Origin of the sequence: Ruegeria sp. HKCCD4884 (assembly GCF_013110855.1) — a bacterium.
Lineage (GTDB): Bacteria > Pseudomonadota > Alphaproteobacteria > Rhodobacterales > Rhodobacteraceae > Ruegeria.
Window position 1 is genome coordinate 54,687 of the sequence record NZ_WVRJ01000005.1, and the last position, 56,405, is coordinate 111,091.

Annotated in this window: 56 protein-coding genes (2 of these 56 cut by a window edge); 21 read left to right on the top strand and 35 right to left on the bottom strand. The window is 58.0% G+C overall.

Annotated elements, in window-relative coordinates; translation table 11 throughout:
• A protein-coding gene (locus tag GS636_RS09185) for an aspartate aminotransferase family protein (RefSeq protein ID WP_171669238.1) crosses the window boundary here: on the bottom strand, positions 1–1,008 show its 5' portion. It extends 180 nt beyond the left edge of the window; 1,008 of the gene's 1,188 nt are visible here — the first part of the coding sequence; its start codon is at positions 1,006–1,008; its stop codon lies beyond the left edge, outside the window.
• Between the two features lie 301 nt (positions 1,009–1,309).
• Between GS636_RS09185 and GS636_RS09190 the strand changes: the two genes are divergently transcribed.
• Positions 1,310–2,212: a DMT family transporter gene (locus GS636_RS09190; protein ID WP_171669239.1), complete on the top strand. Its 903-nt coding sequence runs from the start codon at positions 1,310–1,312 to the stop codon at positions 2,210–2,212.
• Here the strand turns inward: GS636_RS09190 and GS636_RS09195 are convergent.
• The 3 genes from GS636_RS09195 to GS636_RS09205 form a co-directional block, all read right to left on the bottom strand.
• A complete protein-coding gene (locus tag GS636_RS09195; RefSeq protein WP_171669240.1) occupies positions 2,192–2,611 on the bottom strand; it encodes a NusA N-terminal domain-containing protein in 420 nt (139 codons plus the stop codon). The two genes, GS636_RS09190 and GS636_RS09195, sit on opposite strands and share 21 nt — an antisense overlap.
• The gene (locus GS636_RS09200; RefSeq protein WP_171669241.1) at positions 2,608–3,717 is read right to left on the bottom strand and encodes a Hint domain-containing protein; all 1,110 of its coding nucleotides are present in this window, start codon (positions 3,715–3,717) and stop codon (positions 2,608–2,610) included. Before GS636_RS09200 ends, GS636_RS09195 begins: the two co-directional genes overlap by 4 nt.
• 108 nt (positions 3,718–3,825) lie before the next feature.
• Positions 3,826–4,629: an ABC transporter permease gene (locus GS636_RS09205; RefSeq protein ID WP_171669242.1), complete on the bottom strand. Its 804-nt coding sequence runs from the start codon at positions 4,627–4,629 to the stop codon at positions 3,826–3,828.
• A 126-nt stretch (positions 4,630–4,755) separates the two neighbouring features.
• On the opposite strand from GS636_RS09205, the gene GS636_RS09210 reads away from it, so the two are divergent.
• Together GS636_RS09210 and GS636_RS09215 are read left to right on the top strand one after the other, a co-directional pair.
• Positions 4,756–5,325: a GcrA family cell cycle regulator gene (locus tag GS636_RS09210; RefSeq protein WP_171669243.1), complete on the top strand. Its 570-nt coding sequence runs from the start codon at positions 4,756–4,758 to the stop codon at positions 5,323–5,325.
• 5 nt (positions 5,326–5,330) lie between these two features.
• On the top strand, positions 5,331–5,975 hold the full coding sequence (locus tag GS636_RS09215; RefSeq protein WP_216602865.1) for an NUDIX hydrolase: 645 nt from the start codon (positions 5,331–5,333) through the stop codon (positions 5,973–5,975).
• A gap of 3 nt (positions 5,976–5,978) precedes the next feature.
• Here GS636_RS09215 and GS636_RS09220 read toward each other — a convergent pair whose 3' ends face one another.
• Positions 5,979–7,055, bottom strand: coding sequence for a DUF2235 domain-containing protein (locus GS636_RS09220; protein WP_171669244.1), 1,077 nt, complete (start codon positions 7,053–7,055; stop codon positions 5,979–5,981).
• The gene (locus tag GS636_RS09225) at positions 7,033–9,324 is read right to left on the bottom strand and encodes a xanthine dehydrogenase family protein molybdopterin-binding subunit (RefSeq protein WP_171669245.1); all 2,292 of its coding nucleotides are present in this window, start codon (positions 9,322–9,324) and stop codon (positions 7,033–7,035) included. Before GS636_RS09225 ends, GS636_RS09220 begins: the two co-directional genes overlap by 23 nt.
• A gap of 112 nt (positions 9,325–9,436) precedes the next feature.
• Here GS636_RS09225 and GS636_RS09230 point away from each other — a divergent pair, with 112 nt between their 5' ends.
• From GS636_RS09230 to GS636_RS09245, 4 genes are all read left to right on the top strand, one after another.
• Positions 9,437–10,165, top strand: coding sequence for a dienelactone hydrolase family protein (locus GS636_RS09230; RefSeq protein WP_171669246.1), 729 nt, complete (start codon positions 9,437–9,439; stop codon positions 10,163–10,165).
• A 79-nt stretch (positions 10,166–10,244) separates the two neighbouring features.
• Positions 10,245–13,406 carry a valine--tRNA ligase gene (locus GS636_RS09235; protein WP_171669247.1) on the top strand — a complete coding sequence of 1,054 codons (3,162 nt, stop codon included), beginning with the start codon at positions 10,245–10,247 and terminating at the stop codon, positions 13,404–13,406.
• Positions 13,407–13,548: 142 nt separating this feature from the next.
• Complete coding sequence (locus tag GS636_RS09240) at positions 13,549–14,712, top strand: benzoate/H(+) symporter BenE family transporter (protein ID WP_253746538.1); 1,164 nt, start codon at positions 13,549–13,551, stop codon at positions 14,710–14,712.
• 39 nt (positions 14,713–14,751) lie between these two features.
• Entirely contained in the window at positions 14,752–15,084 is a 333-nt protein-coding gene (locus tag GS636_RS09245; RefSeq protein WP_171186809.1) for a DUF1992 domain-containing protein, read from the top strand.
• On the opposite strand, the gene GS636_RS09250 is transcribed toward GS636_RS09245, so the two are convergent.
• The 3 genes from GS636_RS09250 to GS636_RS09260 form a co-directional block, all read right to left on the bottom strand.
• Positions 15,081–15,455: a VOC family protein gene (locus tag GS636_RS09250; protein WP_171669248.1), complete on the bottom strand. Its 375-nt coding sequence runs from the start codon at positions 15,453–15,455 to the stop codon at positions 15,081–15,083. The two genes, GS636_RS09245 and GS636_RS09250, sit on opposite strands and share 4 nt — an antisense overlap.
• Positions 15,452–16,234, bottom strand: coding sequence for a crotonase/enoyl-CoA hydratase family protein (locus GS636_RS09255; RefSeq protein WP_171669249.1), 783 nt, complete (start codon positions 16,232–16,234; stop codon positions 15,452–15,454). The genes GS636_RS09250 and GS636_RS09255 overlap by 4 nt, the downstream gene beginning before the upstream one ends.
• A 66-nt stretch (positions 16,235–16,300) precedes the next feature.
• A complete protein-coding gene (locus GS636_RS09260) occupies positions 16,301–17,371 on the bottom strand; it encodes an SMP-30/gluconolactonase/LRE family protein (protein ID WP_171669250.1) in 1,071 nt (356 codons plus the stop codon).
• A gap of 86 nt (positions 17,372–17,457) precedes the next feature.
• Between GS636_RS09260 and GS636_RS09265 the strand changes: the two genes are divergently transcribed.
• On the top strand, positions 17,458–18,573 hold the full coding sequence (locus tag GS636_RS09265; protein WP_171669251.1) for a pyridoxal phosphate-dependent aminotransferase: 1,116 nt from the start codon (positions 17,458–17,460) through the stop codon (positions 18,571–18,573).
• 3 nt (positions 18,574–18,576) lie between these two features.
• Here the strand turns inward: GS636_RS09265 and GS636_RS09270 are convergent, their stop codons facing one another.
• The 6 genes from GS636_RS09270 to GS636_RS09295 form a co-directional block, all read right to left on the bottom strand.
• Positions 18,577–19,785: an alanine--glyoxylate aminotransferase family protein gene (locus tag GS636_RS09270; RefSeq protein ID WP_171669252.1), complete on the bottom strand. Its 1,209-nt coding sequence runs from the start codon at positions 19,783–19,785 to the stop codon at positions 18,577–18,579.
• Positions 19,786–19,836: 51 nt separating this feature from the next.
• Entirely contained in the window at positions 19,837–20,469 is a 633-nt protein-coding gene (locus tag GS636_RS09275) for a bifunctional 4-hydroxy-2-oxoglutarate aldolase/2-dehydro-3-deoxy-phosphogluconate aldolase (RefSeq protein ID WP_171669253.1), read from the bottom strand.
• A 3-nt stretch (positions 20,470–20,472) separates the two neighbouring features.
• Positions 20,473–22,278 (bottom strand): phosphogluconate dehydratase, encoded by a 1,806-nt coding sequence (gene edd / locus GS636_RS09280; protein WP_171669254.1) that lies wholly within the window; start codon positions 22,276–22,278, stop codon positions 20,473–20,475.
• Between the two features lie 3 nt (positions 22,279–22,281).
• Positions 22,282–23,727 carry a glucose-6-phosphate dehydrogenase gene (zwf, locus tag GS636_RS09285; RefSeq protein ID WP_171669255.1) on the bottom strand — a complete coding sequence of 482 codons (1,446 nt, stop codon included), beginning with the start codon at positions 23,725–23,727 and terminating at the stop codon, positions 22,282–22,284.
• Positions 23,728–23,875: 148 nt separating this feature from the next.
• Positions 23,876–26,119 carry a phosphoenolpyruvate--protein phosphotransferase gene (gene ptsP, locus GS636_RS09290; RefSeq protein WP_171186823.1) on the bottom strand — a complete coding sequence of 748 codons (2,244 nt, stop codon included), beginning with the start codon at positions 26,117–26,119 and terminating at the stop codon, positions 23,876–23,878.
• A gap of 46 nt (positions 26,120–26,165) precedes the next feature.
• Positions 26,166–27,404, bottom strand: a complete 1,239-nt coding sequence (locus GS636_RS09295) for an aspartate kinase (RefSeq protein WP_171094108.1) — start codon at positions 27,402–27,404, stop codon at positions 26,166–26,168.
• A 165-nt stretch (positions 27,405–27,569) separates the two neighbouring features.
• Here GS636_RS09295 and GS636_RS09300 point away from each other — a divergent pair, with 165 nt between their 5' ends.
• Complete coding sequence (locus GS636_RS09300) at positions 27,570–27,926, top strand: hypothetical protein (protein WP_171186828.1); 357 nt, start codon at positions 27,570–27,572, stop codon at positions 27,924–27,926.
• Here the strand turns inward: GS636_RS09300 and GS636_RS09305 are convergent.
• From GS636_RS09305 to GS636_RS09325, 5 genes are all read right to left on the bottom strand, one after another.
• Positions 27,920–28,558: an SDR family oxidoreductase gene (locus GS636_RS09305; RefSeq protein WP_171669256.1), complete on the bottom strand. Its 639-nt coding sequence runs from the start codon at positions 28,556–28,558 to the stop codon at positions 27,920–27,922. The genes GS636_RS09300 and GS636_RS09305 overlap by 7 nt on opposite strands.
• A 3-nt stretch (positions 28,559–28,561) precedes the next feature.
• Complete coding sequence (locus GS636_RS09310) at positions 28,562–29,017, bottom strand: DUF1178 family protein (RefSeq protein WP_171186832.1); 456 nt, start codon at positions 29,015–29,017, stop codon at positions 28,562–28,564.
• Positions 29,018–29,089: 72 nt separating this feature from the next.
• A complete protein-coding gene (locus GS636_RS09315; protein ID WP_171669257.1) occupies positions 29,090–29,551 on the bottom strand; it encodes an NUDIX hydrolase in 462 nt (153 codons plus the stop codon).
• Between the two features lie 135 nt (positions 29,552–29,686).
• Positions 29,687–30,430 carry an EcsC family protein gene (locus tag GS636_RS09320; protein ID WP_171669258.1) on the bottom strand — a complete coding sequence of 248 codons (744 nt, stop codon included), beginning with the start codon at positions 30,428–30,430 and terminating at the stop codon, positions 29,687–29,689.
• 52 nt (positions 30,431–30,482) lie between these two features.
• The gene (locus GS636_RS09325) at positions 30,483–30,977 is read right to left on the bottom strand and encodes a GNAT family N-acetyltransferase (RefSeq protein ID WP_171669259.1); all 495 of its coding nucleotides are present in this window, start codon (positions 30,975–30,977) and stop codon (positions 30,483–30,485) included.
• 71 nt (positions 30,978–31,048) lie between these two features.
• Here GS636_RS09325 and GS636_RS09330 point away from each other — a divergent pair, with 71 nt between their 5' ends.
• Positions 31,049–31,654 carry a flavin reductase family protein gene (locus GS636_RS09330; protein ID WP_171669260.1) on the top strand — a complete coding sequence of 202 codons (606 nt, stop codon included), beginning with the start codon at positions 31,049–31,051 and terminating at the stop codon, positions 31,652–31,654.
• Positions 31,654–32,292 carry a CatB-related O-acetyltransferase gene (locus tag GS636_RS09335; protein WP_171669261.1) on the top strand — a complete coding sequence of 213 codons (639 nt, stop codon included), beginning with the start codon at positions 31,654–31,656 and terminating at the stop codon, positions 32,290–32,292. The genes GS636_RS09330 and GS636_RS09335 overlap by 1 nt, the downstream gene beginning before the upstream one ends.
• Before the next feature lie 32 nt (positions 32,293–32,324).
• On the opposite strand, the gene GS636_RS09340 is transcribed toward GS636_RS09335, so the two are convergent.
• Entirely contained in the window at positions 32,325–33,959 is a 1,635-nt protein-coding gene (locus tag GS636_RS09340) for a SulP family inorganic anion transporter (RefSeq protein WP_171669262.1), read from the bottom strand.
• Positions 33,960–34,020: 61 nt separating this feature from the next.
• On the opposite strand from GS636_RS09340, the gene GS636_RS09345 reads away from it, so the two are divergent.
• Together GS636_RS09345 and GS636_RS09350 are read left to right on the top strand one after the other, a co-directional pair.
• Positions 34,021–34,686: a hypothetical protein gene (locus GS636_RS09345; protein ID WP_253762723.1), complete on the top strand. Its 666-nt coding sequence runs from the start codon at positions 34,021–34,023 to the stop codon at positions 34,684–34,686.
• Positions 34,687–34,752: 66 nt separating this feature from the next.
• Positions 34,753–35,625 (top strand): S-methyl-5'-thioadenosine phosphorylase, encoded by an 873-nt coding sequence (locus tag GS636_RS09350; protein WP_171669263.1) that lies wholly within the window; start codon positions 34,753–34,755, stop codon positions 35,623–35,625.
• Positions 35,626–35,627: 2 nt separating this feature from the next.
• Here the strand turns inward: GS636_RS09350 and GS636_RS09355 are convergent, their stop codons facing one another.
• On the bottom strand, positions 35,628–36,476 hold the full coding sequence (locus GS636_RS09355) for an alpha/beta hydrolase (protein ID WP_371808713.1): 849 nt from the start codon (positions 36,474–36,476) through the stop codon (positions 35,628–35,630).
• A gap of 251 nt (positions 36,477–36,727) precedes the next feature.
• On the opposite strand from GS636_RS09355, the gene GS636_RS09360 reads away from it, so the two are divergent.
• Entirely contained in the window at positions 36,728–37,357 is a 630-nt protein-coding gene (locus GS636_RS09360; protein ID WP_171186849.1) for a LysE family translocator, read from the top strand.
• A 7-nt stretch (positions 37,358–37,364) separates the two neighbouring features.
• Here GS636_RS09360 and GS636_RS09365 read toward each other — a convergent pair whose 3' ends face one another.
• On the bottom strand, positions 37,365–37,538 hold the full coding sequence (locus GS636_RS09365; RefSeq protein WP_170384937.1) for a hypothetical protein: 174 nt from the start codon (positions 37,536–37,538) through the stop codon (positions 37,365–37,367).
• A 325-nt stretch (positions 37,539–37,863) separates the two neighbouring features.
• Between GS636_RS09365 and GS636_RS09370 the strand changes: the two genes are divergently transcribed.
• Positions 37,864–38,403 (top strand): adenine phosphoribosyltransferase, encoded by a 540-nt coding sequence (locus tag GS636_RS09370; RefSeq protein ID WP_171669264.1) that lies wholly within the window; start codon positions 37,864–37,866, stop codon positions 38,401–38,403.
• 170 nt (positions 38,404–38,573) lie between these two features.
• Positions 38,574–39,056, top strand: a complete 483-nt coding sequence (locus tag GS636_RS09375) for a fasciclin domain-containing protein (protein ID WP_171186853.1) — start codon at positions 38,574–38,576, stop codon at positions 39,054–39,056.
• A gap of 37 nt (positions 39,057–39,093) precedes the next feature.
• On the opposite strand, the gene GS636_RS09380 is transcribed toward GS636_RS09375, so the two are convergent.
• From GS636_RS09380 to coxB, 11 genes are all read right to left on the bottom strand, one after another.
• On the bottom strand, positions 39,094–40,509 hold the full coding sequence (locus GS636_RS09380) for an FAD-binding oxidoreductase (RefSeq protein WP_171669265.1): 1,416 nt from the start codon (positions 40,507–40,509) through the stop codon (positions 39,094–39,096).
• A 38-nt stretch (positions 40,510–40,547) separates the two neighbouring features.
• Complete coding sequence (locus tag GS636_RS09385; RefSeq protein ID WP_171669266.1) at positions 40,548–41,366, bottom strand: MBL fold metallo-hydrolase; 819 nt, start codon at positions 41,364–41,366, stop codon at positions 40,548–40,550.
• A gap of 102 nt (positions 41,367–41,468) precedes the next feature.
• On the bottom strand, positions 41,469–42,053 hold the full coding sequence (locus GS636_RS09390) for a GNAT family N-acetyltransferase (RefSeq protein WP_171669267.1): 585 nt from the start codon (positions 42,051–42,053) through the stop codon (positions 41,469–41,471).
• Positions 42,053–43,315 (bottom strand): pitrilysin family protein, encoded by a 1,263-nt coding sequence (locus GS636_RS09395; RefSeq protein ID WP_171186858.1) that lies wholly within the window; start codon positions 43,313–43,315, stop codon positions 42,053–42,055. Before GS636_RS09395 ends, GS636_RS09390 begins: the two co-directional genes overlap by 1 nt.
• Positions 43,312–44,700: a threonine synthase gene (gene thrC, locus GS636_RS09400; RefSeq protein WP_171186860.1), complete on the bottom strand. Its 1,389-nt coding sequence runs from the start codon at positions 44,698–44,700 to the stop codon at positions 43,312–43,314. Before thrC ends, GS636_RS09395 begins: the two co-directional genes overlap by 4 nt.
• A complete protein-coding gene (locus GS636_RS09405; RefSeq protein WP_171669268.1) occupies positions 44,697–45,374 on the bottom strand; it encodes an SURF1 family protein in 678 nt (225 codons plus the stop codon). The genes thrC and GS636_RS09405 overlap by 4 nt, the downstream gene beginning before the upstream one ends.
• 156 nt (positions 45,375–45,530) lie before the next feature.
• Positions 45,531–46,346, bottom strand: a complete 816-nt coding sequence (locus tag GS636_RS09410) for a cytochrome c oxidase subunit 3 (RefSeq protein ID WP_171094145.1) — start codon at positions 46,344–46,346, stop codon at positions 45,531–45,533.
• Between the two features lie 22 nt (positions 46,347–46,368).
• Positions 46,369–46,944, bottom strand: a complete 576-nt coding sequence (locus GS636_RS09415) for a cytochrome c oxidase assembly protein (RefSeq protein WP_171094147.1) — start codon at positions 46,942–46,944, stop codon at positions 46,369–46,371.
• Positions 46,944–47,105 (bottom strand): hypothetical protein, encoded by a 162-nt coding sequence (locus GS636_RS09420; RefSeq protein WP_171177886.1) that lies wholly within the window; start codon positions 47,103–47,105, stop codon positions 46,944–46,946. Before GS636_RS09420 ends, GS636_RS09415 begins: the two co-directional genes overlap by 1 nt.
• The gene (gene cyoE, locus GS636_RS09425) at positions 47,102–48,052 is read right to left on the bottom strand and encodes a heme o synthase (protein ID WP_171186863.1); all 951 of its coding nucleotides are present in this window, start codon (positions 48,050–48,052) and stop codon (positions 47,102–47,104) included. The genes GS636_RS09420 and cyoE overlap by 4 nt, the downstream gene beginning before the upstream one ends.
• A gap of 89 nt (positions 48,053–48,141) precedes the next feature.
• Positions 48,142–49,053 carry a cytochrome c oxidase subunit II gene (coxB, locus tag GS636_RS09430; RefSeq protein ID WP_171669269.1) on the bottom strand — a complete coding sequence of 304 codons (912 nt, stop codon included), beginning with the start codon at positions 49,051–49,053 and terminating at the stop codon, positions 48,142–48,144.
• Positions 49,054–49,229: 176 nt separating this feature from the next.
• Between coxB and tldD the strand changes: the two genes are divergently transcribed.
• The 5 genes from tldD (at position 49,230) to GS636_RS09455 (ending at position 56,233) form a co-directional block, all read left to right on the top strand.
• Positions 49,230–50,651 (top strand): metalloprotease TldD, encoded by a 1,422-nt coding sequence (gene tldD, locus GS636_RS09435; protein ID WP_171669270.1) that lies wholly within the window; start codon positions 49,230–49,232, stop codon positions 50,649–50,651.
• Between the two features lie 236 nt (positions 50,652–50,887).
• Positions 50,888–52,012 (top strand): DNA-processing protein DprA, encoded by a 1,125-nt coding sequence (gene dprA / locus GS636_RS09440; protein ID WP_171669271.1) that lies wholly within the window; start codon positions 50,888–50,890, stop codon positions 52,010–52,012.
• 180 nt (positions 52,013–52,192) lie between these two features.
• Positions 52,193–54,811 carry a type I DNA topoisomerase gene (gene topA / locus GS636_RS09445; RefSeq protein ID WP_171669272.1) on the top strand — a complete coding sequence of 873 codons (2,619 nt, stop codon included), beginning with the start codon at positions 52,193–52,195 and terminating at the stop codon, positions 54,809–54,811.
• Positions 54,812–54,902: 91 nt separating this feature from the next.
• Positions 54,903–55,607 (top strand): CoA transferase subunit A, encoded by a 705-nt coding sequence (locus GS636_RS09450; RefSeq protein ID WP_171094159.1) that lies wholly within the window; start codon positions 54,903–54,905, stop codon positions 55,605–55,607.
• The gene (locus tag GS636_RS09455) at positions 55,607–56,233 is read left to right on the top strand and encodes a CoA transferase subunit B (protein WP_171186871.1); all 627 of its coding nucleotides are present in this window, start codon (positions 55,607–55,609) and stop codon (positions 56,231–56,233) included. Before GS636_RS09450 ends, GS636_RS09455 begins: the two co-directional genes overlap by 1 nt.
• A gap of 36 nt (positions 56,234–56,269) precedes the next feature.
• Here the strand turns inward: GS636_RS09455 and GS636_RS09460 are convergent, their stop codons facing one another.
• Positions 56,270–56,405, bottom strand: the 3' portion of a protein-coding gene (locus GS636_RS09460) for a lytic transglycosylase domain-containing protein (protein WP_171669273.1). Its footprint extends 731 nt past the window's final position; only the last 136 of its 867 coding nucleotides appear in the window; its start codon lies beyond the right edge, outside the window; it ends in the stop codon at positions 56,270–56,272.

The window sequence follows — 56,405 nt, forward strand, 5'->3', positions numbered from 1 at the left end:
CGTGCACTTGAGACCAAGCATCAAGCCAGAGCCGCGAACCTCTTCGAATACATCAGGGTGGTCGGCAATCAGACCTTCGAGTTTTTGACGTAGAAGGCCGGCCTTGCGGTTTACACCTTCGAGGAAAGCTGGCGTTGCGACCTGATCGATCACAGCGCAGCCCACAGCGCAGCCCAACGGGTTGCCGCCATAGGTCGAGCCATGGGTGCCAGCCGTCATGCCCGAGGCGGCATCTTCGGTTGCCAGCACCGCGCCAAGAGGGAAACCGCCGCCAATGCCTTTGGCGACCATCATGATATCGGGAGTGATCCCGGCCCATTCATGCGCAAAGAGCTTGCCGGTACGGCCAACACCACATTGGACCTCATCAAGGATCAACAGTAGACCGTTGTCGTCGCAAATTTGACGCAGAGCTTTGAGTTCAGCATCAGGCACCGGGCGGATGCCGCCTTCGCCCTGAACCGGCTCGATCAGGATCGCTGCGGTTTTATCGGTTATAGCGTTGGTGACGCCGTCAAGATCGCCGAAGGCAAGATGAACGAAGCCGGGCAGCAACGGGCCGAAGCCTTTGGTCATCTTTTCAGAACCAGCGGCGGCGATACCAGCCGAGGACCGGCCATGAAATGAGCCGTCAAAGGTTATGATCTCGACCCGCTCGGGCTGACCTTTGTCGTAGAAATACTTACGAGCCATTTTCACGGCCAACTCGCAGGATTCAGTGCCCGAGTTCGTAAAGAACACCGTATCGGCAAAGGTTTGTTCCACCAGTTTGTCGGCCAGCGCCTGCTGCTGTGGGATGTTGTACAAGTTCGAGACATGCCAAACGGCATGCGCCTGTTCGGTCAGTGCGGCCACCAGTGCTGGATGCGCGTGGCCCAGCGCATTCACTGCGATCCCCGCCCCGAGGTCCAAGAAACGTCGGCCATCCGCCTCGGTCAGCCAGGCGCCTTCGCCCTTCACAAATGTCAGGGGCGCACGGTTATAGGTCGGCAGAACGGACGGGATCATCGGATCATCCTTTTCGAATAGCTTGAGCCCTGTGAGTGATACACGAGAGCCTTGGTCGTCAACAGATTTGGTGGGGTTTGCGCAGATTTTGAACGCGCAATAGATCAAACGGGCCGGTTACGCGGTCAGGCGTCGGCGTCGGAGTCGCATGATATGTGCGGCTTTGATCATGGCGGCTCGTATAACGAGGCTGGTTCGATCTGGAAACCCTTTATCTGCGATGCTTCGAAAATTCGCTCGGAAGTAATAACGGCGAGATTTCCTACTTGTCATTCGCGTCCGCGTGTCGCACCGCTGGGGCATGACACCCGCACGCCAGAATCCAGCCCTCGCGGCCTTGTTGATCTTTGCCGCCAGCGCTCTTCTGGCTGGCACGACCTTGCTGGCCAAGGCGCTTGGCACGGATACGCTGGGCCCGCCACTGCATCCGATGCAGATCAGCCATGGTCGATTTTTGTTTGCGTTTCTTGTGATTGTCTCAGCCGTTGCTGTAATGCGCCCGACCCTTAGACGCCCGCATTGGAGGCTGCATATCGGGCGTACCAGTTTTGGGTGGCTGGGTATCACACTGATGTTTGCTTCGGTCGCTTACATTCCGATGGCAGATGCTACTGCGATTTCATTCCTAAACCCGGTTTTTGCCATGGTTCTGGCGATCCCGCTATTGAAAGAAGGGGTTGGGCCCTGGCGCTGGCTGGCGGCGGCCGTTGCCCTTATCGGCGCATTGATTCTGTTGCGCCCGACCCCGGCCAGTTTTCAACCTGCGGCTTTGCTGGCTTTGACCGCAGCCGCGGTCATTGGAATGGAGTTAATTTTCATCAAAAAGCTGTCTGGCCGCGAAATTCCGATTCAGATCTTATTGGTGAACAACTCCATGGGATTGGCAATCGCCACTGTTGCAGTGATTGCAGTGTGGCAGACGCCAACTTCGGCGCAATGGGCAGCGTTGGCTGGAATCGGCGTTTTGATGGCCTGCGCGCAAGCCTGTTTCGTCAATGGCATGGCGCGGGCGGATGCTTCTTTTGTAGCACCGATCAGCTATGCGACACTGATCTTTGCTGCGTTTTACGATTTCGTCGTGTTCGATGTGATCCCGGATCGGACAAGCCTGATCGGGTCCGCCATTATTCTGGCGGGAGGATTGATTTTGGTCTGGCGTGAAGCGCGGGTGGTTAAACACCCTTCAGCGCACATTGATCGATAAGTTCCGAATCTGTGTCTCGCCTGACCGTAACCACTCTGAAATCCTGTGCGGATGAATGGGGGGCACGGGATTTACGACATAGTGCCCAAGTTCGGCATCCGACTGCGTGTTTCTAATATCGGTGAGCGCGACTTCACGGTACTCATTCAACATAACGTCGACGACTTTAAGAACCTGAGCCAATTCAATTGACCCGTCTTTCTTGAGCTTGGCCCAGAATTCGTACTCGGCCCCATACTCCGCCTCGGCAGCCCGGACATAGGCCGCTTCGATTTCCCGCGATGCGGTTTCCTGTGGGATCTGCTGCTGACGGATCAGGACGTTTGCCAGGACGAGCAGGTTTCGCTCGCCTTTCAGATTTATCTCTTCAGGAAGGTCCAGAAATATATCATCTGTCATGCAGACACTTCCACCACGGGTTTTTTGTTCTGAATCAGGCGTTGGCACAATCGGTTGATGTGCTTTCCGTGGGCATGAAAAGGTCGCACGGGTGTGGGACTGGTTGTTTCATCGAGAAGGTCGGGAAACAGACATTCCAGTTCTTCGATTGCTTCGGCGCTCAGCATTTTCATGGCTTCGGGGCCGATGTAGAGAGATTCGGCATAGGCACCATCCGCGACCACAATTGAGTGGTCTTCGAGTGCAAAATGGAAATACTCGACCTCTTCACAGGCTTCGACTCTCTCAATCCCCTGCAACCCGGTAAGTTTCTTGGCGGGAACTAGTATTTCAGCCTCTCCCAGAACCCGTTGCGCTACTTTTGAGCGCACCAACAGACGGTGCTGAGGGGAAACAGTCAGATCGGTTGCTGGCATGCCCAGACCAAGCGCGCCTTTCCGAATGCGTATCGGCCGTATTTTGGGATTGGCGATCAAGTCCAGACGGCTGAGTTTCTTGGACCCGATCCAACGGATAGCCTGCGGCTCACCGTCCAGAGTTGAAACCAAGTCGCCCGCTGAAAGGTCATCGATGTCCACTTCACCATCCGGTGTCTTGATCCGGGTGCCAGATGTGAAACAAACCATCAACGAGACATTATCTAGTATCGTCCCAAGACTGTTGTTTGGACCCTGCTCGGTAAAGCGAAGCGTGTACGTCCCTTCGGCACCGAAATTGAAGTTCAGGGAAACGTTCGTGAAACTTCCCACAGTGGTCGGTGTCACGACTTGCTGAAAAATCACGGTGTTGCTGGAATCCACAACCTCAACAAGAACCGGGTCTGCAAACACCCCGCCCGTGTTTCGGGCACCGATGTCGAAACTCAGCGTGGCACCTCGGTTGTCACCGGTCACCACAAAACTCTGCTGAACAACCGAAGTCGGGCCGGCGTTGCCGTCAAGCTCAAGGACAAGATCTGACGGATCTCCACCGCTAAAAAAGAGTGATTCCTGACCAATCTCAATTTCGTTGCCGAACCACGCCCCATAGGTGCTGAAGATCTGAAACGGACCCGTGATGCCGGGTGATTGAAAATCCCCACCGACAATAAGTTCTGTAAGAGCCATAAGAAAATCGCCTGTCGTTCTTCGGTAACCAAGTACCCTACTCGGCCCTTGCCGCCAACATAACAGTCGGAAAACGCATCAACTTTACGTGACGTCGCCTGCGCAGCACTACGCCTTGAGGCGATACCCTGTGCGCAACATCTGCCAGGTGATGAGACCGATCACCACCGTTGCAAAGGCACAGACGGCCATTCCCACCCAAGGCGAACTGTCCGAGACACCGATCATGCCGTAACGCAACCCGTCGATCAGATAGAACACCGGGTTCAGATGAGTCAGACGGTTCAAAACCGGGGGGAGCGCCTGAACCGAGTAGAACGTGCCCGACAGGAAGGCCAGCGGTGTGACGATGAAATTGGTAATGGCTGCCATTTGGTCAAACTTATTGGCAAAAATTCCGGCAAACAGACCCAGTGCTCCCATAAAAGCGCCGCCCAAAACGACGAAGGTCGTCGCGATAATGAAGTTTTGTGGCACGATGCCAAGAACCAAGGCCAGCGCAACAGCGACGACGCACGCAATCAGGATGCCTCGGGCGATTCCCCCCGCCAGATAGCCAAGCAGGATTTCAAGCGGCGACAGCGGTGGCATCAGGGTATCCACGATATTGCCCTGTACTTTGGAAATGACCATGGAAGACGATGTGTTGGCAAAGGCATTCTGGATCACCGTCATCATCATGATCCCCGGTGCCAGAAAGACCAGGAACGGCACCCCCATGACATCCGGGCGGCTGGGCCCTATGGCAATGTTAAAGATCAGCAGAAACAGGCCCGCTGTGACCAACGGCGCTAAAAGGGTTTGCGTCCAAACCGCCAGAAAGCGCAGAGTTTCGCGCTGCGCCAGCGTGTAAAGGCCCATCCAGTTGACTGCTCCGAAGCGGTGCGCGGTCTGTTCTGCGGAATTCTGCATGGTTTACCCTCAACCTGATTCGAAGACAGCTTGTAACTCGGGCTGCAGTGTTTAGAATAGGGGGCTGAGACGATTTCCCAAGGCGGCCCGAATCCGGGGCCGCTTTCCGCTTTTGAAAGGCTAACGATGTCCTGGACAGACGAGCGCGTAGAACTGCTGAAGAAGATGTGGGGCGAAGGCCAGTCGGCCAGCCAGATTGCCAAGGAACTGGGCGGTGTGACCCGCAACGCGGTGATCGGTAAAGTGCATCGCCTGGGCCTGTCCAACCGGGCAGCGGGCGCTTCTCCGGCCAAGTCAGAGCCAAAGGAAAAACCAGCTCCGGCACCCAAGGCCAAGCCAAAGCCTGCGCCCAAGACCGAACCCGCACGTCCGGCCCCTGCCCCTGCGGCCGAGGCCAAACCGGCCGTGCCTGCCCGCCGTCAGATCATCCCTGCCGGTCAACCGTTGCCTCCACAGCCGTCGGCCAACGAGATCAGCCCGGAGGCGTTGGCAAAGGTCAACGAGGTCGAAAAGAAGGCCAAGAAGCTGACGCTTATGGAACTGACCGAGAAAACCTGCAAATGGCCGGTCGGCGATCCAGCGACAGAAGATTTCTGGTTCTGCGGTCTGCCCGTTGAAGCAGGCAAACCCTATTGCGAGGCGCATGTGGGCGTGGCCTTCCAACCCATGAGCGCGCGTCGCGACCGACGCCGGTAACACAGATGCGCCAGGATCTGACAGCAATGGAGGATACCTGGCTAGCCCGTGCAAAGCGCCTGCTGGCCCTGTCTGAAACCGGCCAGCATTTCACCAAAGACCCTTTTGACCGGGAACGTTACGACGAGATCGCCGCCATGGCCCGCGCCATGCTGGCTGATCTCGGTCAGGTACCGATTTCGCGGATTGAAGGGCTGATCACAGATCACGCGGGTGGCTACGCCACGCCCAGTATCGATATTCGCGGTGCGGTGATCCGGGACGACCGCATCCTTCTGGTGCGCGAACGTAGTGACGGGTGTTGGTCGATGCCCGGCGGCTTTGCCGATATCGGCAGCTCTCCGGCAGAAAATATCGAGCGTGAGGTCTGGGAAGAGGCCGGGCTGCGCGTTCGGGCGCAGCGTTTGTACGCCCTACGCCACAAAGCGCGGCATCCCTACCCGGCAGATGCACGGGATTTCTATAAGTTCTTCTTCTTGTGTGACGAAGTTGGGCAGGCTGACCCCAAAGCGGGAAGCGAAACCAGCGATGTTGGTTTCTTCCCAATAGCAAATCTGCCAGACTTGTCCCTTGCCCGAAACATTGAGAGGGACATTGCAGAAGCGTTTGAAGCGCAATCTACCTCGACGGCAACAGCGCTGTTTGACTGATCTCTACTGCGCGGGATGTGACGGCAGGTTCGGCATCGCCACCCAACCGGGCAATTCGTCAGGTGAAACCGAGACGTGCAGACGCTCGGATTGATCGCGGCCTACTTTGCGGTGTTTGCGCAGCAGGAAAATCTTGCCCCAGCCGCGCCACGTCCCAACCGAACGCGCGTGCGGATCGGTGGGGAAGCGGTCACGCCAGCCTTCAGGTAACGGCAATCCGTGCATCTCGGCCTTGTCCAGCATCCAAATCAAGGAAATGTTGCTGAGCGGCCGTGCCTCTTCATACCCGTTCAACTGCCCGCCGATGTCACCATGTGTGCCCCGGAACCAGACTTGTTCCACATGCCCTTTGAATTCGGGCATGCATTTCCACAGAACCGGATCGAACACCTCGCGCGTCTCGTCCAATGCCATTGCGTGATAGCCGTGGCGGGTCGAGGGGCCCAACTGATGGTTGTGAAAGGCGTGGCGTTCTTCGGCCCAGCGCCACAACAGCGGCAGCCGCAGGCCCAACGCCTTGACGGTGTCCCAGACCCCGATCATCTCGATCTCAACCTCGTCGTGACAAAACTTGCGGCGGAAATCGCGCGCGGCGGTGCCACTGGGATTGCATTCATAGTGGCGATAGGCTTGCCGGATGTTGCGCTCGGTCGCGTGTTCGGCCTTGAGCAAGCCGATCATATCGATCACCCCGGCCAGACTGCGCACGCCGTACGCCCCACGCGAATAGCCAATGAAATAGATCCGGTCCCCAGGTTTGTAGCGTGAGGCAAGATAGCCATAGGCACGGCGGATCTGGCGATTGATACCCCGCCCCATCATCACATCCAGCGAGGACTTCCAGCTCTCCCACTGCACGCCTGCCTCATAGAACACCGAAACCTTGCTGCCCATCTCGCAACACAGGCGCAAGGTTTGCCCTGCATGGGTCTCGAACCCCGGTTCGAGCGTCGACATGGTACCGTCAAGGATGATGACATGGCTGAGCGGTTCGCGATGAAGAACCTCGGCAGAATGTTCGGACCGCAAAGGCCGTCCGAGCCATCCAAGAACCTTTCTACTCAGCCGCGACAGATTCATGCGTCAGCAATTCCCATACTCTTTGAGGTGTGAAAGGCATATCCGCCTGCCGCACCCCGTGATCCCAGAGCGCATCCTGAACCGCGTTTGCCACTGCGGCCAGCGCGCCCACTGTACCGGCCTCGCCGCACCCTTTCATGCCCATCGGGTTCGAGGTTGACGGAACCGGCACCGAGGTAAACTTAATCATGGGTATGTCGGCGGCACGGGGCAAGGCGTAATCCATAAACGAAGCCGTGAGCAGTTGCCCGTGTGCATCGTGCACAACATGCTCGCTCAGCGCTTGTCCGATGCCTTGCACCACCCCGCCGTGCACCTGCCCTTCGGCCAGCATCGGGTTGATAAGGTTGCCAAAATCATCAACAACCGTATAGCGATCAACCCACGTTTCCCCGGTGTAAGAATCGATCACGACTTCGGCAACATGCGCGCCGTTGGGATAGCTGCGGGCATCCAGGTTGGCACGCGCTTCATGCTGTAGCAAATCCATACGTCCATCGACGCGCGCCATCTCGGCCGCTTCGGTCAGGGTCGGCGTCAGGTTGGACCCCGGCGCGCGGAATGTCTCGTGGTCAAAACTCACATCGTTTTCCTCGACCCCCATCTTATCGGCCAGATAAGGCGTGAATGCGGCGATCATCTTGTCAATCGTGGCGAGCGTTGCTGTGCTTTGCACTGTGACCGAGCGTGATCCGCCCGTGCCGCCGCCGTGGCCAAGCCTGTCGGTATCGCCCTGAATGACAGTGATCTTGTCCATGGGAATACCGGTCTGGTCCGACAGGAAATGGGCGTAAACCGTCTCATGCCCTTGTCCGTTCGACTGCGTGCCCACGTAAAGGTTCACTCTGCCATCCTCGCAAAACTCGACCTTTGAGTTCTCGGAAGGATCACCCAAAATACTTTCGATATAGTAACAAAGGCCCTGCCCCCGGATCAGGCCGTGCTCGGCATCTGCCGTTTTGCGGGCCTCAAAGCCGATGGTCTGGCTGGCTGCGCGACTGAGGATCATGTCGAAATCGCCGACATCATAGGTTTCGCCTGTGGCCGAGGTATAAGGAAAATCGTTGGGGCGGATAAAGTTCTTACGCCGCAGCTCCCACGGATCAACCCCCAGCTCGCGCGCTGCACGGTCCATCGCGCGTTCCAGCACATAGATCGCTTCGGGGCGGCCTGCACCGCGGTACGCATCGACTTGCGTCGTGTTTGTGAAAAACCCCTCGACCCGCAGATAGGTGGTTTGCACGTCATAAACACCCATCAGCACCTTGCTGAACAGACTTGTCTGAATTGCCTGCCCGAAATGGCTGTTATAGGCACCAAGATTGACCTTGCTGTGGACACGGTAGGCCGTGATCTTGTGATCAGCATCAAAGGCCAGTTCAGCCAACGAGTGCAGATCGCGGCCATGGTGATCGGACAACATCGCCTCGGACCTGTCCGACATCCAGTGCACTGGCTGGCCCAACTTCATCGCAGCGACAGCGACGCAGAAATATTCGGGATATGGCATCACTTTCATGCCGAAGCCGCCGCCCACATCCGGCGTGGTGACCCGGATATCCTCAGCATCAAGCTTCAGCTTTTGAACCAGTTGCGCCTTCATCGCCCAGACGCCCTGCCCGCCGTAAGAAAAATGCAGACGACCATCGGACCAATCGGCCTGACATCCGCGCGGTTCCAGCGAGCTTATGATGACCCGGTTGTCCTGCACGTTCAGCGACACGGTATGGGCCGCGTCCTGGAAAGCGGCCTCGGTGGCGGCTTCGTCACCCAGCCCCCAATCAAAGGCCCGGTTGTCGGGGGCTTCTGGGTGCAGAATCTCACCGCCTGCCTTCACGTCCAGCTTGGCAGGGCGCTCCTCCGTGTCCATCCAGATCAACTCAACCGCGTCCTGCGCCTTTGCCAGCGTATCCGCGATAACAACCGCCACCGGCTCGCCGACAAAGCGCACGCGGTCCTTGGCCAGCATGTGCCGATCAGGCGCCGCCGCCTTCGATCCATCGCGGTTCTGCAAAACAGCGGCGTTCAGCACCGTGTCGATGCCCGAAGCTGCCAGATCATCCAACGTCATCACCAGTCGCACGCCTTCGGCAGAGCGCGCATCCTCAAGATCTAAACTTGTAATTTCCCCATGGGCAACCGGGCTGCGGAAAAAGGCAGCAAACAGCGCATTTTCAGGCACGGCATCATCCATGTAACGCCCCTGCCCAGTCAGGAACCGCTGATCTTCGGTCCGTTTGACGGGCTGGCTCTTGCCGAATTTTTCCATGGGCGGTCCTCCTTATGGATCTTGCGGCCGAGCCTAGCCCGTGCCCCGACGATGTCCAGCGGGGCTCACGGAAATTCGTTTGTGCCTGCCAGATGTTGGAGTAGGTTTGGTCATGACCTGGACCCACGACACCGTTTTTCCTTTTTCCGCTCCGCTAACTGGCGGTCAGAGCGTGACACATGACGTCTATGTCGGCGGAGAGGGGCCACCGATCCTGATCCTTCAGGAATTGCCCGGAATCGGACCAGAGACTTTGGCGCTGGCAGTAAAGCTGAACGCATCCGGTTTTCGTGTCTACCTGCCACATCTGTTCGGCACTTACGGCAAGGTCGAGATGGCCAAAAACACCGCCCGTCTATTTTGCGTTCGGAAAGAGTTCAACATCTTCGCCAGAGGCAAACAAAGCCCTATCGCAGGGTGGATGCGCGCCCTGACCCACGAGATCAAGCAGCGCGAAAGTAGCGCCGGTGTAGGTGTCATCGGCATGTGCCTGACAGGCAGTTTTGCCCTGACTTTGATGGCCGAAGACGCCGTTGTCGGCGGGGTCGCCAGCCAACCTGCATTGCCAGTTTTAGGTGGCAAGCATCTGCACATGAGCGCGCAGGATATCGGCGCAGCGTCGGCAGGCATGGCTGCGAAAGGCCACGGGCTGGCAATGCGATATTCCGAAGACAAGCTGGCACCTAAGAAACTGATGCAAGCATTGGAACAGGCTTTCGGTGATCTGTTGGAAACGGTTGAATACCCCGGCAGGGACCATTCGCTGCTGACATTGGATTTCCACGATCCCGCCTATCAGCGCGTGGACGCCTATTTCAAAGCCCGCTTTGGCATAACCTAAGCGCGCAGGGCCTTTCCCTTCCTGCCTCCATTCGCTATTGCAGGCGCTGACCCGAATTTGTTGACGCAGGACGCACCCCATGGCGATGGAAAAGACATTCAACGCGGCCGAGGCCGAGGCCCGCATCTATGAAGCCTGGGAACAGGCCGGAGCCTTCAAGGCAGGCGCAAATAAATCGCGCGACGAAAGCTTTACCATTATGATCCCGCCGCCCAACGTTACGGGTGCGCTGCATGTGGGTCATGCATTCAACAACACGTTGCAAGACATCCTGATCCGCTGGCACCGGATGCGCGGGTTCGACACGCTGTGGCAACCCGGTCAGGACCACGCGGGCATCGCCACGCAAATGCAGGTCGAGAAGATGCTGGCCAACACGCAACAGCCCGGTCGGCGCGAGTTGGGCCGTGAGAAGTTCCTTGAGAAAGTCTGGGAATGGAAGGGCGAATACGGCGGTACAATCATCGAACAGCTAAAGCGTCTGGGGTCATCGTGTGACTGGTCGCGGAACGCCTTCACCATGGCCGGTGCAGCAGGTGATCCACGCACGGGGCATGAGAACTCGGCCAATTTCCATGACGCCGTGATCAAGGTCTTCGTCGATATGTACGAAAAAGGTCTGATCTATCGCGGCAAGCGTCTGGTCAACTGGGACCCGCATTTCGAGACAGCGATCTCGGACCTTGAGGTCGAGAATATTGAGGTCGCCGGGCATATGTGGCACTTCAAGTACCCCTTGGCCGGCGGTGAGACATATGAGTATTTGGAAAAAGATGAAGATGGGAATGTGATCTTCCGCGAGGAGCGGGATTATATTTCCATCGCCACCACACGCCCCGAAACCATGCTGGGCGACGGCGCGGTTGCTGTTCATCCGTCGGATGAGCGCTATGCGCCCATTGTGGGCAAGCTCTGCGAAATCCCGGTTGGTCCGAAAGAGCATCGCCGCCAGATCCCGATCATCACTGATGACTACCCGGATCCCGATTTCGGCTCAGGCGCAGTGAAGATCACAGGCGCGCATGACTTCAACGACAATATGGTCGCCAAGCGTGGCGGCATTCCAATGTACCGCCTGATGGACACCAAAGGCGCGATGCGGGCCGATGGTGCCCCTTACGCCGACGAGGCCGACAAGGCGCAGGAATACGCACGTGGCAAAGAGTTCACCGAAAACGAGATCGATGCGATCAACCTGATCCCCGATCACCTGCGTGGACTCGACCGATTCGAGGCGCGCGCGAAAGTGGTTGAAGAGATCACCGCCGACGGTCTGGCCGTGATGACCCGCGCCGATGACGCGCGTCTGGGCTCAACCGCTTTGAAGCCCGATCACGAAGGTGCCGACAAGATGGTGCCGCTGGTCGAGAGCAAGCCAATCATGCAACCCTTCGGTGACCGCTCGAAGGTTGTCATTGAGCCGATGTTCACCGACCAGTGGTTCGTCGACGCCGAAAAGGTCGTCGGCCCCGCGCTGGATGTGGTCAAGGACGGCACGGTCAAGATCATTCCCGAGTCGGGCGAGAAGACCTATTACCACTGGCTGGAAAACATCGAGCCCTGGTGCATCTCGCGCCAGCTGTGGTGGGGGCATCAGATTCCGGTTTGGTATGGCCTTGATCTCTCGGCTGAGAACTTCAAGGACGACGAAAATGACGGCGACCTTGATCTGGTCGAACTGGGCCGTTTGTTGAACGAAGGTGGAATGCTGCACCGTGGCAACGTCATGGAATGCGCTGCGAGCCTTGAGGCTGTGACGGAGAAATTCCTCGACGACAACGCAAACATTCCAAGTCCACTGAGCCACGCGACGGTTATCGAAGTCGCTGACAAGCAGGAAGCCATCCATCAGTTTGCGGAAAGCCTGGCTCAATATGCCGTCGAACAGGATCCAACCAAGCTGGTCTACCCTGTTTGGCGCGACCCCGACGTCCTCGACACATGGTTCTCCTCCGGCCTCTGGCCCATCGGCACGCTGGGCTGGCCCGAACAGACCGAGGAGCTGGAGCGTTACTTCCCCACGGACGTTCTGATCACCGGCTTCGACATCCTGTTCTTCTGGGTCGCCCGGATGATGATGATGCAACTGGCCGTGGTCGATCAGATCCCGTTCCACACCGTTTACCTGCACCAGCTCGTCCGCGACGAGAAGGGCAAGAAGATGTCCAAGACCACCGGCAACGTAATCGACCCGCTGGAGATCGTGGACGAATTCGGCGCCGACGCGCTGCGATTCACCAACGCCTCGATGGCGGCGATTGGCGGCGTGCTGAAACTGTCCCGCGAGCGCATCACCGGCTACCGCAACTTCGGCACCAAACTATGGAACGCCGTCCGCTTTGCCGAGATGAACGAGGTCTTCACCGACACCGTTCCGCAACTGGACGTGGCCGACCTGAAACCCAATGCTGCAGTGAACCGCTGGATCATCGGCGAAACCGCCCGCGTTCGCGAAGAGGTGGACGCGGCATTGGAAAGCTATCGCTTCAATGACGCAGCCAACGGGCTTTACGCCTTTGTCTGGGGCAAGGTCTGCGATTGGTACGTGGAACTGTCCAAACCACTGCTGCAAGGCGACGATGCCGAAGCGCAAGCCGAGACCCGCGCCACCATGCGCTGGGTTTTGGATCAATGCATGGTCTTGCTTCACCCAATCATGCCCTTCATCACCGAAGAGCTATGGGGCCTGACCGGCACGCGACCCAAGATGGTCGTCCACGCCAACTGGCCCACCTACGCCGCTGCCGACCTGATCGACGCTGACGCGGATCGTGAGATGAACTGGGTAATCTCGGTGATCGAAAACACCCGCTCGGCCCGTGCGCAGATGCGGGTGCCGGCTGGCCTCTACGTACCGATGTTGGTGACAGAAATCGACGCCAACGGTCAGGCCGCATGGGGCCGCAACGAGGCGCTGATCAAACGTCTGGCGCGGATCGACAGCCTGACCAAAGCGGATGAGCTGCCCAAAGGCACCATCTCCATCGCCGCCCCCGGAGCATCCTTCGGCCTGCCGCTGGCCGACATCATCGACATCGGCGCTGAAAAGGAACGGCTTGAGAAAGCCATGGGCAAATTGGCCAAAGAGTTGGGCGGTCTGCGCGGGCGTTTAAACAACCCCAAATTCGTGGCCTCGGCCCCGGAAGAGGTGGTCGAAGAAGCCAAAGCCAACCTCGCCGCCCGCGAAGAAGAAGAGGCGAAGCTGAACGAAGCGCTCTCCCGCCTCGCTGAGATCGCCTGACTTTCCTCTTTTCAAAAATACTCAAGTCCCAACCCCTGCGCCCATACCGACGCAGGGGTTTTTCTTTACCCTCAAAGCTTTCCCCTTGTTCGCCCCACCCGCCAGTTGTTAGCAATCAAGCAAAACAACGCCCGAGGCTCTGATGGCGCAGCCCTTTCCCCCGATGCAAACCGTCTCGACCGGACTGGTCGTGGCTGTCGTTGGGTTCTTCAGCTCGTTCCCCATTGTCCTGCAAGGGCTCGCCGCCATGGGCGCATCCAAGGCCGAAGCCGCCTCGGGTCTAATGAGCGCCGCCATCGCCATGGGGCTGGCCGCGATCTTTCTCAGCTTGCGTTACAGGCAGCCGATCAGCGTGGCCTGGTCCACCCCCGGCGCGGCGCTGCTGGCCGTTTCCGCCACCCCGGTCGAGGGCTTCTCGGGCGCGATCGGAGCATTCCTCTGCGCCGGCGCGTTGACGGTTTTGGCCGGACTCTGGAAACCGCTCGGCCGTTTGGCTGCTGCAATCCCGACGACGCTGGCCCAAGCCATGTTGGGGGGCGTTCTACTACCGCTGTGTATCGTCCCCTTCAAGGCCGCGGTCGAACTGCCTTGGCAAGCTCTGCCTGTCATCCTGACATGGTTTTTTGCCGGGCGCTTCAACAAGCTATTCGCCGTGCCCGCTGCCGTTGTGGCCGCCGCACTGGTCGTCGTATTCAGCGCCGACGGTACATCAGTACGACCCGAGAGTTACCTGGCTGCTCCGGTCTGGACAATGCCCACATTCTCGCTGGCCTCTGCCATCGGCATTGGCTTGCCCTTATTTGTCGTGACAATGGCCACCCAGAATATACCGGGCATCGCGGTCATGCGCAGTTTTGGCTACACGCCCGAACCGGGCAAGCTGTTCTCGTCAGTGGGTGGCGCAAGCCTGTTGTCCGCCCCATTCGGGGCACCCGCCACCTGTCTTGCAGCCATCACGGCCGCCATGTGCTCCAACGAAGACAGCCACCCGGATCGCACCTTACGCTATTGGTCAGCGATCATGGCGGGGGTGTTTTATTGCCTGTTTGGTATTTTCGCCGTAGCGATTACCGGATTTGCGGCCCATGCCGATCCGTTGTTGATGGGGACGCTGACCGGTGTCGCTTTGATCGGCGTGATGGCCAACGCCACCTTCGCCGCGCTGGAAGTTCCTGCAGAGCGCGAAGCAGCCATCCTGACCTTTGCAATCACAGCTTCGGGCATCACTGCGTTTGGTTTCGGCGCGGCTGTTTGGGGTCTGCTGGCGGGCGGGGTCGCTTATCTGATCTCGCAACGAATCAGATAGATGGTTTGTGTGACGCCACAGATCGCTTAAACTAAACCCATGTTTGGAGCATTGGCAAAACTGGTCGAACGCCAGATCAAGAAGGCTCAGTCCGAAGGCCAATTGCAGGGGTTGGAGGGTGAAGGCGAACCACTGCCTGACAGGTCATCAGAAGCGATGACTGATCCGGCCATCGCCGCAGGTCACCGGATCATGGCGCAAGCCGGCGTTTTACCGGAAGAGTTCCACATCAAGAAACAGCTCGAAACAGCGCGGCAGACCTATGCCGACCTGAATGACCCGACCAAGCGCAAAGCCGCGATGGCGCGCATTGCCGATTTGGAAATGCGCTACAATATGGCCCGCGACGCACGCCGGGCCTTTATGCGTTAGCACTTGTTCAGGAAAGCGCGGCTCGAGACGGAAACAGAGTTTTTGGAGGGGTCTTTGGTATTTGCAAACTGATACCCGTCGGCCTGATGAATCGGCCCAAATACCAAGCCGCGCTCAGCTGCCTGGGCGCAAAACTCTGCAACATCCGGTACGTCAAAAACCAGCTTCACAGCGGCTTGCCCCTCCCGGGTACCTTTGGCCGCCGGATGCAGAAGAAGATGCACGCCATTTGATTTTGGAACCAGTTCAACAATTCGATCACCCGGGTTCCGCTGAACAACATAGCCAAAGTGGGTTTCGTAGAAGGTCACCATTTGGTCCATTCGTTTGGTGTACAGCACCAACCGGCTGATCGCGGGAAAAGCGGTCATTTGAACTCGGGCTTGCGGCCCTGCATCTGCGCCATCACAACCTCCATCTGGTCGGGCTTGCCGATCAGTTCCACCTGCTCGGCGGATTCCGCCATCAGAACGTCAGTGCGCCCCTGCGTTTCGGCGATTTCGATCAAACGCTTCGCAGCGCGGATGGCCGAGGGGCTTTGACCGGCGATATTCTCGGCAAGGGCCAGAGCTTCGGTCAACGGATCATCGGAAAGCTGCGTGACCAGACCCCACTCCGCCGCTTGCTGCGCGCCAATCGGACGCGCGGTGTAGGTCAGTAACCGAAGCACATCCGAACGGACCAAACGCGGCAACAATACCATGCCGCCCATGTCCGGAATGATACCCCATTTCATTTCCATTACAGCCAGTTTGGCCTCGGGATGCGCAATCCGAATGTCCGCGCCCAGCGCAATTTGAAGCCCACCCCCATACGCCACACCTTGCAAGGCGCAAATCACCGGCACCGGGACACGGCGCCAGACAAGGGCCAGTTCCTGCATCTCGTTGGCGTCTTCGTGGCTGCGGGTCATCAGCCATTCGGTTGGGTCCATATGGGCCATCTTCGCAAAGCTGGCCATGTCCAGCCCCGCGCAAAAGCTTTTTCCTTCCCCGGACAAGACCACGGCGCGCGCATCCGAGGCCGCAACCTCTTTCCCGGCGGACAACAGCGCTTTGATCATCGCTTCATCCAGCGCGTTCATCTTGTCGCCTCGTGTCAGCGTGACATGGGCAACATGATCTTGGTAAGTGACGGATACACGTGACATAGGCGGCCTCTCGAAATTCCAGTGTTGCAAACATGCCCGCCCCGGCGGCCGAATACCACTGCGACGTCAGGGCAGATCGCTGACAGGCATCCGCCCGAACCATGGGGAATCGAGGGTCATGACGTAGAACTGATCGCCCACGATCTTGCCCCCGGTTGTGATACCCAAGCGGCCCTGCGGGTCCTGTAACGTGCGTAGGATTGTGCCCTCGCCATCGAATTGCACTACCATGCCTCGATGAATTGGTGCCGGACGCACTGCCGGACCCAGCCGCCAGATCACCTTCCGCAAGAACGGGTAAGGCATCAGCGCTTCGGACGGTACGCGCGGGCTGGCAAAGGCCAACCAATAAGTGCCATCTCCCTGCGCCTCGATATTGTCGGGATACCCAGGCAGGTTTTCCATCAGAATCTCTTGTTGTCCGGCCTTGGAACCGGTCAGCCAAAGCTTATGCACCCGTGCGCGACCCGTTTCTGCGATCAACAAAAAATCCTCATCGGGGGAAAGGGCGACGCCATTGGTATAGACGAACCCGTCGGCGATCTTCTCTGTCGTACCATCCGGTGCGCGACGCGCGACATAGCCTGTGTCGGACTGTTCCCAGATGGTCAGGACCGAGGTGGGTTTGGTCCCCCCCATGGTTTCCGGGTCGAAGCGGTCTGTTGAATTTGAGAAATAGATCGTGCCATCCTGCGCCACGTCCAGTTGGTTGGCATAGATCACTGGCGCACCGTTGACGTCAGCAACGACAGTTTCCAAGGTGCCCGGCCCGGTCCATCGCATCACACCGCGAAAACTGTCAGCAATATAAAGTGCGCCATCCGGCCCGGCCTTAAGGCCAAGAGGTCGCCCACCCAGACGATCAACCTCGACAGGCTCAGCTCCATCAACGCGGTAAAGTATGCCTGACAGGCTTGTCATATACACCGTGCCATCCGTCATAACGGCGATGTCTTCGGGGCCAACCTCTTCCCCGGGCAAGCGGACAAGCTGCGCGGCGTCCAGCGCCGTATTTTCTGCGAAATCCCCAGTAAATCCAGCGTCCTCCGGAAACTCGGCAGCGACGGGTACAACCGGTACAGGCCAGAACAGAAGATAAGCGACACCCAGAAGAAAAACCGCGAAAAGAATGCGCATTTGCGTTCCCTTGTTAAAGTTCGCCACAGCGCGGCTAACCGCGTTGGGAGCTTGCTCAATAAGTGGGCTTGAGGTTATCTGCCCACATGACCGGACCTCGATACACACCGCTTGCCCAATCCCTGCCCGCCACCGTGCCCTTTGTCGGCCCCGAAACGCAAGAGCGGCAACGGGGTGCCCCGTTCGCGGCACGTCTTGGGGCAAATGAAAGCGTGTTTGGCCCTTCACCACAGGCTATCGAGGCCATGGCGCAAGCCGCATCTGAAATCTGGATGTATGGCGACCCCGAAAACCATGACCTGCGCAGTGCATTGGCAGATCATCATGGTGTGATGCCAGAGAATATCGTTGTGGGCGAAGGGATTGACGGGCTTTTGGGGTATCTGGTGCGTCTGATCATAGGTCCCGGAGACGCGGTAGTGACCTCGGACGGGGCCTATCCGACCTTTAACTATCACGTGGCCGGGTTCGGCGGCGATCTGCACAAAGTACCTTACACCGGGGATCAGGAGGATCCAGGTGCCCTGTTTGCCAAAGCAACCGAGGTCGGCGCCAGGCTGGTTTATTTGGCCAACCCAGACAACCCAATGGGCAGTTGGCACTCGGGCGCAGAGATCGTGACAGCATTGGATGCCATGCCAGAAGACTGCCTGTTGGTTCTGGATGAGGCTTACGTGGAATGCGCGCCTGATGGAACCGCTGCGCCTGTCGAAATAGATGACCCCCGAGTGATCAGGATGCGAACCTTTTCAAAAGTTTACGGTTTGGCAGGCGCACGAGTAGGCTATGCGTTGGGAGCGCCGGATCTGATCGCCGCCTTCAACAAGGTGCGCAACCATTTCGGCATGAACCGCGCGGCGCAAGCCGGTGCCTTGGCGGCGCTGCAGGATCAAGCCTGGTTGTCGCACATTCAGGCCCGGATCACGGAAGCACGAGATCGTATCGCTGCAATAGCGCGCGAGAACGGGTTGGACCCCCTGCCTTCAGCGACCAACTTTGTCACGATTGACTGCGGGCGGGATGGAGACTTCGCGAAAGTGGTTTTGGACTCTTTGGTTGCGCAAGGGATTTTTGTTCGGATGCCGTTTGCTGCACCTCAGAACAGGTGCATACGGGTCAGTTGTGGAGAGGCCGCGGATTTGGATGCATTTGCCGCAGCCCTGCCAAAAGCGCTTGCCGAAGCGCAGGAACGCGTCGGCTGAAATTTAATCGCTTGGCTCAGTTTGTGTCGCAAGCGTCGTTGCGGCGGCCTCAAGCGCTCCTGCGCCTCGGGGGATGTCCAGCGCAGCCATTGCGGTTTCCATGCCCCCCAGCATCGCCATGATCATTTGCCCGTTCACATGCCCCATGTGGCCGAGACGGAAACAGCCGTCGTAGTCCTCCATCCCCAAACCGATACCAAGCGTCAAACCCAATTGGTTTTCGGTGTAGGCGCGCAAAGGGGTACCCCTGCCGTTACTCAGGCGCAAAGACGTGACGGCACGGCTGCGGTGGGCACGGTCGGTAACGTTGAGATGCAAAGCCCCGCCTTGCGCCCAAGTTTCGCACGCGGCCCAGATCGCTTTGGCCAGATGTTCATGCCGGGCCCAAACGTGTTCGATCCCCTCGGCATGGATCAGATCCAGCGCGGCGCGCAGACCGTAGAGATGATGCGTCGGCGCTGTACCATTGAAATACTGGTAGAAAAGGTCTGGGTTTGCGCGCGGCTGCCAGTCCCAATACTGCGACACGCGCGGCATTGTGGCCCGCTTGGCCTGAGCTTTGTCGTTAAAGAAAACAAATCCCAAACCGGCTGGGGTCATCAGACCCTTTTGGCAGGCACTGACTGTTACGTCTACGCCCCAGTCATCCATCTTAAACCGGTCGCATCCCAAAGAGGCAATACAATCAGCCATCAGCAATGCCGGGTGACCGAGATCATCCAGAAGTCGGCGAAGCGTAGGGATGTCGTTGCGGATCGAGCTGGACGTGTCCACATGAACCGCTAGCACGGCTTTGATCTGATGGTCTTTATCCGCGCGCAACGCATCGTCGATTTGGTCAAAGTCCCACGCTGAGGCGGTTCCAAAGTCGAGCAGTTGAACCTTCGCCCCCACCCCTTCAGCCATTTCAGCCCATCCGTGGGTGAATCGGCCAGATGCCGGGGCAAGCACTGTTTCACCCGGCGCGATCACATTGGAAAGCGCTGCTTCCCAGGTACCGTGACCGTTGGCAATGTAGATTGCCACATTATGTCGTGTCCGTGCGACGCGCTTTAGATCAGAGATCAGCGCGGGCATCATCTCGACCAGTTCACCGTCATAAATATTTGGCGACGGGCGGTGCATGGCTTGTAATACGGCGTCGGGCATGACCGACGGGCCGGGAATGGCCAAATACTCGCGCCCTTGCACGAGCGGAATTTGGTTTGTCATAAGATCAACCTGTCTGAATTGATGCACACCCTAGCAAGGGTTTTGGCGGCGTCAATCCATCAGCTTCGAGGCTTCGCTCGCCAGCGTTTCAATACCCGCCCAATCCCCGGCTTTGACCAGATCCTTTGGCGCAACCCAGCTGCCGCCAGCACAGACCACGTTGGACAATGTCAGGTAATCGCGGGCGTTAGAAGGGGACACACCACCTGTAGGGCAGAAGCTGATCTGCGGCAGAGGCGCACCGATTGCTTTCAATGCCGGTGCCCCGCCCGAAGCCTCGGCCGGGAAGAATTTCAGCATGTCGTAGCCTTTTCCCAACAACTCCATCGCTTCGGTTGCTGTGGCAGCGCCGGGCAAAAGCGGCAGGCCCTCGGCCTCGCACGCCGCGATCAGCGCGTCAGTTGCGCCCGGAGAGACACCAAACTGAGCGCCCGCTTCTTTGGCTGCACGGACATCCTCGGGGGTGACCAGCGTGCCTGCGCCTACAACACCGCCGGGCACTTCAGCCATGGCCCGGATCGCATCCAACGCAGCCGATGTGCGCAGTGTGACTTCCAGCGCGGGTAAGCCGCCAGCCACCAGCGCTTCAGCCAAAGGGCGCGCATGCGCTGCGTCATCGATCATCAGGACTGGCACAATAGGCGCAAGAGCGCAGATTTCGCGGGTGCGTTGGGATTTCGTCATCACTTATGCTCCGAATATGCTGGCGCCTGTGTCGGCAGATCCGACATTCAGCCGGAACGCACCAAAGAGGTCGCGCCCGACACCGTGTTGATTTGCGGAAAGGTCGGCGGTGGCAAGGGGGCGGTCCAGCACGCCTTCGGTCAGGATTTCCAACTGACCCTGCACCGCATCAACACGCAGAATGTCGCCATCCTGCAGGCGCGCAATGGCACCACCGTCCAGCGCCTCAGGACAGACATGGATGGCTGCGGGAACTTTGCCCGACGCACCGGACATACGGCCATCAGTGACAAGCGCCACCTTTTGACCCCGGCCTTGCAGGATCGACAGAATAGGAGTCAGCGAATGAAGCTCGGGCATCCCGTTCGCCTTTGGGCCTTGGAAACGCACGACAACGATTACGTCATCCGTGAATTCTCCGGCCTTGAAGGCCGCTTTAACGTCATCCTGATCATGGAACACACGTACAGGTGCTTCGACCACCTGATGTTCCGGGGCAACGGCTGAAACCTTCATAACACCGGTGCCCAAGTTGCCCGTCAGGCGCGACAGACCTCCGGTTGGTTGGAACGGATCCTTGGCCGGGCGCAAAATCTTTTCGTTCAGGCTGTGGTCGGTGCCGTCTTGCCAGACAAGGTCTCCGTCCATCAGTTTGGGTTCCTTGGTGTAATTGTGCAGGCCCTGCCCTGCTACCGTCAGGGTATCGGGGTGTAGTAGACCGTTCTCCAGCAGAGTGCCGATGGTATACCCAAGCCCTCCGGCGGCATGGTAGTGGTTCACGTCAGCCAGACCGTTGGGATAAACCCGCGCAACCAAAGGCACCACGGCAGAGATGTCGGAAAAATCTTCCCAATCCAAAACGATACCACCTGCCCGCGCCATAGCGATCAGGTGGATCAGCAGGTTGGTCGATCCACCTGTTGCCATCAGACCCACGATGCCGTTCACAAAGGCACGTTCGTCAAGGATTTGGCAAACCGGTGTGTAGTGGTTGCCCAGCGCGCTGAGCGACAGGGCGCGGCGCGCACCTTCCTCGGTCAGGGCATCACGCAAGGGCGTGTTTGGATTGACAAAGCTAGAGCCCGGCAGATGCAGGCCCATGAACTCCATCAGCATCTGGTTCGTGTTGGCCGTGCCATAAAAGGTGCAGGTGCCGGGGCCATGGTAAGCGGCCATTTCCGCCTTCATGAGCGCATCGCGACCCACCTCTCCGGCCGCGAATTGTTGGCGGACCTTGGCTTTTTCGTCGTTCGGCAACCCGCTGGTCATCGGACCTGCGGGCAGGAAAACGGCTGGCAGATGGCCAAAAGCCTGCGCGCCGATGACCAGTCCGGGGACGATCTTGTCGCAAACCCCCAGGAACACGGCGGCGTCATACGTGTTGTGGCTAAGGGCAACCCCGGTCGCCAATGCGATCACGTCGCGTGAAAACAGCGACAGCTCCATCCCCGCCTCACCTTGCGTGACGCCATCGCACATCGCCGGAACCCCACCTGCGACCTGCGCGGTGCCCCCAGCTGCACGGATCGCCTGACGGATCAGTTCGGGATAACGCTCAAACGGCTGATGCGCCGACAGCATGTCGTTATAGGCGGTAACGATACCCAGATTGCCTGCCGTGCCGGTTGCCATAGACTGCTGGTCGTCCCCGGCGCCTGCGTAAGCATGAGCCTGACCGCTGCAAGACAAATGCGCGCGGGCCGGGCCCTTGGATTTGGCCTGCTCCATGCGTTCCAGATGCGGACCGCGCAGATCGGCGCTGCGGTCTATGATCCGTTTGGTGACGTCGGTAATAACTGAATGTACCATTGATTACCCTCCGATCTGACGCCAGCGGCGTCCATCGCGATGCATCAGCATCAGTGCTTCTTCGGGGCCGGAACTGCCCTGATCGTAGCGAGACGGGCGGTCGCCGCGCTGTTCCCAGCCCTGAATAATGGGATCGACCCAAGCCCAGGCGGCCTCAGCCTCATCACCGCGCATGAACAGCGTCTGATCGCCTCGGATGACATCCATGATCAGCCGCTCATAGGCATCTGGGGCTTGCGCTTCGGCGCCAAGCGCATCGGCAAAGCTCATGTCCAGTGCCACGTCCGACAGGCGGAACCCACCGGGACCCGGATCCTTGATCGTGGTGCGCAGGGTAATGCCTTCGTCGGGTTGCAGACGGATTACAAGCACGTTTCCGTGCAGGGGGCCGACATTGGGGAAAATGGTATGTGGCGGATCCCGGAAGAACACCGCAATCTCGGATTCGCGCGCACGCAGACGTTTGCCGGTGCGCAGATAGAAAGGCACACCCGCCCAACGCCAGTTACCAATATGAACCTTTAGGGCAATGAAGCTTTCGGTTCGGCTGGCGGGGTTGCCCACATGATCGACATAGCCGCCCTCACCCTTGTCCGCCCGGTATTGGCCGCGCGCGATATCCTTGGGCTCGACCGGCTCCAGCGCTTCGATGACTTTGACCTTTTCGTCACGCACGGCGTTTGGTGCGTATTTCGAAGGCGGCTCCATCGCTGTAAGGCACAGCAATTGCACCAGATGGTTCTGGATCATGTCCCGCATTGCACCGGATTGATCGTAATAGGCCCCGCGCCCTTCGACGCCCACGGTCTCGGCCACGGTGATCTGAACGTGATCGACATGGGTGGAATTCCAAAGCGGCTCGAACAGCGAGTTCGCAAAGCGCAGCGCCATCAGGTTCTGCACGGTTTCCTTACCCAGATAATGGTCGATCCGATAAATCTGATGCTCTTCGAAACAGGCGCGCAAACCCTCGTTAAGTGCCTTAGCCGAGGCCAGATCATGACCAAACGGCTTTTCGACGACGATGCGACTGTCGGGTGTCGCCAAGCCAGTGTCATGCAAGCGCTGCGCAATGCCTGCAAACAGACTTGGCCCCACGGAAAGATAAAAGGCCCGCACAACATCATCACGCACTAGCTTTTTAAGATCGGGCCACCCGGCCTCACCCAAAGCGTCCACGGGCACATATTCGACATGTGCCAGAAACCGATCCAACGTCTCGGACGAAAAGTCCGGTGCAAATTTCTGCATCGAGGCGCGGACCTGATCGCGGAACCCGTCGCCGTCGATCTCTGACCGCGCCGTGCCGATGATACGCGCGCCCTCGGGCATTTGACCAATCGCAAAACGATGGCACAGGCCCGGCAGGATCTTGCGTTGCGCCAGATCGCCGGTCGCCCCAAACAGCACCAGATCAAATGGTTCTACCGGAATTACGCGTGAAACCATCACGGGCTCCTTCTGAGTGTGCCGATATCAACCTCGCATGGCACGAAACCGCACAATACAAAGACTGTTATCGCTAACATTGCCAGTCAAATAGAAAGCTCTTGCAAAAAAATCAAGCAGAGTTTCCCAAACTGGATCGTTTTGCGCCCTACCCCTGATTGCGCAGCCATTCCATCACAGCCGGGCGCACGCTTTGCTCGCCGCGATGGCGGGCGTCGGCAATGATTTTACGCACCTCCGACAGGTCACAGCGCAACAACAGGCTTTTAACCGGGCCAATTGAGGCTGGACGCATCGACAACGTCCGTATGCCAATCGCCGCCAGACACAGAGCCTCGACAGGGCGGCCTGCGTCTTCGCCACAGAAGCTGAGGGGGGTGTCCGAGATATCGCAGCGCTCGACAATCCGTTCCATCAAACTCAGGAAACTGACATTCAGCGTGTCATATCGCCGGCGGACCAGCTCGTTTTCACGGTCGGCCGCGAAGAAAAATTGTTTGAGATCATTGCCGCCGATCGAGATGAAGTCCACCTCGTCAAAGAACTTCTGAGGGGCAAAAGCCAGCGATGGTGTTTCCAGCATCGCGCCAACCTCAAGCATTTCCGGTAGGACGTGACCCAACCGTTTCTCACGCTCGATGGTTTTGTTCACCTCCCACCGGGCTTCGCGGAACTCGTCGGCCTGCGCGACAAAGGGGAACATAATGGTCAGCGGACGGCCATTTGCAGCCCGTAGAAGCGCTTGCAACTGCATCCGCATAACGCCGCGTTTGTCCAGGCCCACCCGAATGGCGCGCCAGCCTAGCGCAGGGTTTGGTTCGGCCACGTGTTTCATGTAGGGCAACACTTTGTCCGACCCGATATCGAGGGTGCGGAACACCACCCGTTTATCTCCTGCCGCATCCAGAACACGTTGATATTGTGTGACAAGCTCGGACCGCTTTGGCATCTTGTTGCGGATCAGGAATTGCAGTTCCGTGCGGAACAGGCCCACGCCTTCAGCGCCTGACGTTCCCAGCGACGGCAGGTCAGCCATCAGACCCGCATTCATCACCAGATTGATGCGCGCGCCATCACGGGAAACACACGGGGTTTCTCGGATCGAGGCATAGCGTTCCTGCGCCTTGGCCTGCATGGCGATCTTGTCACGAAAGGCACTGACCACGGTATCTTCGGGGCGCAAATGCACAACGCCCTGATCCCCATCGACCAGAATATGATCACCGTTCAACGCTTCGGTCGTAATCCGACCCACATGTACCACAAGCGGAATCGCCAGTGCCCGCGCCACGATGGTCGCATGACTGCCGACCGAGCCCTCCTCGAGCACGATTCCCTTCAGCGCCCGTCCGTATTCCAACAGGTCTCCGGGGCCGATATTGCGGGCGATCAGGATCGGATCAGGTGGCAAATCGGCACTGTCGGTCTTGCCCTGCCCGGTCAGAATGCGCAGCAGGCGGTTGCTCAGATCGTCCAGATCTGCCAGCCGTTCGCGCAGATAGGGGTCCGTGACCTGCCCCATGCGCGCCCGCGCCTGCGATTGCTCTTTCTCGACCGCAGCTTCGGCGCTGAGGCCAAGTGCAATGTCCTCTTCCATCCGGCGCATCCAGCCCTTGGAATTGGCAAACATGCGATAGGCTTCCAGCACTTTAAGCTGTTCGGTGTCGCCGTTCTGAGAAATCTCGAGCATCTTGTCGACACCGACACGCAGTTCGTCGACCGCTTCGACCAGCCGCTCACGCTCTCGGTGGGGGTCTTCGGCAATCGGGTTTGTGACAACGACGCGGGGCTCATGAAGCCAGACATGTCCTTCCGCAGACCCTTCCTGTGCTTGACCACCACGCAGCAGAACCGATTGCTGGTGCAACGGTGACAGTGCCGCGCCCTCGCCCACAAAAGCACCAAGCTCGGCCATTTCGGCCAGAACCATGGCAACCACTTCCAACGCATACACTTCGTCAGCGGAAAATTCGCGCGCTTCACGAGACTGGACCACCAAAACGCCCAGCTTTTCCCCTAGGCGCTGAACCGGAACGCCCAGGAAGGACGAATACCGTTCTTCGCCGGTTTCCGGCATGTACCGGAATCCCTTTTCGGACGGTGCATCCGCCGTATTCACGATTTTTCCGAACTTGGCGACGCGCCCCACAAGACCTTCGCCCATGCGCATACGCGTCTTATGAACCGATTCAGGTGAGAGACCCTCGGTCGCGCACAGTTCCAGCGTCTCTTCATCGCGGAACAGGTAGACCGAGCACACCTCGGCCCGGATGCTGTCAGCAATCAGGTGGGTAATCCGGTCAAGGCGCTCCTGACCGGCGGCTTCGCTCGCCATTTCCTCGCGCAACCGCCGCAGCAGCTTACGGGATTCTGTTTCGGTGCCGTCCGCCATGGCCCACCCAGTTTAGTGTGTCAGGCGAGACCCTTGGCTGAAAAGCTCAGGCCGCCTTGTCCAGTTCAAAGGCATCATGCAGCGCCTGAACAGCAAGTTCCATGTATTTCCTGTCGACCAGAACGGAAATTTTGATCTCAGAGGTTGTAATGACCTTGATGTTGATCCCCTCATCCGAGAGCACATTGAACATTTTGGCCGCAACACCCGACTGCGAGCGCATGCCGATTCCCACAACCGAGACCTTGCAGACATCATTGTCGGCAACCAACTCAGCATAGTTCAACTCGCCCGCCTCTTTGATCGCAAGCAACGCTTTTTCTGCGCGTGCCACCTGATCGGTCGGGCAGGAGAATGTCATATCCGTGCGGCCCTCGTCCGAGATGTTCTGAACGATCATGTCCACATTCACACCCTCGTCGCTGAGCGCAGTGAAGATGATCGAGGCGATACCAGGGCGGTCGGCCACCGATACGACGGTCATCTTGGCTTCGTCACGGGAATAGGCCACACCGGCCACAACATTGGATTCCATGATATCCTCCTCGTCGCAGACCAAAGTACCGGCCTCGTCGGATTGTTCTTCGAAACTTGAGAGAACGCGCAGTTTCACTTTATAGCGCATCGCCAGCTCGACCGAGCGGGTTTGCAGCACTTTTGCGCCCAGCGATGCCAGTTCAAGCATTTCTTCGAACGAAATGCGGTCCAGCTTGCGCGCCTTTTCGCAGATGCGTGGATCGGTGGTGTAGACCCCATCCACATCTGTGTAGATGTCACAGCGCTCGGCACCGAACGCCGCTGCGAAAGCCACAGCTGTGGTGTCCGAGCCGCCGCGACCCAACGTAGTGATCCGTCCTTCGGGGCTAAGACCCTGGAAGCCCGCAACAACAGCCACTTTCATGCCTTCCCCGAACTTCTGGTTCAGGTTCTCGGTCGGGATTTCCTCAATCCGGGCCTGGCTGTGCGCGCTGGTGGTCAGCAGCGGCACCTGCCAGCCCTGCCAACTGCGTGCGGGAATATCCATTTCCTGCAAGGTCAGGGCCATCAGACCAGCAGTGACGTTTTCACCCGAAGACACAACAGCATCGTATTCACGCGCGTCAAACAGGGGCGATGTCTCATTCACCCAGCCCACCAGCTCGTTGGTTTTGCCGGACATGGCCGAGACGATGACGATCACGTCATAGCCTTTGGCAACTTCGACACCAATGCGCTTGGCGGCACGGCGGATGCGGTCCAGATTGGCGACAGATGTGCCACCGAATTTCATAACGAGTAAGGGCATGGGGGCAAAAGTCTCCGCGCCGTGGATTAGAGGTTCCGTGCCTCATATGCGAGGGGCATCCCAAGAGCAAGGGCGCAAAAGGCGTCTGCCTGCGGCGCAGGGCCGCTTTACTTTGTAAGGGCGTGGTGTCAGCCTAAGGACAACAACCAAATCAAGAGGTTCTACATGTTTCGCCTAGCCCTTGCCGTTGCTCTCCTTTCATCGCCTGCCCTGGCCCAAGTCGCAAGCGTCGCGGGGACTGATGGCCAGAACGCATTGGGGACTGTGCCCTGCGCAGCCAATGCAGGTGATCCGCTGCAAAGCTGTAATGCAGAGCTGCGCCGCCACGATGACGGCACAATAACGCTTGCAGTCGGTTTGGGCGGCGGACAAGTGCGCAATATTTATTTCAAAGATGGCGTGCCTGAATCCAGCAGCTCGACCTCGAAGATGTCTTATGAGACGCGTGGCGATCTGATGGTGATCTATATCGATCCAGGCGAGGTCTACGAGATCCCCAAGGCCGCACTGGCTGCTCAGTAAGCGTGCGGCTGCCCGTCATAGGTTTCAAAACAACCTGAGGTGGACAGTGACAAGTCATCAAAACGGTCCATCAGGCCGGACACGGCCTGGTCGACATGAATGTCAGCCGCGACACCGCCCATATCGGTTTGAACCCAGCCCGGGTGATAGATACCAACGGCAATACCGTCTTGCTTGAGGTCTGTCGCCAGGTTGCGACCCAAGTTCAGCACCGCCGCCTTGGACGCGCGGTAGATATAGCTGCCACCCGGCGCGCGGGTATGCGAGGCCATTTGCGACGACAAGATCGCCACCTTGCCGCCTGACGCGCGAAGATTGGGCAATAGGGCCTGAATGGTCAGGAACACTCCGGTAACATTGGTCGCAAAGCTTTGCGCCCACATGTCGGCCGGGTAGTCGTTGATCGTGTGGCCCTTGTCCAGATACACGCCTGCATTGCAGATCAAAAGGTCAATGGGCTGATCCTTCAACCGTTCAGCCATTGCCGCTTGCTGCACCGGATCCGTTACGTCCAGACGCAATTGCGCGCTGTCGTCGCGCGATGTTCCGGTAACAGCTTCGCCCCTGTCGCTGTAGCGCTGAGACAGAGCGCGTCCGATGCCGCGATTGGCGCCGGTGATTACGACGTGCATATGTCAGTTCGTCTTTCTGCTGGGGACAAAGGGCAGCGGAGCGACCGGCACGCCATCTTCGATCAGCGATTTCGCCTCGTCTGGCTTGGCCTCTCCGTATATGGCGCGATCCGGGGCCTCGCCCAGATGGATCTTGCGCGCCTCGCTGGCAAAATCCTTGCCTACGTAATCCGAGTTTTCTTCGACATGCCTCCGCATCTCGGCCAAAACCTTCTCAATTTCCGGCGACGGGGTGGCAACATCGATTTTCTCTTCCGCAGCAGGCGCTGGCTGAAGTTTCGGTTGCGCGTTTCGCGCCGGACGAACGCGTGGCGTCATGATCGCCTTTTCAACCCGCTCGCATCCGCAGACCGCGCAGGTTACCATCCCTGCCGCAGCCAGTTTGTCGTAGGCTTCGGCGGATTGGAACCAACTGTCGAACGTGTGGCCTTCACTGCATTTCAACGCGTATTGAATCATGTTCAGTCCAAAAAATCGATTGGCGAATAGATACCGACCAGAATGACAATATCAAGCCTCTCGGGCCTGATCTTAATGTGCGTATGGCTTAAAGTCTCGTAACAGATTGGACAGTCCTGGTGTATGCACCTTAAGAGCTGCCTTTTTGAGCGGGTACCACTTGCGCTTGCGCATCCCTTGTTCCGGGAATTCCTGCGAAATGGACCGCACGTGAACCGGGAACACATCCACCAGAATCAACACGGGCGGTCGATTCGGCTGGTGTTTGTGATGAAGAAACTGCCCCTGCCGAACGCCGCAGCTTTGACCGGAGACTCCTGCTTCTTCCCACGCCTCCTGCAAAGCCGTTTCAGAGGGGGACAAACCCGGGATGAACCAGCCTTTAGGAATAATCCAATGCTGCGCCTTGCGTGTTGTGATCAGCAATACCTCGGGCCGGTTGTCTTTGATCCGATAACACAGTGCGGCGGCCTGCTGCAAAACGGGCTGTTCCGCAGCGTTTAGATCTTCAAGACGCAGCAGCCTTTGCTTCATGACCAGGCGGTTCCTTCGGCCAAAATTCCGCCCTTTCGCACACAGGATCGAAACGAACCCATTTGGTGCAAGGCATGCTACAAGATACCATATAATGTGTTCATCGCCAAGTCAGGCGCGGGTTTGACGGGAAAATTACATTCGGGCCGAAAGCTGCCGCACCAGTTCGTCGTGGGGAATATCAGCGTCGATTGCCAGACGTCTCAATCCAAAATGTACGCGTGCAATGTGCTGGTAGTACCGCGTGTAGACATAGTTCGTCCCACCGCCGGCTAAGGCTCCGAGTACGGGTACGGACTGGGCCGCCAGCTTTTGGCCCAACACAATCGAAAAGCGCGGTGCAACTGCTGCAATCAGGCGCTGCATAGCGGGCCCCGTCAGGGTCAAGCGAACCGAGAAAAAGCCAAGATCCGCACCATCGTCATGGGAAAGCGGCCCCGAGGCGGACAGAACCCGCACACAGTCGAATTTCACGTTCTCTGCTTTAGGGTCAAAGCCTTCGCGCGCGGCAGCCCCTTGAATGGCGCGCAGCAGCATAGCGGTTGTTGCAGGCAATTCCATCAAAGCTGTCGAAACCCCACCCAGCCCGCCAGCAGCACCCATGGCCGTCGTGACAGCGGTATTCACCCAGGGTTTCTGATCGGGAACGGCGCGCCGTGAACCTTGCGCGGCGTGCATCGCCAGCCACAAAGCCTGCTCGGTTGCTCCGGTCAAGCCATGCCGTACCGGTTCCGGCAACTGCTCAAGCAAAGACTCGGCTGATCCGCCCAGCTTGTTCAAGAGTTTCACACCAGCACCACCGGCAGATCGGTAGTGATCCGCCAGACGATCCAGTTCGGCCTCGGCATCCACGTTTTCGACAAGAACCACGTTCTGCATCTACGCCCTCCTGTCTATCAACATCGGCGTTGCGCGGCGTGGATTCAATAGGTCAGCGGCTCCAACGAGTCACTGCACCCTGAACTCCGGACCAGACGCCGGGTTTCAATTCCAATCCCAAAACCCTGTCAGGATTGGTGGGCGGCGGCATCTCGACCCCGCTTAAACGCTGGAATCCGAACCGTTTGTAGTAAGGTTTATCACCCACCAGCATGACCCGCTGCCACCCGCGCGTGCGCCCTGCCTCAACACCTGCGTGGATCAGATACCCGCCCAGCCCCTCGCCCTGATGAGTAGGGTGTACGGCGACGGGCCCCAACAGTAACGCATCGTGATCGCCGACATGAACGGGCCAGAACCGGATTGCACCGGCCAGAATGCCCTGACCATCCCGTGCGACCAAAGACAGACCCGCAACCGGCGGCACGTCATCGCGCAATCGATAAGACGACAAAGCCTCACGACCCGGCGCAAAGCACAGGTCATAGAGGGCCTCAACCTCCCACCAATCGTCCGGCTCTTCCGGCCTGATCCCGAATTGCTGCACCCTGCCCTCTTTTCCTTGCTGGAATTCGCCCTAGCACTTCGGTACGCCTTGGGCAAACGCTTGGAGATCAGATGTTCTATCGCCCCGAAGACGGCCACGGCCTGCCGCACAACCCGTTCAACGCCATTATCACACCGCGCCCGATCGGCTGGATTTCAACCCGGGATGCAAACGGGATCAACAATCTGGCACCTTATTCCTTTTTCAATGGCGTCGCCTACACGCCACCGCAGGTGATGTTTGCCACAACCGGCACCAAACACGACCAAACTGGTGGTAAAGATAGCATCGCCAATATCGAAGCGACCGGCGTTTTTTGCGTAAACGTGGTGGCTCATGCGCATCGGGATGCGATGAACGCCAGTTCGGCCGGACTACCGAAAGACGTTGATGAGTTTGAACATGCCGGGCTGTCACCCGTCGAATGCGAAACGATTCCATGTTCCCGGATTGCAGGGGCACCCGCTGCACTGGAATGCAAGCTCACCCAGATCGTCACTCTACCCGGTGAAGCCAATCGGGTTGTATTCGGCGAAGTAGTCGGCGTGCACCTGCACGACGATCACATCCGGGACGGTAAGTTTGATGTGACATCGTTTCAACCGCTGGCACGGCTTGGATACCGGGACTATGCCGTTGTGTCCGAGTTGTTCAGCCTATCAAGGCCAGATGATTAATGCCCCTGCCCCAAGCCTCTCACCGCTACCCGGTGACCCTGCCTGACGGAACCGAACATCTGGGGACGGTTTTCCTCAATCAAGCCATCGATCACCCTCGCTTTCAGGCGGGCGATTACAGCTATGCGTCTGATTTCGAAGCGCCAACGGATTGGGCCTCTCGCTTGGCCCCATATCTTTATCCGTCTTCGCGCGAACGTCTTGTGATTGGTAAGTTCTGTCAAATCGCCCACGGCGTTCGGTTCATCACGTCGTCGGCCAACCACGCCATGGATGGAGCGACGTGCTACCCGTTCCCGGTTTTCGATCCTGCAAAGTTGTTGGAATATCAGCCGGACACGCGTGACACTGTGATCGGAAACGACGTTTGGATCGCCTATGGTGCTTTGATCATGCCGGGGGCAAAAATTGGCGACGGCACAATAGTCGGAGCAGGCTCTGTCGTGCGTGGGACGATCCCACCTTATGCGGTCGTTACAGGTAATCCAGCCGAGGTGCGTCGATTCAGGTTTGACCAAGACACCATTGATCGATTGCTTGCCTTAAAATGGTGGGATTGGCCTGCCGATAGGATATCTGAGGCCGAGGAAGCACTACTGTCGGGCAATATCGAACTGCTGGAACAAATGGCTTCGTGAAAAAAGGCGGCCTGTAAAGCCGCCTTTCGAACTTAGTGCCCGCCAAGAATACCGGTGCGGACGGAGTAATCGACCGCCAGTTCATAATCCGGGTCATCGTCACTGTCGACCATCAGGTGTCCTGCCTTGTTCAGCAACTTGTGACAATCGCGGCTCAGGTGGCGCAGCATGACACGTTTTCCCGCGGCTTCGTATTTAGCAGCGATGTTTTCGATGGCCTGCAAGGCTGATTGATCGACCACGCGACTTTCGGCGAAATCGACGATCACGGTTTCAGGGTCGTTCGGGACGTCGAACAGTTCGATGAAACCTTCAGACGACCCAAAGAACAGCGGCCCCTGGATTTCATAGACCTTCGCGCCCTTTTCAGTTTCTGAGTCGCGCGTAACCGCGTGAATGCGTTTGGCGTTGTTCCAGGCATACGCCAAGGCCGAGACAATGACGCCGACCACAACGGCAACCGCGAGGTCCTCCATCACGGTCACGACGGTCACCAAAACGATGACAAAAGCATCTGTCATGGGAACCTTGCGCATGATCTTGAACGAGTTCCACGCAAAGGTGCCGATCACGACCATGAACATCACACCGACCAAAGCGGCCAACGGGATTTGTTCGATCAGGGGCGAGGCAAACAGGATAAAGACCAGCAGGAACAGCGCCGCAGCGATACCGGCGATACGAGTTCGGCCGCCGGATTTCACGTTGATCATCGACTGACCAATCATTGCGCAGCCGCCCATGCCGCCAAAGAACCCGGTCGCGATATTCGACGCACCCTGCGCGATACATTCCTGAGACGCGCCGCCACGTTTACCGGTGATCTCGCCCACAAGGTTCAGGGTCAGCAGGGATTCGATCAGACCAATGGCCGCCAGAATGACAGCATAAGGCAGAATGATTTCGAACGTTTCCCAGTTCAGCGGCACCATCGGGATGTGGAACGCAGGGAGACCGCCTTCGATCGAGGCAAGATCGCCAACGCGTGGCACGTCCAGTCCCAGACCGATCACCAGAACTGCGACCACCAGAATTCCGGCCAGAGGCGCAGGAATGATACGCGTGACACGCGGCATGACCCAGATCACCGCCATTGTCAGCGCCACAAGACCCAGCATGGTATAAAGCTGCATTCCCGACAGCCATTCCCCTCCGCTCATGCCATGGCCGGTGTTTTCCATGGTGCCGGGCACTTTGAACTGCCCCATCTGGGCCAGAAAGATCACGATGGCCAAACCGTTCACAAAGCCCAGCATCACCGGATGCGGCACCAGACGGATAAAGCGCCCCCAATGCATCGCCCCGGCAATAACCTGGAGAATTCCCATAAGAACAACGGTCGCAAACAGATATTCGACTCCGTGCTCGGCCACCAGCGCCACCATGACAACCGCCAGAGCGCCGGTCGCGCCCGAGATCATACCGGGCCGCCCGCCGATCAGTGCCGTGATCAGGCCAACCAGGAACGCCGCATAGAGACCAACAAGCGGGTGCACGCCTGCGACAAAGGCAAAAGCCACGGCCTCGGGCACCAGCGCAAGGGCCACGGTCAGGCCGGACAAGAGTTCGATCCGCAGGCGAGAGAAGGTCAGCCCCTCATCAGGCACCCAGCGCAGATCGGGCATGGCAACGCGGTTGGCAAAACTTGCCAGCAAGGCTCGGGGCATTGGTCAGTCCTATAGGGTTTTATGTTCGCGCGAAGGCGCCTATGTAGCGGACACAAGGGTGTTGAGCTACCGCATCAAGCGGGATGCAGCCATGTGCTTGATGCATACCTCGGCCTCGCGGCAACGTGACTTGCAGGTCTACGCTTCACCAACCAACAGTGTGGTCATGCGTTGGATCATGATCTTTCTCGTCTCAGCCCTGCCCGCTTTGGCCCAGGATCTGGAAGGTAACGACACGGCCGGGAATTGGCGGGTCACCCACCATGAGATTTTCGGGATATGGAATTCGATCTGCGACGAACGCGAAGAACACGGGGCGTTGAAGCAGCGGTGTTACATCCGACGGGCAGAGGTGTTTTCGCTAAGACCGAAATTTGCGGCACAGTTCGTTTTCATCACACCAGAGGTCGAAGGCTTCAAGGTGGAATTCGGAATGGAACCCGGCACCCTTTTCAATCCGTCCGGGTTTCGCATCGACAAGGGTAATGAAACCATCTGGCGCACGCGGCGCCCCGGTTGCCTGACCGGGCTTGGCTGCACCTTCGAAGATCAGCGTGCCGAAGACCTGTTAGATGCCATGCTGGCCGGGGACGCGTATCGCTTTGTATTTCGTGACAGGCATGGGCAACCGCAGGACTTAACCTGGCCACTGGAAACATTCGGCACAGCCTGGGCTGATTTCAAGACACAGTCCCGTCTGCGCAACCTGTTACCGAAACAGGATTAGCCCCCTTGTCAAAAGCCCCCCCAACCCGCAAAAGTTCAACAGCAATTCAATACGTGGAGCAGGACTTTGACCCAAACCAAGATTGCCGTTATTGGCGGATCAGGCATTTATGAGATCGACGGGCTGGAAAATGCGGAATGGGTCGAGGTTGAGACTCCTTGGGGAACACCATCGGACCAGATCCTGACCGGTTCATTAGACGGTGTCGATATGGCCTTTCTGCCGCGTCATGGGCGCGGCCACGTGCATTCGCCAACCGATGTGCCCTATCGCGCCAATATCGACGCGTTAAAGCGGCTTGGCGTGACGGATGTGATCTCGGTTTCAGCCTGCGGATCGTTTCGCGAGCATATGGCACCCGGCGACTTCGTGATTGTCGATCAGTTCATCGACCGGACTTTTGCAAGGGATAAGAGCTTTTTCGGAAGTGGCTGTGTGGCTCATGTCAGCGTGGCGCATCCGACTTGTCCGCGCCTGTCAGACGCCTGCGAAACAGCAGGCAAAGCCGCAGGCATCAACATCCATCGTGGCGGCACCTATCTGGCGATGGAGGGGCCTCAGTTCTCATCCCTAGCAGAATCCAAGATGTATCGCGAGCATTGGGGCTGTGATGTGATTGGCATGACCAACATGCCCGAAGCCAAACTCGCCCGCGAGGCCGAGCTTTGTTACGCCTCGGTCGCGATGGTCACGGATTATGACAGCTGGCACCCGGACCATGGTGAGGTTGACGTGACCGCCATCATCGCCACGCTGACCGGCAACGCAGACAAGGGTCGTGCTTTGGTCAAGGGTCTGCCTGCATTGCTGGGGGCTGAGCGAGAACCTTGCCCGCATGGCTGTGACAGGGCCTTGGAATACGCGATCCTGACTGCCCCCGATAAACGCGACCCTGCGCTGTTAGCCAAGCTGGACGCAGTGGCAGGACGCATTCTCTGACGTTACCTTTGTGGCAAACGGTCCTGAACAGTTTGCCACAGACCATGTGACCACAAGTCATTGTGGGTTCCGTCGGGAACCGAGAAGAACTCCACCCTTTCACCACCCATGTCGGCAAGCCGTTCTCCGTGATGAACGGGAACGGTCTGATCGTCGGTGCCGTGGAAGATCAATGTCGGCACCTCGATCGCGTCGATGATGTCTCGGGTGGCGAACTGGTCGCGCATCAGGGCCGATACGGGCAACCAAGGGTAACGTTCAGCTGCCACATCCACGGTCGCTGTAAACGGCGCTTCCAGCACCAGCATCTCGGCCTCGGGCTTTTGTACTGCAACCGCCGAAGCCACTCCTGTACCAAGACTTTGGCCATGTAGAACAACTGGCTCTCCGGCGCTGTGCAATTGGTCAAACAACTCTAATCCGTCCGAGATCAAACCCGCCTCGGACGGCGCGCCTGCGCTGCCGGGAAACCCGCGATAGCTGGGAGCCAGTAGCCCGTAGCCGCTGTTCAGTATCTCTCGGAACCGATCCGCGCGATCGCTCAGATTGCCGCTCTGGCCATGAAAAAACAATACGGTCGGGGCACCTTCGACGGCTGCCGGTGCGGCCCAAGCCGTCAGAACCGTACCATCGGACATAGGCATTGAAAGCACATCGATATCCGCCAAAGAAACCGAGGCTGGATCAGGCAATTCACCGTCTGGCTTGTAAAGCAGCGATTGCTGGTTGAAGTACATGTATCCGACGATGACCCCATACACGACGCCCCCGGCCAACAAGAGGCCAAGCAGCAACCGTTTGATGCGATTGATCCGCCTCATCGTATTGGCATCTGTACTTTGGATCTGCACCTTTGCCTCCTGCGAAGTTATACCCTTTAGTCTGGGCAGGTTCAGGACCGTTTCAAGATGAATGAGCAAAGCTTCATCTAAACTTCAAGCCGTTGTCACACTGCTCAAATCCATCAGCTTTGCGATTCAGATGCGAGAAACGCACAGGTGCTCGATCTTGCCGCCTCAAAAACAGCTAAACGATCAAGGCAGAGACTTGACGTTGGCATCATACAAGGGCTTGGTGTGACGACACCTCTACAGGAGACCCCATGTCGCTTGAACTCTGGCTGGCTTTTGTCGCCGCGTCCACCGCTTTGCTGCTGATCCCCGGCCCAACCGTGTTGCTTGTGCTTAGCTATGCGCTGTCCAAAGGCCGCAGCGTTGCTGTGGCCTCGGCAACCGGAGTCGCGGTGGGGGATCTTATCGCGATGACCGCCTCACTGTTGGGGTTGGGCGCGCTGGTGCTGGCATCCGCCACCTTGTTTTCAGTGCTCAAATGGATCGGGGCAGCCTATTTGGTCTGGCTTGGGATCAAACTGCTGCGAAGCGCACCATCCGGCGGGCTGAACGCGGTCGATACCGACAACGATGTAACGGCGCGCAACGTGTTTGGGCACGCCGCTGCGGTGACCGCACTGAACCCGAAATCCATCGCCTTTTTCATCGCCTTTGTTCCGCAGTTCCTGCGCCCAGCCGATCCGCTGGGTCCCCAATTCGTTATCCTGATCGCGACATTCGTAGGGCTGGCCTGGCTGAACGCGTTGGCCTATGCGCTGCTGGCCGACCGGCTTCGCCGCGTGATTGGACGTGCCAGCGTTATCACGGCAATGACGCGATTTGGTGGGCTGACTTTGATCGGAATGGGGGTCGCGACGGCTGTTCTGCGCCGCCCGGCCTGAGGCGCGCTTAGTCCTCGGCGTGTTCTTTCATGAAACCACGAATAAACCGGCGGATTTCGCGCGCGGCTGACGTGTCCAGCTCTTTGCACAGTTCGACAAAAGCGTCGCGCTCATCTTTGTCCAAGCGCAGGACCAGTTGACTGTTTTTCTTGGTCGATCCCTTGCCGTCTTTCTTAGCCACGCGCACTGTCCCCAACATCATCTTGCAATTTTAGGCGATGCATTGTATATACATAGCATAGTGATTGTCGTTATCGGGCACTTAACAACAATAAAAGGAATATGGCAATGAACCTTCATACTGCTCAGGCATTTCTATTGCGAGATCAACGCAATTGGCGCAAACCGCACCTGTCTTGGTTGCCCGCCACGCTGTACCGCTACAAAAGCCTGCCGAAAGCTATTGTGACCCGCCGCTCCTGACAGTGCGCCGGAATGGCACCTTGCATGGTGCCCTATGATGGGCCAAACACCTTTGCGTGTTTTGACGCTAAAAGGGTTGGCCCATGTCCAGAAATAAATCTGTCAAAGATTACATCCGAACCATCGTCGATTTCCCCCACGAAGGGATCATGTTTCGCGATGTGACAACCCTTTTTGCCGACCCGCGCGGGTTTCGGATGGCGATCGACCAGATGCTGCACCCCTACGCTGGTGAGCGGATCGACAAGGTGGTCGGGCTTGAAGCGCGGGGATTTATCCTGGGCGGTGCGATTGCACATCAGCTAAGCGTTGGCTTTGTGCCGATCCGCAAAAAAGGCAAACTGCCCGGAACCACAATCAGCCAAGACTACAAGCTTGAATACGGTGAGGCGATTGTCGAAATCCACGACGATGCCATTCAACCCGGCGAAAAGATACTGGTGGTCGATGATCTGCTGGCCACAGGCGGCACGGCGGCGGCCGGTATCAAGCTGATCGAGCGGCTTGGCGGCGAAATAATCTCATGCGCCTTCATCATCGACCTTCCAGAGTTGGGAGGCCGTAAAGTTCTTGAAGACATGGGCATGGATGTGCACGTTCTGTGCGAATTTGAAGGGCTCTGATCGAAAGAACTTCACAAAAACGTGACTGGAAACCAAAAGCCGCGCTGGCTTAGCGCGGCTTGTTTGTTGATCAAGTCGCAAGTTGGAACAAAACAAGTGATCTTGCTGTGAGGCTACCGCGTAACTCGGGTGATGCTGCGTGAAGCATTTCAACCTAGGGAGATTAGCATATGTTCCGCAAATTCGCCGCCGCCGGTGTCGCCTCTATCCTGTTCAGCACAACTGCTTTGGCCGATGGTCACGGCAAAGACATTGTCGACACAGCTGTTGCCGCTGGCAGCTTTGAAACACTTGTTGCCGCTGTGCAGGCCGCCGAACTGGTGGACACGCTGAAAGGCGAAGGCCCGTTCACAGTGTTCGCCCCAACAGATGACGCGTTTGCGGCTTTGCCTGAAGGCACTGTTGAAAACCTGCTGAAGCCTGAAAACAAGGATCAACTGGTTGCCATCCTGACCTACCATGTGGTGCCGGGTAAGGTCATGTCAGGTGATCTGAGCGACGACATGACCGCCGCAACCGTACAGGGCGGCGATATCACAATCGATCTGGACTCTGGTGTTATGGTCAATGACGCGAACGTCGTTCAGGCCGACATCGAAACCAAGAACGGCGTGATCCATGTGATCGACAAGGTGATCCTGCCTGCGTCGTAAATCGATCGTCGGACACGGCCCCTGGTGTGGGCCGTGTTCACATTTTCAGGACCGCACCGGGGTTCATGATACCCAGCGGATCCAAAGCTGCCTTGATGGCCCGCATCGCACTCAGCTTGACCGGATCGCCATAACGCTCAAGGTCGTCGGTCTTCAGGCGCCCCACCCCATGTTCCGCACTGACCGAGCCGTCATAGGCGTCAACCAGATCATGCACCGCTTGTTTGATGACACCGCGTTGATCTTCAAATTCTGATCGACTGCGCCCGTTGGGTGGAAATACATTGTAATGAAGGTTGCCATCCCCAAGGTGCCCAAAGCAATTGATCCGATACGGGCCGAGTTCAGCGATCATCTTTCCACCTTCGCGAATGAAGTCAGGAATTCTGGAAATCGGAACCGAAATATCATGGCTCGAAACCGAACCAATCAGACGATTGGCCTCAGGGATGCGTTCGCGTACCGCCCAAAGATCGGCGCGTTGGGCTTCGCTTTGCGAAATCACCCCGTCCAGAACTTGCCCACGATCTTCGGCAGAAACATAAAGAGTCTCCAAAGCATCTGAAGATGATTGACCAGCGGCCAGACCCAGCTCGATCAATACGCACCACTCTGGGCGGGCGCTGAACGGTTGGCGGACGTCTGGAAGAACCTCTGACAGGAAATCAAACCCTTGCCGGTGGATCAGTTCAAAAGTGCTGACAGTCTCGCCTACCTGATCCCGTGCCAGCGCCAGCAGGTCAATGGCCGCCTCGGGTGAAGCCACCTGAAACATGGCCGTGCCCTGAACTGCAGGCTTTGGAAACAGTTTGAGGGACGCGGCCGTGATGATGCCCAATGTGCCCTCGGCCCCGATCAGAAGATCGCGCAGGTCGTAGCCGGTGTTGTCCTTCCGCAATCGGCTGAGCCCATGCAAGATCTCACCATTGGGCAGCACAGCCTCAAGCCCCAGACACAGATCGCGCGCGTTGCCATAGCGGAGTACGTTTACGCCCCCGGCATTGGTCGACAGATTGCCCCCGATCCGGCAGGACCCCTGCGCCGCCAATGACAGTGGAAACAGCCGATCCACTTCCTCAGCCGCCACTTGAACGTCTTGCAGAATAGCACCGGCTTCGGCGATCAGAGTGTTTTCAGTCGGAAACACAGACCGAATGGCTATCATGCGCTCCATAGAGATCAGCAAAGGTGGCGGGCCGTCCGAGATCACCTGCCCGCCTACCAGACCTGTGCCGCCGCCATAAGGGACAACCGGCACCCGCTCCTCTGCAGCCAACCGCACCAACGCGGCAACCGCTTCAGTGTTTCGGGGAACTGCCAACACACCGATCTGGCCAGCGAACCGCCCGCGTGGTTCTTCCAGATACCGATCTTCTACGGGGCGCAGGATATCTTCGCCCAATGTCGAACGGATCAGCGCAGCAAAACGGGCATCGGCGGAATTCAAACTCATACGTTTTCAATGCCCAAGCAACGCGGCTGCGGCAAGTCCTATTCCAGATCAATCAGATACTGCGGTTCCAGAACAATTACAGTCGGTCGGTCTGGCAGATCCCTCAGGGAAACGGTGAGTTCTGAAACCCCCTCGCGTTCAACTGGAAATGTATCTCGAATATCGACCAGAAACCGATCCAGCGAGAACCCCGAGAACCAATGCATCGGAATAATCACCGAACTCTTCAGCCGCTTCAAAACCGAGATCATGTCCGGCAAGGGCATCGTGGTCCCCCCATCAACCGCAGCCATGACCACATCCAGCCGCCCCAAAGCGGCAAACTGTTCGTCTGATGGCACATGATGCAAATGACCCAGATGACCGATACACAGACCCTCGATCTCGAACACAAAGATCGAGTTTCCGCGTTCCTCGACCCCGCCATAGACTGACCGGATATCGGTGGAAACATTCCGCACAAGCATCTCACCCAGATCAAGATGATGCTCAATGCCCTGCCCGAACTCTCCCCATCCCGGCAGAACATGCGGGATCGCCGGGTCGGGATGGGCGGTCCAATGTGTGCTGTGGGCATGGTTCATCGTCACAACATCGGGGATCAAATCTGCGCTGCCGATGAACCCTGTAAAATCCGTGACGGCATTCAATCCGCCCCGCGTCTGGATCAGAAAGGACGCGTGAGCGATATAGCTGATCCGCACGGAAAATTCCGGCACTGAATCCTGCCAAGCCGCTTTGTGAAGGTATTCAATACCCGGCGCTGCATCAGCGATAGCAATGCAATGGCTCGGCCGCCGCTCCTGCGCCGCAGCCCCGCCCGAAATCACCATCAATGCCGCAACCAACCAGCGCATAATCCAAGTGTAGCGCAGAACGCGCCCGAGTCATGCCCCTTGTTCATCTGGCTAAAAATACCTCGGGGGAGGCGCGGCAAGCCGCGACGGGGGCAGAGCCCCCTACCCCGCGTCGGTTTTCCCGCGCCGGTCGGATCGCAGGCTGGCATACAAAACATGTGTCCGCCACCGACCGTTGATCTGCAGATAGGACTGCGCCACTCCCTCGTATTTGAAGCCCGAGCTTTCCAGCAACCCGCGCGACGCCCGGTTTTCTGGCAAGCAGGCCGCTTCGATCCGGCTCAGATCCAGTCGGGTAAAGGCGTGATGAACCATGGCTCCAATTGCTTCACGCATGTATCCCTGCCGGGCAAATGCCTGACCGGTCCAATATCCCAGAGTACCCGCCTGAGCGGGACCACGCCTTATATTGTCCAGCGTGATGGCCCCCACCAGAACGTCATCCTCGCGACGAAACAGGAACAGCGGTATCGCAGTGCCACTGGCGACCGAACGCTGTGCCCAATACACCCGATTTGTAAAAGACTTGCGGCTTAGATGATCGCTGGCCCAGACAGGCTCCCACGGCGTCAGATAGTCTTTTGAAGACCGCCGCAGTGCGGACCAGGTATTGAAATCGGAATGTACAGGCGGGCGCATGCTGAGCCGCGCGGTTTCGAGTTTCAGCTTGCGTCTGCCCAACAGCATCACGCCGCCCGCCTCTCCTGCAGTTCGGTCAAGCTCGGCGCACCAGACACAGGCCCATAAAGCGCCAGAGCTGCCGGAGCCTGTACAGCCATGGTTTCTGCAAATGCTCTCACATCTTCGGTGCCGACCGCATCGATCTTGGCAACGGTATCCTCAAGCGAGGGCACCCTACCCCAAATCTGCACCAACCGCGCCAAACGTTCGGCCCGGTTCGATGGGCTTTCCAGTCCCATCAACATCCCTGCCTTCATCTGGGCGCGGGCACGGGCGACCTCTTCTGCGCTCATGTCCTCGGCCGCGCGCTTCATCTCATCAATGGTGATCGTCGCCAACTCACCAACCTGATCCGCCGAGGTTCCCGCATAAATCGTGGTTGTACCAGTATCAGCGTAAGCACCGGTCTGAGCAAAGATTGTGTAGCACAGCCCGCGCGTTTCTCTCACCTCCTGGAACAAGCGTGAGGACATGCCGCCGCCCAAAGCCGTCGAATAAATCTGCGCCGTATAAATCGCATCGTCGCGGTACCCGGGGCTTTCCAGCGCCAGGGCAAAGTGCGCCTGCTCCAACTCTTTCTCTTGCCGTGCCTCACCCCCGGTGAACCGTGCAGCGTCCGGGATCAGGCCCTTGCGCGGTTGCAGATGGCCAAACATCTCTTCGGCCATTTTCATCAGCGCATCGTGATCCACGGCACCGGCAGCCGACAGGATCATCTGCTCGGGGCCGTAATGCTCGGCTACAAAGCCTGACAGATCCTCGCGCGAGAACGCACTGACCTTTTCAGTTGGCCCCAAAATAGTGCGGCCCAAGGGTTGGTCGTGATAGCTCTGCTCTTGCAGCCAGTCAAAGATCACATCGTCTGGCGTGTCATAGGCCTGACCGATTTCTTGCAGGATCACCCCACGCTCGACCTCGATCTCACGCGGATCGAAAACCGGGTTAAGAACGATGTCGCCGATCACATCCATGGCCAGCGCGACGTCGTCCTTGAGAACACGCGCGTAGTAGGCCGTCACCTCGCGCGAAGTATAGGCGTTGATATAGCCACCCACATCCTCGATCGCTTCAGCGATTTGCAGCGCAGAACGACGCTCGGTTCCCTTGAACGCCATATGTTCAAGGAAATGCGCGATGCCGTTTTGCTCGATCCGCTCATGCCGCCCACCGGCGGTCACCCAGATGCCGATGGCCGCTGATTGCAGCCCCGGCATATGTTCACTGACGATACGAAAGCCGTTCTTCAGTTGGTCTTGTCTGACAGTCACTCGGCGATATGCCCTTTGATATGATCCTCGAGGGCACCCAGATCATTTGCAATGCGGGTCACCCGTTCCGGACGTTCATACAGATCAGACATGCGGGATGGAAGAGGCGGATGCACGTCGCTCGCCTTCTCGACCGCAGCAGGGAATTTCGCAGGGTGCGCAGTCGCCAGGGTAATCATCGGCACGTCAGCCGCTCGGTGCTCTTCCGCAACCTTGATACCAATGGCGGTATGCGGACAAACCAGTTCCGCACTATGCGCCAGCGTGTGCTTGATCGTCTCCAGCGTCTCGTCTTCAGATACGCGGCCCGAGTCGAAACTCTCACGCAGCGCCTCCATCGCGCCCTGGCTGACGTTGAAGCCGCCATTCTTGAGCTCGTCCATCAACTGAGCGACCGCGCTGCCATCCTCGCCATAAGCGTAGTACAATGCACGCTCAAAGTTCGAGCTGACTTGAATGTCCATCGAGGGGCTGATCGAGGGAATGGTATCTCCCTTGAAATACCCCTCGCCCGACAGACAACGATGCAGAATGTCGTTCTGGTTGGTTGCCACCACCAAACGGTCGATGGGCAGGCCCATACGTTTGGCCAGATAACCCGCGAAAATATCTCCAAAGTTCCCGGTCGGCACGGTGAAGCTGACCTTGCGATGCGGCGCGCCGAGACTGACGGCGGCAGAGAAATAATAGACAATCTGCGCCAGAACGCGGGCAAAGTTGATCGAGTTCACACCCGCCAGTTTCACGCTGTCGCGGAAGTCGAAGTCGTTGAACATGTCCTTCAGCGCAGCCTGGCAATCGTCAAAATCACCATCCACGGCCAAAGCGTGCACATTGCTGTCCGCAGGCGTGGTCATTTGACGGCGCTGCACCTCGGATACGCGGCCGTGCGGAAACAGGATGAACACGTCCACCGCGTCCAGCCCACGGAAAGCTTCGATGGCGGCGGAACCTGTATCACCACTGGTTGCACCTACGATGGTCACGCGATCCCCGCGTCGTTTCAAGGCAACTTGGAAAAGCTGACCAATCAACTGCATCGCGAAATCCTTGAAGGCCAGCGTTGGCCCATGGAACAGCTCCAGCAGGAAGTGATTCTCGTTCAACTGCTTCAACGGCGCGCGGGCGTCGTGGCCAAAGCCTTCATAGGCGCGGTCTATGATTTCCTTGAACTCACCTTCGGCAAACGAACCGCTGACATAGGGCCACATCACCCGGAACGCGATTTCCTCATAGGGCAGACCGGCCAAAGCGGCGATCTCGTCTTGGCTCATCACCGGGATCTCGGCGGGCAGGTACAGGCCGCCGTCGCGGGCCAGACCGGTCAGCATCGCCTCTTCAAATGTCAGTTCGGGCGCTTGGCCACGGGTCGAGATGTATTTCATGTCGCGTCACTCTCAGAATTGGCGCGGCTGCGCCACAGGAAGTATCCGGTCATAGCGGCCCAGACCAGAGCCAGACCAAACCAGGTGATTGCATATTGCAGGTGATCATTAGGGATGCCCGCCGTATCGACCGGTAAGGGCGCCACATTCGGGTCGGTTTGTGACCCGGCGATCAACAGAACTGGTTCGGCCCCCAAAGCAGCGGCCAAGTTCTGTACGTCACGGGCGAACCATATATTGGCGTCGATATCCGCCTCAGGCGTGTAACTGTCGATCTCATCCGGCCAGTGAAGATTCCCGGCAATCTCCATTGGGCCGGTCAAACGCTCAGTGTCTTTGGCAGTTGTTGGAACGAAGCCCCGATCCACAAGGATCGTACGATCCCCTGTGTTGAAAGACTGGATGATGCGATAACCCGCCCCAACCTGTTTCACGGAGACCAGCACGTGAATTTCCCCGGGAACCATTTCACCTGACACGATCACCGGCAGATATTTGTCCGCATCCTCTGACACCTGCGCTGGCAGATCCACAGGATCCGCCGAAATTCGATCCTCAATCTCGGCCAGCAACTCTTGTTTCCATGACAGACGCTGCACTTGCCAAATGCCAAGCGACAGCAACACGCCCAGACCGGCGAGACCGAAGATCAGCAAGAAAAGAATGCGGTGCATGGCGGGATCAGACCTCGTTGCAGGAACCGGCGTCTTGTTAAGGGCGGAGCAGACGAAAATGCAACCACGCAATTGTATCGGGCGCAATCTTGTACCCAGAACAGAGAAAAAGCCGCCCCAATGGGCGGCTTTTCCAATTGGATTACCTGATCGGCATTACATCAGCGGGGCTTGGCCCCAGATGTAGACGGCGAAGAACAGGAACAGCCAGACAACGTCAACGAAGTGCCAGTACCAGGCCGCCGCCTCAAAACCCACATGCTTCTCGGGGGTAAAGTCGCCCTTAAGAGCACGGATCAGACAGACCGTCAGGAAGATTGTCCCGATGATCACGTGCGCGCCGTGGAAACCGGTTGCCATGAAGAAGTTCGAATAGAACTGATCGCCGCCGAATTCCCAGCCTTCGTGGGCCAGCAGCTCGTAGTATTCGTAGGCCTGCAGGAAGGTGAACAGCAGACCCAGTACGATACCGATGGCCAGACCGTTGATCAGCGCCTTGCGGTCATTATCATGCACCAGCGCGTGGTGTGCCCAGGTGATCGCACAGCCCGACAGCAGGAGGACCAGAGTGTTGATCAGCGGCAGGTGGAAGGGGTCAACCGCATGAATATCCGGCTGGATGTATTCAGTGCCCGCATAGTCGTACATCGGATACATGCGATGCTTGAAGAACGACCAGAACCAAGCGAAGAAGAACATCACTTCGGACATCACAAACAGGATGAAACCATAACGCAAACCGATGCGGACGACGGGCGTGTGATCGCCTTGACGGCTTTCAACAACCACTTCTGACCACCATGCGAACATGGTGTACAGCACCGCGACCAGACCGGCCCAGAACATCCACGGCGTAAGGCCATGCATCCAAAGGACGGCCCCGAACAGCATCACAAAGCCACCAACGGCTCCGATCAGAGGCCAGATCGACGGGGCCAGAATGTGATAATCGTGGTTTTTAGCGTGTGCCATCAGCGTCCCTCACCTACAGGCGTTAGTTCGTGTTTGTATCTGCCTGCGTTTCAAGGGCGGCATAGCCCTCGGGCAGGTCAATTTCGTAGAATGTATACGACAGCGTGATCGTATGAACATACTTTGCTTCAAGATCGTCGACCAGTTCCGGGTCGACGAAGAAGGTCACCGGCATCTCTACACGTTCGCCGGGTTGCAGCACCTGCTCTTCAAAGCAGAAACAGGCGATTTTCTGGAAATACCCACCCGCCGAATAGGGGGCGACGTTGTAAGAGGCTTGGCCCGCAATCGGCCGGTCGGTTGGGTTGTATGCTTCGTAGAAGGCAAGCCCGGTTTCGCCGATGCGCACTTCCATCTCACGCTCAATCGGTTTGAACTCCCATGCCATACCCTTGGCCTTGGAGGCGTCAAACCGGACGGTGATGGTGCGATCCAGGATGTCTTCGGGCGCTGATTCAGCTACACCCGTGGTGCCGCCAAAACCCGTTACCCGGCAGAACCAGTCATAAAATGGCACAGCCGCCCAAGCCAGACTGCCCATAAGGATGACGACGCCAACAGTCTGTGCAACCGTTTTCTGCGGACCTGTCAAAGCCATCAGTTCTGAACCTCCTGTGTTGCCATACCGAAATCCGTGCCCGAGACCTTTACGACCGTCAGCCCAAAAATGATTACGATAAATGCGGCCAGTGTCAGACCAACACCCAGATTGCGGCTGAAGCGTCGCTGATGCAGCTCATGGTTCTTGCGCAGGCTCATGACCAACCTCCCAGGCCATAAGGTTTCAGCAAAGCTTCAACCAGAATGGCACCGAAATGCAGGAAGAGATAGAGCAGCGACAGTTTGAAAAAGCTGCGCTCAACCTTGAAATTATCGGCTTCGGAATCCTCTTCGGTCCGCCGCGAGATTTGCCAGGCTCCGCGCAGGAACAGGGCGTTCAGCACCAGCGCAACCGCTAGGTAAACCGGGCCACCGATATTCGAGAACGCCGTGCCGACAGCCAGCACTGCAAGCAGAGCGGTGTAGACCAGGATATGAAACCGTGTGGCGCGACGGCCATGTGTAACGGTCAGCATCGGAACACCCGCGTCATCATAATCCGAGCGCATGAACAGAGCCAACGCCCAGAAATGCGGTGGAGTCCACATGAAGGTCAGGGCGAACATCAGCCAGGGCTCAACCGTCATCGAGCCGGTGGCAGCAACCCAGCCGATAACGGGCGGGAACGCACCAGCGGCACCGCCGATGACGATGTTCTGCGGCGTCGAACGCTTAAGCCACATCGTGTAGACGACAACGTAGAAGAAAATGGTGAAGCCCAGAAACGCGCCTGCAAACCAGTTTGTTGCAAGACCCAGCATGATCACGGACAGGCCCGAAAGAGCCAGCCCAAGCGCCAGCGCCTCACCCTCTTCCACCTTGCCGGAAGGGATCGGGCGACCCTTGGTGCGTTTCATCACGCGGTCGATATCTGCGTCCCACCACATGTTCAAAGCACCAGACGCTCCACCGCCGATCGCAATGAACAAAATGGCGCAAAAGCCAACGAAAGGATGCACGGAAACGGGTGCCGCCAGCAGTCCGACCAGCGCGGTGAAGACAACCAGAGACATCACACGCGGCTTCAGCAGAGCGAAGTAATCGCCAAAGCTGGCCTCGTCCGCATGGGCGGTCGCAGTGCTGGCATTGATGCTTGCGTCGGTCATTTCCGGTCCTTCTGGGGCGAAAGCTGCGCGATTACCCGCGCAGCCTGCGTCATGTCCAAGGAGGGGTTATCCCCGCCCATGTCGCTCAGTTAGTTCGAGGCGACCTGATAGCTTTGCGGCAGACCCGCATATTCGTCGATCGCGCCCTGAAGCCATGCGTCGTAAGCTTCCTGGCTGACCACTTTGACGGTGATCGGCATATAGGCGTGGTCCTTGCCGCAGAGTTCGGAACACTGACCGAAGTAAACGCCTTCTTTCTCGGCTTCGAACCACAGTTCAGCCAAACGTCCGGGCACGCCGTCCTGTTTCACGCCAAAGGACGGGATGGTCCACGAATGAATCACGTCGGATGCGGTCACTTGCATCACGATAACCTTGCCAACCGGTACGACCACTGCGGTATCGGTGGCCAGCAGCCATTCGTCGTCGCTGTAACCCGCATCTGCCAGCTTGGCGCGCATGGCATCATCCAGAACAAATGGGGTCACGTCCGCATCTGCAGGGCGCGCACCTTCGTCCAATGTGGCCGGGTGGCCCAGCAAGTAGCTGTCGAACGCAAAGTCGTGATCGATATATTCGTAGGTCCAGTACCACTGGTTGCCCACAACTTTGATGGTGATGTCACCTTCGGGAATTTCCTGTTGCTTGAACAGAACCGGCAGCGAGAACGCGCCAATGAAGACCAGAATCAGGATCGGACCGAGGGTCCAGGCAATCTCGACCGGGGTATAGTGCGAGAATCGCGCCGGGGTCGGGTTTGCACGCTGGTTGTAACGTACGATGCAGTAAAGCAGCAGGCCCGCAACAAACAGACAGATCACGGTGATGATCACCAGAATCATTGTGTCCAGCCGCTGAATACCATCGGCCAAGCTTGTGGCCGCAGGCTGGAAGCCCATACCGCCGTCGACCGGCTTGCCAATAATCTCAAGCTCCTGAGCCATGGCGGGAAGGCTGGAGAGGGCTGTCATAAACCCTGAAAGCATCAAAGCATTCTTCATGTTCTGTCCTGATCGTTTGATCTTTGCGTCCCTGGCGAAAAGGTGTGAATCGGTCGCACCTCTCCCGTTGTCTTTGGCCGCGTTAAAAACCATATTCCGTCGGGTAGATAAAGCAAAATGCTTGCGTCAAACAGACGCTATTTTTGATCTGGATCAAACCCGAAAGGTCACAACCCATGTCCGACGCCCCGTTTCGCCCGTTTGAAAGCGCCCTTCCGCATGATGAGGCGTTGTCTATTCTGCAATCGGCGACCGCCGGGGCGGAAGACGGAGAACTGTATGTCGAGCGTCGCAAATCCGAGTCCTTGGTGTTTGATGACGGGCGTCTGCGCACCGCGTCTTACGATGCCTCCGAGGGATTCGGCCTGCGCGCGGTTCAGGGCGAGGTGGCCGGTTACGCACATTCCACCGATGTTTCGATTCCCGCTCTGAAACGCGCGGCCGAGACTGCACGGCTGGCCGTTGGGGACGGTGGTGGGACGCTGGCCGAGGCACCCCGGTCCACCAACACGCGGCTCTACACCGACGAAGATCCCATCGACTCTGCCGCGTTTCCGGTCAAGATCGAAACCCTGCGCGAGATCGATGCCTTTGCCCGCGATATGGACCCGCGTGTGGTGCAGGTCAGCGCTATGATCTCAGCCGCTGTTCAAGAGGTCGAGATTCTGCGCCCTGACGGCGTGATGGTGCGGGATGTGCGCCCGATGACGCGTGTGAATATTTCGGTGATCGTTGAACAGAACGGACGCCGCGAAAGTGGTTCGGCAGGTGGCGGTGGCCGCGTTGGCCTGAGCGGGTTGATCGATCCGAAGGACTGGCAGGCCAAAGCCCGTGAAGCGTTGCGCATTGCGGTGGTCAATCTTGATGCGGTTCCAGCCCCTGCGGGGGTGATGGAAGTCGCGCTGGGCCCAGGCTGGCCGGGTATTCTGTTGCACGAGGCCATCGGCCACGGGTTGGAGGGGGATTTCAATCGCAAGGGCAGCTCGGCCTTTGCCGGTCTCATGGGACAGCAGATCGCCTCAAAAGGCGTAACCGTAGTCGATGACGGCACGATTGCTGACCGCCGAGGCTCGATCACCGTGGATGATGAAGGCACACCCAGTTCGCGCACAGTGCTGATTGAGGATGGCATTTTGACTGGCTACATGCAGGACCGTCAGAACGCGCGTCTGATGGGAGTTGCGCCCACTGGCAACGGGCGGCGGCAGAGCTACGCGCACAAACCCATGCCGCGTATGACCAATACGATCATGCTGGGAGGGGAGGCTGACCCTGCGGCCTTGGTCGCGGATATAAAGGACGGCATCTGGGCCGTAGGTTTCGGCGGTGGACAGGTTGACATCACCAACGGCAAGTTCGTCTTCTCCTGCACCGAAGCGTATCGGGTGGAGAACGGCAAGATCGGCGCACCCGTCAAAGGAGCTACACTGATTGGTGACGGACCGTCTGCTTTGAAACGGATCCGGGGGCTTGGCAACGACATGGCGCTGGATCCCGGAATGGGCACCTGCGGCAAGGATGGACAATGGGTGCCGGTAGGGGTCGGACAGCCAACTGTGCTGATGGACGGTCTTACCGTAGGCGGCTCGGCGGCCTGAGTCGGAAAAGTACGGAAAACACAGATGCAGGGTTAACCTTGCACCTGTACGCCCTACCCTCTGGCCGCAAGCCTTATTCTGCGCTAGAGTAGCCGTACTTATTTTAATGTATATTTTCCAAAGCTTTAGGGAGTTTTTGATAGCACGTTCGAAAAATACGCCTCTAATTTTCTACGATTTACAGGCTGTTAACCCGCCCTCTTGTAAACCAGTTTTGCAACAAGGCGGAGCACCGGATGACCGAAGAGCAGCTTTCTTCCAATCACCCCCCACTCCCACCCACCACGGAAGAGGACAGGTTTTCGTGGCTTCGCCTTTTGCGCTCTCGCAAGGTTGGTCCGGCGACGTTTCGCCGGCTTCTACGGGAACATGGCTCGGCGCAGAACGCGCTGGCTGCGCTGCCCGAAATGGCACGCGCCGCCGGAATAGAAGGGTATGAAATCTGCCCCCCCGGCGTGATCGAGGCGGAACTCAAGGCCGCAAAAGCCGCCAAAGCGCGGCTTTTGTACCTTGGGTCCGCTGATTTCCCAGCAGCCTTGAATGATCTGAACGATGCGCCCCCGATGCTGTGGGCGATCGGCAACGTATCTCTGCTGCAGCAGCCAGCTATTGCAATGGTCGGCGCGCGAAACTGTTCCTCGCTTGGCGCACGGATGGCCCGAGGGTTGGCGACCGATTTAGGCGGCAAAGGACATGTCATTGTCTCTGGCTTGGCCCGAGGAATAGATACGGCAGCGCATATTGCAGCCCTGACTTCCGGCACCATTGCTGTCATGGCGGGCGGCGTGGATGTGATTTACCCGGCAGAGAATACAGAACTGGCCCATAACATCGCCTCCAACGGGCTGCGCCTGTCGGAACAACCGATGGGCGTGACACCTCAGGCCCGGCACTTCCCTCGTCGGAATCGGATCATCTCGGGCCTTGCGCAGGCCGTAGTCGTGGTCGAGGCTGCGGCCAAGTCCGGCAGTCTGATCACAGCACGCGATGCCCTGGATCAGGGGCGCGAGGTTCTGGCCGTTCCTGGCCACCCGTTCGATGCGCGGGCCGCCGGGTGCAATCTGTTGATTCGGGATGGTGCTACTCTGGTGCGGTCGGCAGAGGACGTGATTGAAGCCCTGCCGCAAAAGGACGACCTGTTTTCACGTAAGCCTGATCAGCCCCCTGCCCCCGCCGCACCAAGGTCCCAAGACTTGCACGTTCAAATCCTCGAACGGCTCGGCCCTTCACCCATCGCAGAGGACCAATTGCTGCGCGACATCGCGGCTTCGGCTGGTGAGCTTGGCCCCGCGCTTGTCGATTTGGAACTGGACGGGCGAATCCAGCGTCAGCCCGGTGGTCTGTTGTCGCTTGCAGGGTGATCACAACGCTCTGAAGACCCATGACATTGCACAGCTCAGTGTTTCGGGACCTTTGGTAGTTGCCTGAAATCACGTTGCTTTTCAGCCTGCAAAAGGAACGCATTGACAATTCCCGCTTGCCCCACACATTTTGCACCACCATAGAAGGCGCCAAATTCGTCGAGCGAGGTTTCCCCTTAAATGCCTGTAGTTGTTGTAGAATCTCCGGCCAAAGCAAAAACAATCAACAAATATCTCGGCCCCGACTACACCGTTTTGGCCTCTTACGGCCATGTGCGGGACCTTCCTCCGAAGGATGGATCGGTTGATCCCGAGCATGAGTTTTCCATGAAATGGGAAGTTGGCAATGACAGCCGCAAGCATGTCAAAGCCATCGCTGACGCGCTGAAAGAAGACAACGCGCTGATCCTTGCAACCGACCCTGATCGTGAAGGCGAGGCGATCAGCTGGCACTTGCAAGAAGCTCTGACCAAGCGCCGTTCGATCAAGAAAGATACGCCGGTCAGCCGCGTAACGTTCAACGCCATCACCAAAGAAGCCGTCACCCAGGCAATGCAGAACCCGCGTGAGGTCGATATGCCGCTGGTCGAGGCCTATCTGGCACGCCGTGCGCTGGACTATCTGGTGGGCTTCAACCTTTCTCCCGTCCTTTGGCGCAAGCTGCCCGGAGCAAAGTCCGCCGGTCGCGTGCAATCGGTCTGTCTGCGCCTGATCGTCGAACGCGAGATGGAGATCGAGGCGTTCAAGCCGGTTGAATACTGGTCGGTTAAAGCGCTTTTCGAAACACCGCGCGGCCAGACCTATGAGGCCCGTCTGGTTACGCTAGCCGGGAAAAAGCTGGATAAACACGATCTGGCCAACGCCACGCAGGCGGAACTGGCGGTGCAGGCGATCACCAGCCGCGCGCTGAGCGTCACCTCGGTCGAAGCGAAACCGGCAGCCCGCAACCCCAGCGCGCCGTTCATGACGTCAACCTTACAACAAGAGGCCAGCCGCAAGTTCGGCATGGGTGCGCGCCACGCGATGCAGGTGGCGCAGCGGCTATATGAAGCCGGGTACATTACCTACATGCGAACCGACGGCATCGACATGGCCCCCGAGGCCGTGGCCGCGACCCGCGATACAATCGCGGACCGCTATGGCGCCGAATATGTGCCAGACAGCCCGCGCATGTATAAGAACAAGGCAAAGAACGCACAGGAAGCGCACGAGTGTATCCGCCCAACGGATATGTCACGCGATGCCAAGGCACTGAAGGTCACCGATGAGGATCAGCGCAAACTTTATGACCTGATCTGGAAACGCACCATTGCCTGCCAGATGGCCGCCGCCCGGTTGGAACGTACCACCGTCGAGATCGGCAGCGATGACGGGCAAGTCGGCCTGCGTGCCACCGGTCAGGTAGTTCTGTTTGATGGCTTCATGCGCGTTTATGAAGAAGGTCGCGACGATGTAGCCGATGACGACGAAAAGCGCTTGCCGCAGATCATGCAAGGCGATCCGGCACGTTTTGCCAAAACCTCACTGAAAGATCAGTTCGCGAAAGCCGAAGAAAAAGCCGCGATCCTGTCCGAGAACGAGGCCGTTCTGGCGTTGCAACACCACACCCAACCGCCGCCCCGCTATACCGAAGCCACCTTGGTAAAGCGGATGGAAGAGCTTGGGATCGGGCGTCCGTCAACCTATGCCTCGATCGTGACGACGATTCAGGACCGGGAATATGTGCGCAAGGACAAGAACCGGTTAATCCCCGAAGAAAAGGGCCGGATCGTTACGATCTTCTTGCTGAACTTCTTCCGGCAATATGTGGGTTATGAATTCACAGCCAATCTGGAAGAAGAGCTGGACGACGTCAGCGCCGGAGACCGCGATTACAAAGACCTGCTGGGCAAGTTCTGGCGCGATTTCTCGGCCGCTATCGGAGAGACATCCGAGCTACGGATTTCCGAAGTTCTGGACAAGTTGGATGAAACGCTGGCGCCGCAATTGTACCCGCCGCGTGAGGATGGATCGGATCCGCGCATCTGCCCAAAATGCGGTACCGGCCAACTGCATCTCAAAACCTCGCGCACGGGCGGTTTCGTCGGTTGCGGCAACTATCCCGAATGTACCTATACGCGCCCAATCGCGGGTGAAGGTGCCGAAGGGGATGAACGTTTGCTGGGCGAAGATGCGGGGGACGAGATCTGGCTGAAATCCGGTCGTTTCGGTCCTTACGTTCAACGCGGCGAACCCACGCCCGAGAACAAGAAGCCACCGCGCGCCTCTCTGCCGCGTGGTTGGAGCAAGGATGACATGGATCTGGACAAGGCACTGACGCTGTTGTCCCTGCCACGTCAGATCGGCGAACACCCGGAAGGTGGCATGATCAGCTCGAATTTCGGGCGGTTTGGCCCTTACCTGATGCATCAACTGCCGGAAGAGGCAAAGCCGGTTTACGCCAATCTCAAAGACCCAAACGATGTGTTCGAGATCGGCATGAACCGTGCCGTTGAAATGCTGGCCGAAAAACGCGCCAATCCAGGGCGCGGGCGTCGGGCCGCTGCCAAACCGTTGAAAGAGTTGGGTGAACATCCCGATGGCGGCGCGATGCAAGTTCTGGACGGGCGCTATGGGCCTTATGTGAAGTGGGAGAAGGTCAATGCGACCATTCCCAAGGACATCAAGCCCGAAGACGTGACGCAGGAAATGGCCATCGAACTGGTGAACGAACGCGCCGCCAAGAAGGGCACCAAGAAAAAGGCAGCCCCAAAGAAGAAGGCGGCAGCCAAGAAGACAACCAAGAAGGCGGCGGAATAGGTAGAAATACCAACACCCCCTTGGTTTCATTGACTTCCCCATGACGTGGCGGCACAACCTGCCCATCACCATGTCATTGGGGGAGTTTTCCATGAAGAAAGTCTATGCCAATGCCTCTGAAGCGCTCGACGGAGTGCTGTCGGATGGCATGCTGATTGCCGCAGGCGGGTTTGGCCTGTGCGGCATACCGGAGTTGTTGCTTGAGGCCATCAAGGATTCGGGCGTCAAAGACCTGAGCTTTGCATCGAACAATGCCGGTGTGGACGATTTCGGAATCGGCATCCTGCTGCAGACCAAGCAGGTCAAAAAGATGATCAGCTCATATGTCGGCGAAAATGCAGAATTCATGCGCCAGTATCTGAGCGGTGAGTTGGAACTGGAATTTAACCCGCAAGGTACTCTGGCTGAACGGATGCGCGCCGGCGGCGCTGGTATTCCGGGCTTTTACACCAAAACCGGTGTGGGCACCGTTATCGCCGATGGCAAGGAACACAAAGACTTCAACGGCGAGACCTACATCCTTGAAGAAGGCATCTTCGCCGATTTGGCCATCGTCAAGGCGTGGAAGGCGGATGACACCGGAAACCTCGTGTTCCGCAAGACCGCCCGAAATTTCAATGTGCCCGCGGCGACCTGCGGTAAAATTTGCGTGGCCGAAGTAGAAGAGATCGTTCCGCGCGGCTCATTGGATCCGGACTCAATTCACCTGCCCGGCATCTATGTGCATCGCATCATTCAGGGCGATCACGAAAAGCGCATCGAACAACGAACCACCCGCAAGAAGGAGGACGCATAATGCCCTGGGACCGCAATCAGATGGCCGCGCGCGCGGCAGAGGAACTGGAAGACGGCATGTATGTGAACCTCGGCATCGGGATCCCGACGCTGGTGGCGAACTATGTGGGTGACAAGGACATCACCCTGCAATCCGAAAACGGCATGCTGGGCATGGGCCCCTTCCCGTTTGAAGGCGAAGAAGACCCGGACCTGATCAATGCGGGCAAACAGACGATCACGGAACTTTCCCGCACCGCCTATTTCGACAGCGCCACATCCTTTGCCATGATCCGTGGCGGCAAGATCGCTGCGGCGATCCTGGGCGCAATGGAAGTGGATGAAAAAGGCGACCTGGCAAACTGGATGATTCCCGGCAAGCTGGTGAAAGGCATGGGCGGCGCGATGGACCTGGTCGCTGGTGTCGGCCGTGTCATCGTTGTGATGGATCACACCAACAAGCACGGCGACAGCAAGGTACTGAAAGAATGCACCCTGCCCCTGACAGGTAAAGGCGTGGTCGATCGCATTATCACCAATCTGGGTGTGCTGGATGTGGTCGAAGGTGGGCTGAAGATCGTCGAATTGGCCGATGGGGTCAGCGAAGACGAGATGCGCGCTTCGACCCAAGCGACACTTGTTTCTTAAAAGAACAAAGGTCCGCCGAATCAAGGCGGGCCTTATTCAGTTTGAGGTCTGGAACACGCAACCGTCAGAAATCAGATCGGGCGGCGTGGCACACAAGGCCTTTGCGATCTGGAATGCCGCCAGAACCTTGGGCACGTAGTCGCGGGTTTCAGTGTAAGGCGGAACGCCACTA

What these genes read in the sequence shown, in the direction of transcription:
- GS636_RS09190 (WP_171669239.1), top strand. Translation starts at nt 1,310, where the DNA reads ATGACACCCGCACGCCAGAATCCAGCCCTCGCGGCCTTGTTGATCTTT.
- GS636_RS09195 (WP_171669240.1), bottom strand. Translation starts at nt 2,611, where the DNA reads ATGACAGATGATATATTTCTGGACCTTCCTGAAGAGATAAATCTGAAA.
- GS636_RS09200 (WP_171669241.1), bottom strand. Translation starts at nt 3,717, where the DNA reads ATGGCTCTTACAGAACTTATTGTCGGTGGGGATTTTCAATCACCCGGC.
- GS636_RS09205 (WP_171669242.1), bottom strand. Translation starts at nt 4,629, where the DNA reads ATGCAGAATTCCGCAGAACAGACCGCGCACCGCTTCGGAGCAGTCAAC.
- GS636_RS09210 (WP_171669243.1), top strand. Translation starts at nt 4,756, where the DNA reads ATGTCCTGGACAGACGAGCGCGTAGAACTGCTGAAGAAGATGTGGGGC.
- GS636_RS09215 (WP_216602865.1), top strand. Translation starts at nt 5,331, where the DNA reads ATGCGCCAGGATCTGACAGCAATGGAGGATACCTGGCTAGCCCGTGCA.
- GS636_RS09220 (WP_171669244.1), bottom strand. Translation starts at nt 7,055, where the DNA reads ATGAATCTGTCGCGGCTGAGTAGAAAGGTTCTTGGATGGCTCGGACGG.
- GS636_RS09225 (WP_171669245.1), bottom strand. Translation starts at nt 9,324, where the DNA reads ATGGAAAAATTCGGCAAGAGCCAGCCCGTCAAACGGACCGAAGATCAG.
- GS636_RS09230 (WP_171669246.1), top strand. Translation starts at nt 9,437, where the DNA reads ATGACCTGGACCCACGACACCGTTTTTCCTTTTTCCGCTCCGCTAACT.
- GS636_RS09235 (WP_171669247.1), top strand. Translation starts at nt 10,245, where the DNA reads ATGGCGATGGAAAAGACATTCAACGCGGCCGAGGCCGAGGCCCGCATC.
- GS636_RS09240 (WP_253746538.1), top strand. Translation starts at nt 13,549, where the DNA reads ATGGCGCAGCCCTTTCCCCCGATGCAAACCGTCTCGACCGGACTGGTC.
- GS636_RS09245 (WP_171186809.1), top strand. Translation starts at nt 14,752, where the DNA reads ATGTTTGGAGCATTGGCAAAACTGGTCGAACGCCAGATCAAGAAGGCT.
- GS636_RS09250 (WP_171669248.1), bottom strand. Translation starts at nt 15,455, where the DNA reads ATGACCGCTTTTCCCGCGATCAGCCGGTTGGTGCTGTACACCAAACGA.
- GS636_RS09255 (WP_171669249.1), bottom strand. Translation starts at nt 16,234, where the DNA reads ATGTCACGTGTATCCGTCACTTACCAAGATCATGTTGCCCATGTCACG.
- GS636_RS09260 (WP_171669250.1), bottom strand. Translation starts at nt 17,371, where the DNA reads ATGCGCATTCTTTTCGCGGTTTTTCTTCTGGGTGTCGCTTATCTTCTG.
- GS636_RS09265 (WP_171669251.1), top strand. Translation starts at nt 17,458, where the DNA reads ATGACCGGACCTCGATACACACCGCTTGCCCAATCCCTGCCCGCCACC.
- GS636_RS09270 (WP_171669252.1), bottom strand. Translation starts at nt 19,785, where the DNA reads ATGACAAACCAAATTCCGCTCGTGCAAGGGCGCGAGTATTTGGCCATT.
- GS636_RS09275 (WP_171669253.1), bottom strand. Translation starts at nt 20,469, where the DNA reads ATGACGAAATCCCAACGCACCCGCGAAATCTGCGCTCTTGCGCCTATT.
- edd (WP_171669254.1), bottom strand. Translation starts at nt 22,278, where the DNA reads ATGGTACATTCAGTTATTACCGACGTCACCAAACGGATCATAGACCGC.
- zwf (WP_171669255.1), bottom strand. Translation starts at nt 23,727, where the DNA reads ATGGTTTCACGCGTAATTCCGGTAGAACCATTTGATCTGGTGCTGTTT.
- ptsP (WP_171186823.1), bottom strand. Translation starts at nt 26,119, where the DNA reads ATGGCGGACGGCACCGAAACAGAATCCCGTAAGCTGCTGCGGCGGTTG.
- GS636_RS09295 (WP_171094108.1), bottom strand. Translation starts at nt 27,404, where the DNA reads ATGCCCTTACTCGTTATGAAATTCGGTGGCACATCTGTCGCCAATCTG.
- GS636_RS09300 (WP_171186828.1), top strand. Translation starts at nt 27,570, where the DNA reads ATGTTTCGCCTAGCCCTTGCCGTTGCTCTCCTTTCATCGCCTGCCCTG.
- GS636_RS09305 (WP_171669256.1), bottom strand. Translation starts at nt 28,558, where the DNA reads ATGCACGTCGTAATCACCGGCGCCAATCGCGGCATCGGACGCGCTCTG.
- GS636_RS09310 (WP_171186832.1), bottom strand. Translation starts at nt 29,017, where the DNA reads ATGATTCAATACGCGTTGAAATGCAGTGAAGGCCACACGTTCGACAGT.
- GS636_RS09315 (WP_171669257.1), bottom strand. Translation starts at nt 29,551, where the DNA reads ATGAAGCAAAGGCTGCTGCGTCTTGAAGATCTAAACGCTGCGGAACAG.
- GS636_RS09320 (WP_171669258.1), bottom strand. Translation starts at nt 30,430, where the DNA reads ATGCAGAACGTGGTTCTTGTCGAAAACGTGGATGCCGAGGCCGAACTG.
- GS636_RS09330 (WP_171669260.1), top strand. Translation starts at nt 31,049, where the DNA reads ATGTTCTATCGCCCCGAAGACGGCCACGGCCTGCCGCACAACCCGTTC.
- GS636_RS09335 (WP_171669261.1), top strand. Translation starts at nt 31,654, where the DNA reads ATGCCCCTGCCCCAAGCCTCTCACCGCTACCCGGTGACCCTGCCTGAC.
- GS636_RS09340 (WP_171669262.1), bottom strand. Translation starts at nt 33,959, where the DNA reads ATGCCCCGAGCCTTGCTGGCAAGTTTTGCCAACCGCGTTGCCATGCCC.
- GS636_RS09360 (WP_171186849.1), top strand. Translation starts at nt 36,728, where the DNA reads ATGTCGCTTGAACTCTGGCTGGCTTTTGTCGCCGCGTCCACCGCTTTG.
- GS636_RS09370 (WP_171669264.1), top strand. Translation starts at nt 37,864, where the DNA reads ATGTCCAGAAATAAATCTGTCAAAGATTACATCCGAACCATCGTCGAT.
- GS636_RS09375 (WP_171186853.1), top strand. Translation starts at nt 38,574, where the DNA reads ATGTTCCGCAAATTCGCCGCCGCCGGTGTCGCCTCTATCCTGTTCAGC.
- GS636_RS09380 (WP_171669265.1), bottom strand. Translation starts at nt 40,509, where the DNA reads ATGAGTTTGAATTCCGCCGATGCCCGTTTTGCTGCGCTGATCCGTTCG.
- GS636_RS09385 (WP_171669266.1), bottom strand. Translation starts at nt 41,366, where the DNA reads ATGCGCTGGTTGGTTGCGGCATTGATGGTGATTTCGGGCGGGGCTGCG.
- GS636_RS09390 (WP_171669267.1), bottom strand. Translation starts at nt 42,053, where the DNA reads ATGCTGTTGGGCAGACGCAAGCTGAAACTCGAAACCGCGCGGCTCAGC.
- thrC (WP_171186860.1), bottom strand. Translation starts at nt 44,700, where the DNA reads ATGAAATACATCTCGACCCGTGGCCAAGCGCCCGAACTGACATTTGAA.
- GS636_RS09405 (WP_171669268.1), bottom strand. Translation starts at nt 45,374, where the DNA reads ATGCACCGCATTCTTTTCTTGCTGATCTTCGGTCTCGCCGGTCTGGGC.
- GS636_RS09410 (WP_171094145.1), bottom strand. Translation starts at nt 46,346, where the DNA reads ATGGCACACGCTAAAAACCACGATTATCACATTCTGGCCCCGTCGATC.
- GS636_RS09415 (WP_171094147.1), bottom strand. Translation starts at nt 46,944, where the DNA reads ATGGCTTTGACAGGTCCGCAGAAAACGGTTGCACAGACTGTTGGCGTC.
- GS636_RS09420 (WP_171177886.1), bottom strand. Translation starts at nt 47,105, where the DNA reads ATGAGCCTGCGCAAGAACCATGAGCTGCATCAGCGACGCTTCAGCCGC.
- cyoE (WP_171186863.1), bottom strand. Translation starts at nt 48,052, where the DNA reads ATGACCGACGCAAGCATCAATGCCAGCACTGCGACCGCCCATGCGGAC.
- coxB (WP_171669269.1), bottom strand. Translation starts at nt 49,053, where the DNA reads ATGAAGAATGCTTTGATGCTTTCAGGGTTTATGACAGCCCTCTCCAGC.
- tldD (WP_171669270.1), top strand. Translation starts at nt 49,230, where the DNA reads ATGTCCGACGCCCCGTTTCGCCCGTTTGAAAGCGCCCTTCCGCATGAT.
- dprA (WP_171669271.1), top strand. Translation starts at nt 50,888, where the DNA reads ATGACCGAAGAGCAGCTTTCTTCCAATCACCCCCCACTCCCACCCACC.
- topA (WP_171669272.1), top strand. Translation starts at nt 52,193, where the DNA reads ATGCCTGTAGTTGTTGTAGAATCTCCGGCCAAAGCAAAAACAATCAAC.
- GS636_RS09450 (WP_171094159.1), top strand. Translation starts at nt 54,903, where the DNA reads ATGAAGAAAGTCTATGCCAATGCCTCTGAAGCGCTCGACGGAGTGCTG.
- GS636_RS09455 (WP_171186871.1), top strand. Translation starts at nt 55,607, where the DNA reads ATGCCCTGGGACCGCAATCAGATGGCCGCGCGCGCGGCAGAGGAACTG.